This is a genomic window from Roseofilum sp. Guam (assembly GCF_017746735.1).
Classification (GTDB): domain Bacteria; phylum Cyanobacteriota; class Cyanobacteriia; order Cyanobacteriales; family Desertifilaceae; genus Roseofilum; species Roseofilum reptotaenium.
On the sequence record NZ_JAGHZN010000026.1, the window covers coordinates 1 to 57,671 of the forward strand.

The following is a 57,671-nucleotide window of genomic DNA, read 5'->3' on the forward strand; positions in this document are numbered from 1 at the left end:
AGGTTACCCTCTTATCTCTGAACACCGGGTGTCGTCACCCGGTGATAGCGGTTGCGTCTGAAATTGAGAGGATATTTTTGGGGTTTCGGGAGGGTTTTCAGTTTCTCTCAGGGAATGGCTTGGATTTCTCTATGGATTCTATAGAAAACTCTAATTAGTATCTAACCCATTTAACCTATTTCTTGCCCCTTACTTTTGGAGGTGCTATGGTGGTTTTGTGTGAAATATGTGTGTTGAGCCTGCCTTGGGACTAGGGTATTGCTGCTTCAAAGCCTTGAAACCAAAGAATATTGATGAATCGGGATGACAGGATTTGTGCGGCTCCCTCGTCCCGAACGAGGTGCGCTACCAAGCTGCGCTACATCCCGGTAAACCATATAACTTATCTGAATGATAACATGCGATCGCCTTATTGAGATGAAAATTGCTAAATCTTGTTAGGATAAAGTACAGTAACTCAACACAGGATAACAGAGTACGGTGACGGTTAAACCAGATTGGCTCAGGGTTAAAGCTCCCCAATGGCAGCGAGTGGGTGACGTGAAAACGACCCTCCGTGATTTAGGCTTAAATACAGTTTGTGAAGAAGCCTCTTGTCCCAATATCGGTGAATGTTTCAATGCGGGTACAGCGACTTTTCTAATTATGGGGCCCGCTTGTACGAGAGCTTGTCCCTATTGTGATATTGATTTTGAGAAAAAGCCCCAACCTCTTGACCCTACTGAACCGCAACGGTTAGGGGAAGCGGTGCAACGGATGGGACTTAAACATGTAGTGATTACTTCTGTCAATCGGGATGACTTACCTGATGGAGGGGCCAGTCAATTTGTCCGTTGTATTGAGGCGGTCCGCGCCTTGATGCCTCAAACCACAATTGAAGTATTAATTCCGGATCTCTGTGGCAATTGGCAGGCTCTAGAGACAATTTTAAGCGGCCAACCCGAAGTTCTCAACCATAATACAGAAACTGTCCCCCGGTTATATCGGCGCGTGCGACCCCAAGGAGAGTATCAGCGTTCTCTAGAGGTCTTAAGGCGATCTCGACAGTTATCCCCTACAATCTATACGAAATCAGGGATCATGGTGGGATTAGGAGAAACTGATGAAGAAGTCCGCCAAGTAATGACTGAATTACGCGAGGTAGATTGTGATATCATCACCATCGGTCAATATCTGCAACCAACTCCCAAACATTATCCTCTAAACCGCTTTGTAACTCCCGAAGAATTTGAAGCTTGGCGTGTCTTTGGAGACTCATTAGGCTTTCTGCAAGTCGTCTCTTCTCCCCTCACCCGCAGTTCCTACCATGCTGAACAAGTACAAGACTTGATGAAGCAAGCGCCAAGATAGAATATCTTGGGCTGTCATGGACGTGATCTCCCATAACAGTGCTAACCCTTAAATTTCTGGGTGGTTTTCCCGGAAAACTGTAAATCAACAGATCATAAACAGCCGCCGGATCCAGTTTCGATCCGGCTTTTAATCCCACCTTCCGCATGACAAAACGTAGCATAGATAGCTCTGGCAATTTGAGTGAGTATTGAGGCTGAATAAAAACTAGAAAAATTTCCACAAATCATTTAGGTTTGCTATATGACTCAAATCCCCCCTATCTCCCGTCGCCAGTTTCTAAACCTCAGTTCTTTTGGATTAGGCGGTGGTTTACTCTCGGTTAACTCCCCTCGCACCCAAAAAATCAAGTCTTTAGACTCAATAAAATTCGCCCTCAGTTGGAAAGCTGAAGCTGAATATGGGGGATTTTATCAAGCGCTGGCGACGGGAATTTATCAAAAGCATGGCTTAGATCTAACCATCCGCCCCGTTAATCCCCAAACCAATAGCACTCAGTTACTCCTCGGAGGTGCGCTAGAGTTCAACATGGGAAGTTCTCTCAATATTTTCAAAGCCATAGAACAGAACATTCCCTTAGTTACCGTCGCCTCAATGTTTCAGAAAAATATTCAAGTGCTGTTAACCCACCCAGGAGTCGGCAATGAATCCCTGGCTGATTTAATAGGAAAACCTATTTTTATTTCATCTGGGGCACGGTTTACCTATTGGCCAGTTCTGAAACAAAACTATGGATTTGCCGATAATCAAATTCGTCCCTATAATTCTAATGTGACTCCGTTTTTAGTCGATGAAACGTCTGCACAACAAGGAGTTTTAACGTCTGAACCCTACACAATTGAACAAAAAGGAGGGTTTAAGCCGATTGTGCATCTATTAGCGGATGCGGGTTATAATCCCTATTCTTTTACGATTACGACGACTCGCAATTTAGTCAATGATAATCCGGATTTGGTTCACCGATTTGTTGATGCGTCGATTCGGGGCTGGTATAGTTATTTGGACAATCCAAAACCGGGCAATCGGTTGATTAAACGAGATAATCCAGAAATGACGGATGATTTACTCGATTATAGCTTTAGAAAGCTCAAAGAGTATGATATCCTTATCTCTGGAGCAGCGAAAACGTTTGGCATTGGTGCAATGACTGGTGAGCGGTGGAAAGCTTTTTTCCAATCGACAGTTAATTTAGGTATGGTGGATTCAGGGGTGGATTATCATCAAGCGTATACCCTGAAATTTGTGAATAAGGGAGTTGACTATTATCAAAAGTCGGTCTAATGGACAATACCTTCGCCATTTTTCCGTAGTGGACTGTCTCATCTAAAATAGAGCTTTGTTTGTAGTAAGCACGAAGAGTGCTTAAAAGCCTAGCTGGAGATTGCTCAATCCCTCACTACAAACAAAATCTAATAGAAAACTCGGTTCGGTCTAAACGCTTACACCGAACGAAATCTAATGCATGAGGGTATGGGTTTATTCCTCCCCCTCTCCCCCATCTTTTTCTATGGATATTGACAAACCGATCGCGACTCTAGAGAATGTTAGCAAACGTTTTGATAGCCAGAATCTGGCGATCGCCGATCTCAACCTAAACCTCTATCCCTCAGAGATTCTCAGCATCGTCGGTCCGTCAGGATGCGGCAAAAGTACCCTACTGCGAATCATTGCGGGCTTAACATCCCTCAGTTCCGGTACTCTGCACTGGCACAATTCTGGACAGAGTAACCAACTCGCGTTTGTGTTTCAAGACGCAGCATTAATGCCTTGGGCAACCGTGTGGCAGAATGTCTTCTTACCCCTAAAATTGGCCGGTGTGCCCCAGAAAAAAGCCCAGGAGAAGATTCAAGAAGCTCTGGAATTGGTGCAGTTAAATCAAGTTTCTCAATCCTATCCCCGGCAACTGTCTGGAGGGATGAAAATGCGCGTTTCTATAGCTAGATCGCTGGTGAATAATCCCCAAGTCTTATTAATGGATGAGCCATTTGGAGCCTTAGATGATATTACCCGCACTCAATTAAATGATGAACTATTAAATTTGTGGAGCCAAAAACGCTGGACAATTGTGTTTGTCACTCATAATATCTATGAAGCAGTTTATTTATCCCATCGAGTGATCGTGATGGGAACAGCTCCCGGACGCATTGTTGCCGAAATTCCGATTCACGAACCCTATCCCCGCAATTCGAGTTTTCGGGGAGCGATCGCCTATACTGAGTATTACCAACAAGTCGCTACCGCCCTATCTGAAGCCATCACGCCTCACTAGATTATGCCAGAATTGCGCCGTTTGTTTTCCCTAGAAACCCTAGCTCCTCTTGTTCTCGGAATACTGGTACTCTCGTTTTGGGAAATCTCTGTATCCCTAACCCATACCCCGAGCTACATTCTACCGGGGCCAATTCTGATTCTTAAAACCTTAATTCAAGATCGATCAATCCTCTTGCCTGCGATGCTCGTTACCTTAAAAATTACGATCGTTGCTTTTCTCGTGGCTATGGTTTCTGGATTATTCCTGGCAATGATTATGGCACAGAGTAAGTGGATTGAAAAAAGTTTGTATCCCTACGCAATTATACTGCAAACGATTCCCATGGCGGCGATCGCTCCCCTGATCGTGATTTGGATGCGTAATAACACCTTTGCCGCCCTAGTCATCTGCGCTTGGATTATCGCCTTTTTTCCCATCGTTTCTAACACCACCTTTGGCCTCAATAACCTCGATCCTAACCTTAAAGACCTCTTCAAACTTTATCAAGCATCCCGATGGCAAACCCTACTGTATCTCAGACTACCCAGTGCGTTACCCTATTTTTTTGCTGGATTACGCATTAGTGGTGGATTAGCCTTAATTGGGGCTGTAGTTGCCGAAATTGTTGCCGGTACAGGTGGCATGAATTCAGGATTAGCCTATCAAATCCTCTTAGCCAGTTATAACCTACAAATTCCTCGTATGTTTGCCGCATTATTACTCATTGGGATCTTGGGAATTCTAATTTTCATCTTCTTAAATCGTTTATCAAGCCAGATTTTAGGCAAGTGGCATGACAGTTCAACCTCCTTAGACCCCTAAACTCAGTATTTATCCAGAAAAAATCTTAAGAAAAAATAAAAAATCCGGGAAAACACTGGATCTCGATCCGGAAAACTGCCAGAATGTAGTGTTACTAGGGCATAAGAATAAAGACTTAAGATCTATCATTTTTCCAAAATATCTTCCATCACATGGGTGCTTGAGGGGCTTGGAGATGGGGAAATGTATAGAATCACAAACCACGACAAGAGCAATGGTGCAGTTCATCTTTTGGGAGATCCAAATATGATTCATGAAGTAGTTCAACAAGCCCTCTCTACCGGATATCTGAGCTTGGCTGATGAGGAACGTCTACGGGCACTAATGGTAAAACCCTATGGACTAGAAGACCTTCATGCCTTCTGGAGATTACAGCGGGCAACCATGGAAGGCGCTGTAAAACAGGAATCCCGTGAGATGAGACAAGCTTGCTTAATGGGTTAAGGGATCAACAGAAAATTCACTAACACATCATAATACGGTTACTGATATCAGGAAAAGTACGGAATCATAGGGTAGATACCTCTAGATTTCTATAAATTTATGTTCCTTAGCCAGAAGTTTCACGGAATCATCATGAATCAACGTCATCTGTCCATTGGGTTAGGATCTTCCCTGAGTTTGGGTCTGATGCTCACAGCATTGACTGCCATCGGTTCTGAATCCGCCCATGCTGCCACCTTAAGTGGCCAGAAATGGGATGGTTCATCGACCAGTTTAACCTGGAATGAAAGTAATGCGGTCACTGGAGGGTCAATAGTATCTGGAACTCCCAGCTCTTTTGCTTTTCCCGGAGGCTTTAATGGACTGTTGCAAAGTAGTCAAACCGTAGGTGAAATTTTTGGAGAACAAGGACAAACATCTCTAGAATTGGAAAAGAGTGGGGCTGTTGGCACTATTGAGTTGGATTGGGGGGGAAATCTCCTAGCCAATGAAGAGGGTAACGACCTAGTCGTATATGAAAATGGTGGTGTTGGAGCGCCAGAAGCCTTTGCGGTTTCTGTTCGTAAAGCTGGAGAAACAGATTTTAGCGAATATCTCTACCAGTTTAGTGACCACTTCTCTGCAACGTATCAAGTCTTCGCCACCGTATTTGATTTAAGTTCCTTTGGGTTAGGCGCAGGAGATGCGATTGATGCCATTCGTATTCGTAATCTTGCTCCCAGTGATTTAGTGAGTGGGAGTGATGGTCAAGGATTTCTTGGAGGTAGCTATACCGCTTTTACCCATGCTGGAGGCAGTGGTTTCGATATCAATACTAAACTTGATGCTGACATTACTTATGTAGCTGGTCTCAATGATGTTTTTACTCCACTCCCACCATCTGAGCAACCTTCGGATGTTCCCGAACCTTCTGCCATTCTGGGTTTAGTGGGGGTAGGATTGTTGGGTTTAGGAACTCGCTTAAGAGCGCGTCAGCGTTAGTTCGCTCAGGGTTACGTCTTTTCTAGAAGGGTAACCGCGTAGGCGGCTATCCCTTCTTCACGACCGATTGGGCCGAGTTTTTCGTTGGTGGTGGCTTTAATGCTAATTTGATCGGGTTGTAGGGTTAAGATGTTTGAGAGGCGATCGCTCATTTCCGATAAATGAGCCTTCAATTTCGGGCGCTCGGCCACCACTACAGAATCAATATTCACCACCTGCCAACCTCGGTCAAGTAGTAAGCCATTAACCTGACCCAGTAATATTAGGCTATCCGCCCCTTTCCATTGGGGGTCGCTGGGGGGAAAATAATGGCCGATGTCTCCTAAGCTTAAAGCTCCGAGCATGGCATCCATAATGGCATGAGTCAGTACATCGGCATCACTATGGCCGACTAACCCAAGTTCATGAGGAATGTTTACCCCTCCTAAAATCAAGGGGCGGTTTGGGCCAAGTTGATGGATATCGTAACCATTACCGATCCGAATGTTCATGGCAGTGGGGAATGTGATGAGCGCCAGTTATTTGCTTGGATCATACCCCAAATTCAGACAGCTCTAGTTCGCAATCCTCAGCCATCCACGACGAGTAGCATAGATTAAGCGATCGATTGCCGAGCGTTCCTCTTCACTAATCGAGTGTTGAAGCAATACGGATTGCAGTTGTTTGCGGTTGTCAGAGGTTAATTCCCCTGTATGGCAAACTTGAAACACCAGTTCGGCGATATTGAAACCAGAAGATATGGTAGTCGGTTGAAACATGATCGTATTAAAACTGAGATTTTAATCAAAAGAGCTAGAATCTTGGCCACTGGCGATTCAGACTTGTAAACCTTAAATTGTTTGACTTTCTCGCCAGATCCGAATATATAAAACCAAAGTAATCGAAAAAAAAACTAGCTTCTGTGAGAGGACTCCAGAGTTATTGTGATATGTATCACGCAGAGAAACTCTTCTCCACAGAATTTTGCTTGACAAAAAACACAAAATATGATATGAAACCCATTTTAAATCCTAGATAAAGGTCTGGGAATTATTGATGAAGCACCCCAACACCATACTCAGAAGACAATAGGGTAAACTAAGTCTTAGTTTTATGTAATTTTAGGTTCTTTTATACTACTATGCCCCACCTCAAGACCTTTCAGCAGTTTTTGAAACAATTCTTGATTATCACGGTCATTTCTTTTATCTTTACTGAGATTGGATTTCGAGTTTATAATTATATCAATCCTAGTTTTATCTTTTATGACAAATCTTATGGTCGTTTTCGCGGGAAACCTTTTTCTAAACATTATGATTTCACCTTAAATTCCCAGGGTTATAAAGATTTGGAATTTGAGGAGCAAAAAGCAGAAGGGATATACAGAATTGTCGGGATAGGAGACTCTTTTGCCTTTGGTGTTGTCCCCTATGAGGAAAATTATTACACGCTGGTTGAAGAGCAATTGCAAGCACAAAATCAATCGATAGAACTTTATAATTTTGGTATCCCTAACCTCAATCCTAAAGATTATCTAGCGGTCTTGGTCAATGAGGGGTTGAATTATAGTCCTGACATGATTATTGTTTCCTTTTTCATGGGTAATGATTTCTTGGATAGCCAAGATCAAAATCTATCTCAACCCCTCTACACGTATTCTTATGTCCTCTCATTTTTCAAATTCCTCTGGGAAATCCAAAAAAGTTATGAAGGAGAGTGGGAACTCCCGGAAAATATAGTTTATGACGATAATATGAAAGTTTTCAGTGATGAGAATTATCTCGGAATGGAGATGCGACGCAGTCAAATTTTTATCAAAGACAACCCTAAATTCAGTCAAACGTTTGACTATGCGATGGAATTTATTGAGCAAATCAATGAGATAGCTAAACAGCGAAATATAGAACTTTTGGTTGTCATAATTCCGGATGAAGTTCAAGTGAATATGGAGTTGCAAAATCAAGTTGTTGTGGGGATGAATATGCAGCCGGAACAACTTGATTTCTCCTTGCCGAATCGGTTGCTTGCCGAAAGACTATCATCCCTCAATATTAATTCTCTAGACTTGTTAGAACCTTTCCAACAGGTATCCGAAACAACTCGCCTATATCGCCCCAATGACAGCCATTGGAATATTGCTGGAAATCGATTGGCTGCGACAGAAATTTATAAGGTTGTTTTGCCAAAGTTAGCTCAATCTAGGGCAGATAAGGAACGTTAAAGGACATGTTTCTGAGAACCTGATAATTTCTGTCCAACAGGTTGATAACAGCTATAGTTCGTAACTTTTCCTAGGAGACCCTGATGATGAGCCATTACTAATGCAACTGTAAAAATATGAAAGGATGGATGGCGATAGGTATAGAAGCGAGAACCTTTCCGAGAGGCGATCGCGCCTGTTCTACTAGAATTGATGTTTCTCAAGACTATCTGGTTTACAGGGGATACGGTTTTTGTTAACTTGTTTGAATAGTTATTTATACAGGTTTTGAGCATGGTGGTCATGGAAGACATGGGAACTCCCATCGGTAGCTATGCGCCAGATTTTGAAGTACCAGGTGTGGATGATCAGGTGCATCATCTGGCTCGCTATATGGAAAAATATCAGGTGATTGGTGTGCTATTTATGGGTAACCAATGCCCGTATGTTATTGAGCTTCTTGAGGATTTAAAGCAACTTCAGCAAGAAAGAGAACCTCAAGGGATGACCTTGGTGGGGATGAATGCCAATCAGGGTTCCAAGAATTCAGGGGAGAATTTTGAGCAAATGAAGGTCTTTGCTCAAGACCATCAGCTTAATTTTTCCTATCTGCGGGATGTCACTCAAGATGTGGCAAAAAGTTTTGGGGCAACTCAGACTCCAGAGCTATTTCTACTCAATCATGAGGGGAGATTATGCTATCGCCGGGGGATGACTAAAGAGCAGAGCGCAGTAAAGCAGTGGATTGAAGATATCCGTGGGGCGATCGCCCAAATGTTGCAAGGAGAACCGGTAACCTATCCCATTCCCGAATCCTTAGTTGGTACTCCCATTCAATGGCGCTCCTGAGCCAAATTCTAGACCCTGAAAAAACTCTTCGGGAAGATTGTCAACATCTGCTATCTTAGGTGAGAGCAATTTGTATTCAATCATCGATCTGGAGATTACAGAGTCTAGGCATGGGGACAGGTTATCAGCGCATATTACTCAAACTTAGTGGTGAGGCCTTAATGGGAAGCCTGGCCTATGGCATTGATCCCGCGATCGTGCATAATATTGCCGAACAAGTGGCAGAAGTTGTATCGAGTGGCATACAAATCGCCATTGTCGTTGGTGGAGGAAATATTTTTCGGGGTGTGAAAGGGGCAGCCGCTGGGATGGAGCGGGCAACAGCCGACTATATTGGTATGATTGCCACGGTGATGAATGCCATGACCTTACAAGATGCCCTAGAACAAATGGATGTCCCGACTCGGGTCCAAACGGCGATCGCCATGCAGGAAGTGGCAGAACCCTATATCCGTCGCCGAGCCATGCGTCACTTAGAAAAGGGACGGGTGGTCATTTTTGGCGCGGGTTCGGGCAATCCGTTCTTTACCACCGATACTACGGCTGCTTTAAGGGCAGCCGAAATTAATGCGGAGGTAATTTTTAAGGCGACTAAGGTCGATGGTGTCTATGATAGCGACCCCAAAACTAATCCAGAAGCCAAACGCTATGAAAGCTTAACCTATCAGCATGTTTTGGCTCACGAATTGCAAGTGATGGATAGTACGGCGATCGCTTTGTGTAAAGATAATGATATTCCCATTTTGGTCTTTGACCTGTCGGTGAAAGGCAATATTCGTCGCGCCGTCATGGGAGAGTCAGTTGGAACAGTTGTAGGAGGTTCCTGTGCAATTAAGTGATGTGGAAGAGTTAATGCAGAAGGCGGTTGAGTCTACTCGCCATTCTTTTAATACCATTCGGACTGGACGGGCTAATAGTTCGCTTCTAGACCGAGTGATGGTCGAATATTATGGTACGCCGACTCCTCTAAAATCCCTGGCGAATATTAGTACCCCGGATTCGAGTACCCTTATGATTCAACCCTACGATAAAGGATCGTTAAATGTGATTGAAAAAGCGATTTCTCTATCGGATCTAGGATTAACTCCTAATAATGATGGTCAATGCGTGCGATTGAATATTCCTCAATTAACTGAAGAACGCCGTAAAGAGTTGGTCAAACAAGTGGCCAAGTTAGCAGAAGAAGGCCGAGTTTCTGTGCGCAATAATCGTCGTCAAGGAATTGATGATACTCGCAAGAAGGAGAAAAATGGTGACATTACTGAGGATGAATCTCGAAATTTACAAGATGAGATTCAAAAGCTGACAGACAAATATATTAAGAAAATTGATGATCTGTTAGCTGACAAAGAGAAAGATATTACCAAAGTCTAAGATTGCTCTCTCTTTTCCCCCGCTTGCCTACCCGGTTAAGCGGGAACAACTAAGTTCAACGCTGACCTGGCTTGGCTTGGACGCACAATATAAGCAACATGCATGGGATAGCCATAGGTCGAATAGATCAAATCAATAAGCTTGAGTGCAGTTTCCCGATGGCGATAGGTTTTGAGTATGGTTTGATTTCCATTGGCATATTCAAGACAAACATCCCAAGTCATAATCCTCTTCTCCTTTGATATTCCGTAAGACTACGATAGCCTTTGTGAAATTTTGATGAAGTCGTCGTTTGTCTTTATATTAATCTGTGATTGTTGATTTTGAGTTCAGTGATACTACTTATTTATTCAAGGAAATAAAAAAATCTGAAAAATCAAGGAAAATGTTGAGAAAAGGGCAAAAAAACTCCAGCAGAACTTGCCGGAAGACAAGCCGAAAAACTGGTTAATGAGTGTTATTGTACAGTTGTCAAAATCTGGAAGAAAATTATCCTATGTTTGATTGCATGATTGTTGGAGCAGGGCCGGCTGGGGCAACAGCGGCTTATCATTTAGCCAAACGGGGCCGTTCTGTGGCGATCGTAGAACAAGCGGCTCTTCCTCGGTATAAACCCTGTGGTGGAGGAGTGTCTCCAGCGATCGCCGAATATTTTGATTTTGATCTCGACCCTATAATTAGCTTGAAGGTGAACCAACTGCGCTACACCTGGCAACTCGACGATCCGGTAAACGTCAAGCTACAAGAAAAACAGATGTTCATCGTGCGCCGGGATAGCTTCGATGAGTTTCTGGTCAAACAGGCTCAAAATCAAGGAGCAGTTCTTAAGGATGACACCCCAGTAACGGGAATTGAGTGGAAAAGCGATCGCTGGGAGCTGAAAACTGCTAAAGGAGCGATCGAAGGCCGCTATCTGATCGCTGCTGATGGAGCCAAAGGACCAATGGCTAAATGGCTTAAAGTCAAACAGGGTAAGGAAAAACGAGCAGGCATGTTACACATCTCTGGGCTAACCCTTGAGGAAACTCCTCCCCTACACTTTGATTTTGGCAGCCTCAAAAATGGATTTATTTGGAACTTCCCCCAAAGCGATGGCTATGCAATTAGCGCCACTGCGTTTCAGGGAGGAGATGCTAAAAAGCTCCAAGAGACTCTAGAGAGCTATACCCAATCGAGTGGCATTGCCCAAGGGGGAATGGTTCAATATCATGAGCATTCTGTGCGTTTGTGGGATGGAGATCGCCCCTTGCACACTCAAAATGCTCTTGTTGCTGGGGAAGCCGCCCAAATTGTCGATCCTCTCTCTGGAGAAGGCATCCGTCCCTCCATTTTTACCGGAGTCAAAGCAGCAGAGGCGATCGATCAGGCGATCGGTGGCAATGGTAATGCCCTAGAAACCTACACCCAAACCCTTTCCGAACAATGGGGGGCAGATATGAAATGGGCGGCTCGTATTAGTGGTGTATTTTATAAATTCCCCAAAGTCAGTTATCGGGTAGGCGTTAAACAACCAGCCGCTAGTAGAATCATGAGTAAAATCCTCTGTGGGCAACTCAGCTATGCAGAAGTAGCGGGAGCCGCCATTAAACAACTCGGTAGCGGACTATTCAAGTAGCCCTTCGTGCGGGTAATGGTAATCGTTATCAGCTAAGGCTCTAGGCACTCTATTGACTAAAGTGTCTAGAGCCTAGGGCAAACTCCTATATCAACTGCATAATTACCTGATAATTACCTGTAGTGCGTAAGTCCCGATTAATTTTTCCCCTAACTGTTCAACAACTGAACCTCTTTCGCTTGAGACTTCTCTACGGACTGAGGGGTTGCACTCCCTCGCACAGCGCGGAACATCCCAAACCGGCACAACCGAGCACCAAATGCCAGACGCATTAACAGCATCGTGGGCACTTCTCGCAAAGATTTGATAAATCCCGACACCCCAAACAGCCATAATCCTTTAGGTCGAGCAATTCCTTGCCAGATAGAATCGAGCCATGAAGGCAGAGTTTCTGTAGTCCAATCGGCGGTTGTCACTTCCCCAGAAACCAGTCCCGTTTCTTCTATCAGTTCGGCAAAGCCTTCAATACTAGAAAAAGCGGGATGAGACCACTGATCGAGCAGTTGGCGCATGACTGGTTTTTCCCAGAAATTTAGGGGCTGTTGGCGATCGTCTCTTTGGTTCCAGTCCGCCACAACTAGCCGACCACCGGGTTTTAACACCCGCATCATTTCTCGCGCGTATTGGGCTTTATCCGGCATATGGGGACCGGCTTCAATGGACCAAACCACGTCAAAACTGGCATCGGGGAAAGATAATGCCAGGGCATCATTAACCATAAATTTGGCATCGACTCCTTCAGGGGTTAATTCCTGGGCGCGCTGCACTTGTTGCGGGCTAATTGTCACCCCCGTAACCGAAAAACCGTAATCTTTGGCGAGAATGCGGCTGCTACCCCCAATGCCACAACCCACATCTAATACTGTTGTCCCACGGGGGAATTTATCCAATTCTCCCCACTTAACCATTTCATGCACAAAGTCCGATTTAGCGGTGAGAAAATCTTTCCGTGTCGGTGGCGACCCATAATGACCCAGGTGAATATGTTCGCCCCAGTAAAATTCTAAAATTCCGTCTTCAGTCCATTCGTCATAAGAATGAGCCACCGTCTCGGAAGATTGATAACGGCGAGGGGTTGCGAGATAGAGCGTAATCCCTCCTCCTAGGAGTAAAAGCAACAATCCCAGAGAGTAGAATAAGTACATTGGCATGAAAGAGTCTCCTCTGATAATACGTTTTTTAGCAGATAGCCCGGTATCTAAATCTTGACGCTCATCGAGCTAACGCGGAGCGTATAGCTGGAGATTCCCCGTTCACAGACACTTGACTAGATGCCCCAAAGGACACCCCCGCCAGACCGTCTCCAGGGGCATTTTCAGCACTGTGCGCCCCACAGCGCTTTTGAAATCTATGGAGCAGCACCAAGCCGCTGGCCACATCACGAGGCATAGAACAGCCACAGGAACATTGATGCCATCGGTCTGAGAGGGACTTGGCGACCTTAGCTCCACAATCCGGACACTCCTGACTACTGCCCCTTGCATCCTCTTTGGCCACTGCCTTGCCGCGCTTAAATGCGACCCACGGCAACACACCATTAAGAAATTGTCCATGCCCCGCGTCAAGCATGTATTTGCCAAGCATCCCGCGACTTAACCCAATCAGGTTCAGCTCTTCAACCACGAGCGTATCAGCAGCATCACAAAGCTGGTGAGCCGTCTTGAAATGAAAGTCTTTGCGAGTTCTGGCAATCTGTTCATGTAATCTGGCTACCTGAGCTTGAGCTTTCTTCGAGTTAGCTGACCCAAGTTGTTTCCGCTTTAACCTACGTTGCAGCAATTTCAGCTTGCGTTGCAGTCCGACAAAAAACTTTGGACGTTTAACTTGAAGACCATCTGAGGTCGAGAGAAAATATTCCAGTCCAACATCTATGCCAATAACGTGACCTACTAATGGCGGTGCTGGGATGTCCAAATCAGCTTGGAATGAAAGGAGCACAGAATAGCCGGATGCACGTTTGACAATCCTGGCTTGTTTAACCTTGAACCCTTCTGGGTACGGCCTAGATTGCCTCATCGCTATCCATCCCAGACTAGGTAACTTAACCCGTCCTTGAGCTAAAGGATTTTTGCCCAGTTGGGGAAAGACGTATGAGCGCATCCGGACTGCTTTCTTAAACAGTGGGAACCCTGCCCCAAGCTTTTTGCGCCGCTCAAATGCTCGATCTAGACGACGAAGAACTTGTTGCAGCGCTTGTGCGTTGACAGATGCCAATTCAGAAATTAGCTTTTTGGATTCCGTTAGTCGCTGGCATTGAATCTTAAAACTCGGATAGGGTTCATCTGCTGGGATGATGTACTCACTTCGTAGAGAACAGACATTAACCGGGCACTTGCGAGAAGCTATCCAATCTTTGCGCTCTTTAAGCGCATAGTTCCACACCTTGCGGCACACCTCTAAATCCTGGTTGATTTGTTTAATCTGCTGCTTAGTCGGTTTTAGCTTGTACTCATACGTTACGGTTATCATCGGATTATTATAGCCTTTAGTCGCTTGCTATACCACAACAATTAAACACTCTCTATCACTGTTCTTACAGCATTCACTTTCACTTGGTCGCCTGCACCAAATATCGCCGCAAGTACATTACCCGACCAATGCTGAATAGACTCAAAGAGATATTCTCAGAAACTCTGCAGAAGTGGGAGGCAGAGCTGATTGAGTTTAATGGTGAAGCGGATCATATCCACTTGCTAATGTCTGTAAACCCCAAGGTTCAGCCGTCCAAGTTGGTCAACAACCTGAAGACTGTTTCCAGTCGCCTAATTCGCAAAGAATTTGCAGATCATCTAGGTAAGGTTTACCGCAAGCCTATGTTCTGGAGTCGTTCGTACTGCATTATTTCCTGTGGTGGAGCACCTATCTCAGTCTTAAAACAGTACATTCAACAGCAAGCAGAGATTGAGTAATTGCTCCCTCTGGTCGCCCGTCACTTCACTCCCACCCATAGCCGAAGGCTTGGGTGGAGCACTGCGATGGAGCTTGGTAGGGGTTTTTGGTCTCCAAACCCCTACTAAAATTTTCGTCCATACCCCCAAGGGCGATCGTCAAATTGGCTGCGAGGTGGAAAAAAAGGAGGCGAGTATTGAGGAATCGTTTGCACCAATAACCAGACGATCGCGCAGTGAATTACCGATCAGCCAAAGACTCATAATAGATTTCTCGCAAGCCAGTTAGGGTCGATCTCTCCAAAAGTGTCTATCCACTGGTCAAATAGCATCAGACTCCCTTGGATAAGAATATATGCGGCGATCGCAATTTCCCATAAATTGAGATGATAGAGTGCAGAAAGTGGCGTATCTTTATATCACCAGTAGAAACAGACCCCACGAGACTAGACTGGGAACTATCGCTCCATTGGTCAAGGGCAATCAGTTCAACAACCAGTTGAGTGAACCCTATATTGCCTGAACGCATAGGACTGTCTAGGTTGCAAAATTGGGAGTTTGGTCATGATCTACAATTTCTAATATTGCGATCAACTCAAGAAACCCTACAATTCAGCCAAGGTCATCTGGCCGCGATACCCCGTGACTAAGCGAGTACCATCTTTGAGAATATGGATTTCCATTTGATCGCTCGCCCAACTAATCGCATTTTCAAATTCTGGATTCAGGATATGAACCCGCTGATTACTCGAAGAAACGGGAGAAGTGGGGGAATGAATTGCTAAAGATTCTATATAAGGACCATCAATCAGAATATCCAGTTGATCGAGTAACTCTTGTGCCCCTTCCGGCGCACCTTTGGCCCTTAACTGCTCTACGGTAAAACCCGTAAATGACATAATATTGAATCCCTTCGCTTTAAGCTGACGAGCCAAGTTAGCCAGTCCTGGAGCCTGCCAAAAAGGTTCTCCTCCAGAAAAGGTCACCCCTTGATTGCGGGGATTACTGGCAATTTTTTCTGCTAGGGTATCAATGGAGATCAGTTGATTAATCTCAAACGACCAAGAAGCGGGATTAAAACAGCCAGAACAAGTGCGAGTGCAGCCTTGAACCCAGACCACAGCACGACATCCTGGGCCATTAACTTCCGACTCGTCTACATATCCCATGATGTTGAGATGGTTGGCGGGAATAGGTGGAGATTTAGGGTAACTCATGATCGCTAGAGAAATGAGGGTTGGCTTCTATTCTAGACGCAAGACTCCTATATGGTTATAAAGCGAATCTAAAAATTTGTTTGGTGGTGATAGAATCCGCGATGGGAGAGTAATATCAAATCCTTAGATGTTTGCTACAGATGATTGACACTCCGCACACGCGGATTGATGTGTAGCGTGATTTTTGGGATTGGATATAAAAACCTGAGCGTTCTTCGGATAAAACAATGATTCCTGAAAAGATAATCCCAGAAATTAACTTTTCTATGCCAGTTTTTGGCATGGGAACATGGATGTTAGGAGGGAAACTAGAACCGAGTCCAGACCGATGCGAGCGATCTGATACGGACTCTATTGTGCGAGCGATTGATGCGGGATTAACCCATATCGATACTGCGGAAATTTATGCTGGGGGATATGCAGAGGAAGCGATCGCTAAAGCTATATCAGGCTACGATCGATCAACGCTATTCCTAGTGTCAAAAGTTTCATCTGCCCATCTGCGATACAACGACTTAATAGAATCAGCAAAGCAAAGTCTAGCTCGATTGAAAACCGATTATCTCGATTTGGATTCGTCAGATGTCTCTGTTGCCTGGCGAAGCAACGCCATGGCATTATGACTTATGCCATTGAATTACAGTAGTTCTTCAAGGCCATACTTTAGCCATTGAATATGATGATCGGATGCCAACGAAGAATGTAACCTATAAACCGGTACAAATTGATTGGGACAAACCGAGCACTCATCTCCATCGTGCTGTAAATTCAAGTAATGAGTTTTATGAGGAGTTAACGATTTTCTTCCTTGATCGGCCGGGTCTTAATCCACAGCCTAGGTAGCCAGTAGGATGGGAGTATATCGGAGAAACCGCGATCGCTGTCGCGAAATGGAGTTTTATTGCACTAGCAATAGCCGGCATTATTGTACAAAGCGCTATAAAATTAGGTTAGATCGATCGCAATATTTTCTGGATCGCTTATCATGTCTCGACCTATTGCCTATCTTGCCCAAGGTAAACTTTATCTCCAAGAGGCTCAGAATCAATTTCGGGAAATCAAGAGTGAATTTGGCCAATCGATTCAACGCCAACGCTTGCAGGCTCAACGCCGGAATGCTTGGAAAGATAGGGGAATTCGTTCGATGATGATGTCTCCCCAAGCGATGGCTCAGTTGGAACAGCAGGCGGAAGCGGTGGTTCCAGTAGCCATTAGTCGTCTGTGTAATTCCGGAGAGGGTAAGTTTTTTTATGCCCTAGAAGCTGGGGAGATGGGGGCTTTATTTCGGTTCGATCCCAATGGCGATCGCGAAGATCGGCTATTTCATAATGCAGATTTTCAAATTAGTCATTTAGATTATAGTGCTGAGGATGATTTGATTGCCTGCACCAAAGCTTACCCCACAGGGATTACCAATATTGCTACGCTCTCACCCAATAGTGTGCGTCCAAATGACATGACAGAAGGGGATTCTATCGATTTAGCGCCCCGCTGGATACCGAATCAAAAGGCTTTAGTGTATCAATCGGCTGGAGTCAGTCGCAATGGTGAGGGCTTTGTGGTGAATCGCGCTCCTTTTTCAATTGAAAAGTTAGATTTTCATCAACAGGATTTAACCACGTTAGCTGAAGATCCCAAGTCTGATTTTTTGGGGCCCCAAGTCGGTTCTGATGGTCTACTGTATTATATTCGCCGTCCCTATCGTTCATTCCACCGTTCGTTTAATATCTGGCAATTTTTGAAGGATATTCTTCTGATTCCGGTTCGTTTGGCTTATGCTATTTTCCAGTTTTTTAATTTCTTTAGCCAGAGTTTTACAGGCAAGCCTTTGATCGCTGCGGGAACGCAACAAAAGGTGGAACCCAAACGGATGCGGATCTGGGGAGATTGGTTAACGTTGGATAATCTCCCGAATCAACATGCCGAAGATCAGGATGCTCCCCCCTTGGTTCCCTCCAGTTGGGAGTTGGTGCGTCAAGGAAACCAGGGAGTGCCTGAGGTATTAGCCACGAGTGTTTTGGCTTATGATTTGGCAGCCGATGGTACGGTGGCTTACAGCAATGGTAGTGGGATTTATCTGTTATCGGCTCAAGGGGAACGGCAACGGGTGGCGATCGCCCATCAAATTGAAGCAGTGAGGTTTCTGGACTCTAGAGAGCAGCAGGAATGATGAAGTTTTGGCACAAGACCAATGAGCAATAACCAATAACCCATGAGCAGGGTTAAACTAGAAAGAACTACTCTTGTGGAAAACCATGCGCGATCCAGAATTAGATGGTTTACTATCCGATCTCCAGAGTGATTCCGAACCGGTGCGCGAACAAGCCATTCAGGAACTATGGCGGCGCTGGTTTAACCAAAAAGGAATGATGGGGGTGAAGCGACTGCAACAAGCCCAGAGAGTATTGGATGCTGGTCATTTCGATAGAGCTGAAGAGCTGTTAACAGAAGTGATTCACGATTGGCCAGATTTTGCGGAAGCTTGGAACCGGAGAGCTGTGCTACATTATATGCGCCGGGAGTATCAGAAGGCGATCGCTGATTGTGAAGAAGTCGTGCGCTTAAATCCAATTCACTTTGGGGCACTGCATGGGTTAGGATTATGTCACGCGGCTCTGGCTGAATATCGAGAGGCGATCGCGGCGTTTCGTCAAGCTTCGGAACTTGTTCCCCACGCGATCGAGAATCAGCGCCTCATCCTTGAATGTACCGCCCGCTTAAATTAAATACTTATATCTAGGGTAAGGAAGTATGGTAACGCTTAACCTCGATCCCATAATTAAACTCACCTCTGAGCAATTTTATCAACTCTGTCAACACAACCCAGACATCAAACTCGAACGCAGTGCAACGGGACAACTCCATCTCATGTCCCCTACAGGTTGGGAAACGGGCCGTGTGAATACTAAAATTAACCTGCAACTGGCTTTGTGGAATGAACAAACTCAACTGGGTGAAGTGTTCGACTCTTCCACTGGGTTTGATTTACCCAATGGCAGCGATCGCTCCCCAGATGCAGCTTGGATAGCCCAAGAGCGTTGGTGTCATCTTACCCCAGAACAACGGGAAAAATTTCTCCCCCTGTGTCCCGACTTTGCTGTGGAAATTCTGTCCCCCAGCGATAGTTTGCCCAAAACCCAAGCCAAAATACAGGAATACCTCGATAATGGTTGTCGTCTCGGTTGGTTGATTAACCGCAAACAGCGCCAAGTCAAAGTTTACCGTCCCGGACAACCCCCAGAAGTGCTAGAAGCTCCCACCCGTGTATCGGGAGAAGAGGTTCTCTCAGGTTTGTGCCTAGATTTGAAGGCGATTTGGTAGGAAGCAATGAGTACAGATAAACGGCGATGGTATTATATCTTAGCTACAGGCAGTTTAGTGGCGCTCTGTGCAACGGCGATCTCCTCTTTGCAACTCCCCAAGCTGAATCAACTCAAATCAGTCCAAGCGCAACGGACAGAAAGTGAATTCCAGCGTGAAGTTGCTCAAGAGGGGATCGCACTGAAATTACTCAAAGCTATACCTAATTTTGGCTTTGATAACTTAATTGCGGATTGGGCTTATGTTAAATTTTTAATCTATTTTGGTGACGAGCCCGCCCGCGAACACACCGGATATGATTTAACTCCACAATATTTTGAAATTGCTCTAAATGAAGACCCTCGGTTTATTCCTGCTTATTTTGGTCTTTCTTCAAGTATTTCTTTATACTTGGGCGAGCCTAAAATTTCTACTGCAATGATGGAAAAGGGATTACAGTTACTTTCTCCTCAAGACCCACCCCGCTCCTATTATATCTGGCGCTACTTGGGGATTGATCAACTGCTCTTTCTAGGCGATGCTCAAGCAGCGCAAGCATCATTTGCTAAAGCGGCTGAATGGGCCAGTGAATATTCTGATCTAGAGAGCGAGAATGTGGTTGCTCTCTCGCACTCAACAGCAGGATTTTTAGCCCAAAATCCGGATAGTAAACAGGCCCAGTTTGCTGCTTGGATGTTAGTTTATCGAAATGCAGTCGATGAGCAAACCCGGGATCGGGCGATCCAAGGGATAAAATCAGTGGGTGGAATTGTTCAAATCACAGAAAATGGTGACATGATTATTCAACCGCCCCCCAATGACTAAACCCTTCTTAAAATTGCATTTCTAGAAATTCTTTCAGAGAATAAGCAGGAGCAGAAAATAAAAGCTCAGGAATAGAAGACTCGTATTCTAAAGATAAACGTCCTTGCAGTTGGGGATATAAAGCCTGTAATTGTAAACGACCCAAAGACCCGGTTAAGCAAATTTCTAACCCTTCAGCCAGATCGCTCTCTTCTTCCATCAGTAAACCCATAATCACAGTGGAAATAGCAGCATCCGCATCTTCGTCACTAATATTGCTCGTTGCCACTAGCAGCGTTATGTCATCCTTTTGCCCATGGCTCATAGTTGCCTTGAATGCCATAGCTAAATCCAATAATAGGATGTCTTCTGGTTGACTCCAGTCTGGAAAAATAATCAAATTAACCCTTCTTAATCTTAAGTTTTCTTTTATTTCAGAGAGTTGATAGTTCTCAAACACTTCCACCAATCTGGATTCAATTTCAGATGAGTATAACTCACTATCTAGAAAGCAAGGAGTTTTTTTCATTGCTTGCTGTATCTGATGACCATATTGTTCGCGCAATTGGAAATCTTTACCTAGAGAAACTGCTGTTTCAAGATAAGCAGCTTCATCTTTACTAATCCATGAACTCATTTCCATTTCTTCTAACAGTGCAGCACCCAAGCGAGTATGAGAGTGTTTACCTTCCATCACAACCACAGGTAAATTAGTCAGGAAAGGCTCCACTAGGGAGACTAAATCGGTGTAGGGATAAGGGGATAGATAAATATCGGCTTGCTTCAACAGGGCTTGTATATCCGTATGACTGCGAACACCAGAAACCCAAATTACTCTATCTTCATTGATATTTTGCTGTTTTAAGGTCATCTGTAAACGCTGTTTCCAAGCTGCTAAAAGCATTTTGGGAACAGGTCGAGAAATACTTGAATAGAGCAGTAAAACTGAGTCAGGAACCTCGCTCAGAATCTTAACCCAAGTCTGTTCTACTTCTGGAGGAATCGCTTGGTTATCTTCCCCATAAACATAGACTACTGCATGATTAGAAATCCCTAAAGTTTCTCGGTCAAAACTACGGATGGGAAGGCCTCGCTGCTCACAACCAAAATCTATCGTTTTTCCAATTCCTGATAAACAAATCATTGACTCATCTGTTTTTTCAAGCTCCAGAAGATCGCCTGAAAGATAATAATCAATAGTGCTTGTTTGTGGATTCAATCCTGAATAACTTCCAAGAATTTGAATACGAGCCAACCGGAAATTTGTCAATACACTCAGATTATTCACTTCCTCTGTTATTGTACCCGCAATTAATAAAATATCCAGGTCTTCTTCACGAATTTTTTGGATTGTACTGGGTAAATCTTCTGGAAGTTGTACACCTATATCAGCGTGACCTGAACAATACCTTTCCAAGCGATCTCCTGTTGCCTGAATGGAATACAAAACAATTTCAAACCGATCCCGATTCAGATGTTTATAAGTCGGTAGACTTAAAAAAGTATCAGGTTTTAAGCCAAAATTGTCAGCCAAAATTCCTAAGCGAATTCTAGTTCTTTCTGGTAGTCTAGGGGCAAAGTCGTAGTCTACAGATTGTCCTTGCAGTAAACACCACTTTTCAAGCAATTTAGCTCTTTTAGTATAAAGATTTTTCAGGTTAGCATCGGTTTGATACAAGCCACGACAATTACTAGATTTCTGGAAGTAGTAAAGAATTTGTTGAGCAATCTGTGAACCGGGGTTGTTTTCAATAATTGAAGAAATGTAATTCATCCAACACTCTAGATAGCTCAGATATTGCTTTGCTTCTCCAATTTCTTGATATAATCCCGGAGGAGTGAAGGAAAAATTAATATAATCAGGCAATAACCATTGAGGAATTCGAGACCAATCATACTGAATTGGCAATTGATGAGGGTAAGCATAGAGCATCGCCACCAGTAAGGATTGGATTTCTTTAGATTTGTTTTCCGTATTTGTAGTTATCATAGTATTGATTTCCTGTCTTTTTTGATCGTTGATACAAGTTGGGACTAGCGGCTTAACATTCCATGAATTTCTTAATCCTTTAATAATAGTTAAATACGTTTTTTCTATCTGAGATTCCGTAAAGTTCCAAAATGTAGTAACTAATTCTGGAATTAAAATTGAAAAACACAACTCAAAAACAATTTTTTGAGTTAAATAGTCTACCCAATCATTTCGTTCCACTTGCGCCGGATGTTTTAGAGGAAATACTATTGATTCATTGGGGATTTCATCTAGTAATCCACCGCTTAATTGGGTATTCGTTCCCTCTTGATTAAATCCGAGGTTAGAAACCAAATTTTTTTCAGGCACAATGGTTAATCCGTTTCTTCGCCAACAGGCAAATTTCCATCGATAAGCCCAAGAGTTAATATAGCCTTGATAAGTGGCTTCAAAAATGTTTGTCCATTGGGCAACAACTTGAGGTTCTAGGAATAATTCTTGTAACCAATTTTGTTCTCGCAGTCTTGGCCATTCTTGCATGTCAAAATCAAAATGTTGCCAAGCTCTTCTCCAAGTTGCCCACCCCCAACAATCAATATATCTGGAAAAGTAATAATTTTCTGGAGTGGGTTGATATCCAAAGAAAAAATTAGTCCCCGTAATAACCATGACTTCTTCAGTATTTCGGTAGTAACTTAAAAGTTCATCACAAAATCTGAAGAAGGTTACATCAGGAAGACAATCATCCTCAAGAATAATTGCTTCCTCAACGGTTTCAAAAACCCAATCTAAGCCACTAGCTACTCGATGCTTAAGGCCAAGATTTTGATCTGCATAGTTTTTGAGAACTTCACAATCCCAGTCTACGGTATCAATAATTTTCCGTGTTTCTTCACATTTTTGAGCCTCTGCTGACCAATTTAGACGAGGGCCATCAGCAATTACCAATAGTTTAGAAGGTTGAACATGACGAACTACATCAAACAGTCTTTGAGTTAATTCGGCTCGCTTAAATATGATTAAACAGACTGGAGTTGTAGTTTTGTATTTTAACATAGAAGATTAAAATCCATCAACATTTGAACTCACTTTTTTTATAGGGAGGCAAGAGCGGGAATGGCCGCGCCTCTTAAAGAACGATGTATGGAAAGACCAGGTAAGACATCACCCATCATTTGAGTAATGTCTTTCAATGTTTTGATGTAAGTGCTATAGATGAATTCAAAAATCATCCTTTCTTTCGAGCTGGATAATTTAAACTCTGGATTCAAAGAAGATATTTCAAAACCAGTTTTGTAATTTTTAAATCCATGGAAATGGAAAAATATTAGCGGCAGCTCATCAATAAAAACTTGGTTTCGACTCTTATAAATTTGATAATTATTTGTGTTCCAGTGGGAAACATTAGCCCCTTTATGCTGTATAACGACTACTTCCGAAAATCGATCTAACCAATCATCAAGATATTTCTGGTCAGCAAATCTTGTGGGTTCTGGTCGGTCATAACACCATTCTATACACCGCTCTCGCCACCATTGCAAACAACTTAGAGCATTTTGATCGGCGCGAAATGATAACCATCCTACATTGTATATTCCAAATTTTTTGAGTTCTAGGCAATCGGGTGAAAATCGATGTTCTATAATGGCAATGGAGCGATCGCCAATTTCCTGATAAATCGGATCTAAATCAGAGTAAAAAAATAAATCTGAATCTAAGTAAGTCAGCAAATCTACTTGCGGATTATTTCTTAAAACGTATAATGGTAAACAGGGAGTACAAGTGAAATAGTATTCAACAATGGTTCGATTTTGTTTTGCCCCTAGCAGATCTGGATCGCTTTGTTCTAGTTTATCTAGAGGGATTAAATGCACATTAGGATAGTTAAGTTTTTGAAGGGCATCATAACAAATTCGACTGAGACAAAGTACCCACAATTCAAACTCACCACAAAATTTCTGTAATGACTGATAAAGAGCTAATCCTTTGGGTAAATAGTTATGATCGAAGTAGGTGCAGAAATAACGCATAATCCATTAAAAATCAACACTAATTTAAAGATTTAATCCCAGCAATCGCAGCCTGACTGACCCGGGTTGCTTCTTCCTCAGTGAGCTGACCATACATCGGTAGACTCAGAATTTTACTACTGATTTTTTCAGTAACACTTAATCCTTTTGGAGAAATCGCTAATTTTTGGTATGCAGGTTGTTGATGAACGGGTACGGGATAATGAATGGCTGTGCCAATTCCCTCTACTTTCAAAATTTTTTGTAGATCGTCTCTAGAGTCAGAACCAATAACATACTGATGATAAACTGGATCGACATTATCTTGAGTTTCTGGAAGAGTCAGAGGTAAATCAATTAAATTTCGATCGTAGACTTTAGCAACAAATTTTCGTTGGTTATTATCCCGATCTAGGGCAGATAGCTTGACTCGCAGAATAGCTGCCTGTATCGGATCTAAACGACTATTCATGCCGCAAGTATCACTAATAAAGCGTTTTTTCCAGCCATATTGTCGTAAGTTCAAGAGCTTTTCAGCTAGTTCATAATTGTCGGTAATGACTGCTCCACCATCCCCTAAAGCTCCTAAATTTTTGGTTGGATAAAAGCTGAAGGCTCCTAATTTTCCCCAAGTTCCTGTTTTTTGATTGTTGAACATTGCACCGTGGGATTGGGCACAATCTTCGATGACCTCCAGTTCGTAGCGACGAGCAATTTCTAAGATGGAAGTCATGTCGGCTGGGTGACCATATAAATGAACAGGAATAATGGCTTTGACGTTAAGGCAAGAATGTTTATTCAGTTCAACGAGGGTATCTTCTAGGGAGTTAGGATCGAGGGTAAATGTAACTGGGTCAATATCGACTAAAATTGGGGTTGCTCCGGCCAGTTCGATCGCGGCAACGGTAGCAACTGCGGTATGAGAGACAGTAATCACATCGTCTCCCACTCCAATGCCACAAGCCTTTAATGCAAGAACTAAGGCATCTGTACCACTGGCGACACTAACTGCATAGCTGGCTCCCATGTATTGAGCGAATTCTTTTTCAAAAGTAGTTACTTCTTCACCTAAAATGTACCATCCACTTTCTAGAACTCGATGAATGGCTTGATCGATGTCTGTTTTTTGAGCCAGATAACCGGCTTTAGGGTTGGTTTGAAGGAGCATGAGGTTGGTGGAGAGGGTAGATGGATTAGGCTAGAGATATTGAGGCAAGCGATCGCGGTAAAAAGCTAGGGTTTGAGTTAGACCTTCTTCCAAAGAGGTTTTCGGAGTCCATCCTAGACTGGATTCAATCTTACTGTAATCGGTATAGTAATCACCGATATCAATCCGTTTTCGCTCTGGTGGAAATTCGCGAATTTGGAATTCTCCGCCCTGATTGACTTTAATCAAGAGTTCAGCCGTTTCTCGCAGGCTAATAATGCGATCGCCCCCTAGATTAAAAATTTGCCCTTCTGCTTCAGGTTGAACAGCCGCCATTAATATGGCATCAACCGCATCCTCGACATAAGTGAAATCCCGCAGTTGATCTCCACCCCACACTTCAAAAGGTTTTTCTTCAAGCACCAAACGAATCCAAATGCCCAGAAAGGTTTGTCGTGCATCCTTAACCCGCATTCGGGGGCCATAGGTATTGGTTAAACGTAAAGCACAAGCATGAATTCCATATACATTATTATACAGTATATGATACCACTCTCCTGCCATTTTGTTAATTCCATTAACATCTACAGGACGGAGTAAATGCTTTTCATCTACGGGTAAGTAATCCGGTTTACCGTAGAGTTGACGGGTGCTGGCAAAAACAAGTTTGATATCTGGGTTATAATTTCGACAAGCTTCTAAGATAGAAAGTTGCGATCGACAATTAATTTCTAAGTCTGTATAAGGATCGTGCATAGAGTCTAAATGGCTCGTTTGTCCAGCCAGATTAAATAAGTAATCTTGGTCTTGAACCAAATAACGCATACTATACTGATCTCTGACATCAGAAATATTCACTTCAACTTGATCTTCAATACCATTAATGTTAAATAAGTTTCCTCCATATTCTGGAATTAAACTATCCACTAACAGCACATTAGCACCTAATTTAAGCAGTCGTCGAGCCAGGTTACTACCAATAAAACCCAGTCCCCCAGTAATTAAAACTTTTTTATTGGCAAATACAGTATCTTTCATAGTTGTTTAACCTATCTAGAGATAGTGTTTCCTTAATACCTATTCACGGTTTTGACTAAAGAGTAATCCTCGACCTTCTCCCACTTCTGGAGCGCCCGGAACAGAAAAACGCTCTGCAATTAAAAAATCTCTAACTTTTTTCATATCTAAACCCTCTACATAATTAACTAATTCATAAATATTTAAAAACCAACTTAAATATTCTGTATTATAACCATAATCATAAGCCCGCTGTAAAACAACAAAAGACGAGTAATTCTGAATAACAGGAAGTCGCGTTATATACAAATACAGCCGGGTACTTTTAACCATCTTTTCTACCAAAGTTGTCCAATCTTGTGCATATTGCAGTGCCGAACTGCAAAATACTAAATCATATTCATGGGCAAAACAGTCTCGAGCTTCTTCATAGAATGTAACATCAGGTTGAAGAGAGCGACCCGCTTCACACAATATAGGTACTTCTGCACAAGAATAATTGATTTTTACATTAGGGAGTAAGGATTGAGCTATCAGATAATACTCTCCCAATCCTCCACCCCAGTCTAAGATAGAAATTTCCTCTTTTTTCTGAGCAGTTAAAGACAAGACATAAGCAAAAAGAATATAATTATTCTGTTGTGAATAGTCATCAGACAGCAAAGCATTTTTTTTCAGTTGATCAACTAAACCTTTCCACTGATGTTTCCGCACATCCAAAATAGCCTTAATGTTCCATCCTTTTATTTTTTCATCTCTCCTTAACCATCCTTCTGGGACATACTCCCATTGAAGTTGATGACTAGTTGAGTCTAATGATTTTAAAGCAAGATTTAAAAATTCATTTTCTTCTTCAGTCTTAGGAAAATCTTTTATGAAGCCACCTATCAGGTTTTGATGAAGCTTATGAGTCACCGGTAATTGTTCTTGTGGAGTAGTCAATAAAGTTTCACAAATTTGTTGACGAACTTGTTTAAATGAGTGGATGTAATCTGGGTCTTCTGGTGATTCTTGAAAACGATATTGGTTTTGTTCTAGTTGTGTTTGTAAGTCTTCTGTGGAAATCGTCAATCTAGCTTTAGGATCAGAAGATAACCGTTGTGGCAATTGATAGTTAACTAAATTTTGCTTAATTGGTTCTTCTGCCTTAGTTAAGGTAGCATAGACCGTCATTATTTCTTGAGGATGGTGTTTTTTGTATAATCCGGGAATTTCTTGAATAACTTCAATTCCTTGATCGGCTCTAATCAATAATCGCCAATCACATTCTAATACTTCAAATCCGGCTTTTTGACTCAAATTTTTGAGACACTCTGCTGAGTAACGCCAATAATCCCTGGGAGAAGGATGATAAGGAAAAGAAAATACAGTTTCAATAATCAACAACCCTTCTGGCTTCATTATTTTATAAAAAGCATCAAAAACCTCAAAGGGATTTTCTACATGCTCAATCACATTCAAGCAAACTGCTGTGCCAAAAAAATCTGAGTATAGAGTAGGAAGATCTTCAATTTCAGGGGAACCATTTTCAGGATTAAGAATCAAATATTCTGGATCAATATGATCAAAAGGTCTTTGATTTAAGTAAATATATCGAGCATACTGTTCTTGAGTTTTAATGGTTAGATTATAATCTGCTATAGTGGGTTTTTCTAATCCACCTAAATCGACAAAAGGCTTTCTTAATCCATATTTTTGCACTTGTTCAGTAACGAGTTTTATATCATCCCAAAACATATTTTTCTCCAGTTAGTAGTTGATTAATATATTATGAATTATTTACATCTGGTCAGTTCATCAATTGAAGTATATTATTTCAATAATATATTATGCAAGACTTATCAGTTGTTTTCTATGTTTATTTGATCGTCTGAATTAGTGTTTGCATTGGTTTCTTGGTTCTCTTCACTAGAACTGGTTCGTTTTTGTAACTCATTTTCTAACTGAGTCATTAATTCTTGATAAGTCTTATCATCAGGATATAAATCGACTAACTTTTTCAATGGAATTCTGGCATTTTGAAGGTCGTTCATTTGTAATCGCACAACAAGTAAACCTTCAAGGGCAATGCGGTTTTCAGGTTCCCGTTGTAAAACCACTTCATATCCCCTAGCTTGTTGAATCAATTGTTGTTCAGGGGTCAATTCTGGACTTTGAGTTTGAGAAGTAGGATTCCTTTCTTCAGTGTTAATAACACCGCTAAATACTCTTAGCATCCCAAGAGAAGTTCCTCCGAAGAACGAAATGATGGACACAAAAATCAGGATTTTCTTGAATGTTTTCATTGATTTATAACATCCAATTCTTAGGTTAGAATAATCATTGATTGCGATCTGGCTTGCTCGATAATGCTCTTCTACAAAATATCACAAATACTCTTCAAATACTCGAGTCTACATATTTTGTCCACATTTGTTCATAGGCTTTTTCCATCTCACGGGCAAATTGCTTTCCATTCCATAGGGGGGCAGTTTTGCGAGATTCTTTCAACTGCCAATGAACTTTTTGACGCAGTTCTGGTTCTTTACCAAAACGAATGCCCCATTCGACATACTCTTCATCTGTCCAAGCAATACCTTCTGTAATACCTGCATTGATCATCATGGTATAGCTATTACGGGCAGCGAACTGTTGTCCCACTCGTGTTACCATAGGAATACCCATCCATAGAGTTTCTAAAGTGGTGGTGGCACCATTGTAAGGATAAGTGTCTAATATTACATCACAAATACTCATATTGCCACGATGCATAGACTCCGAGGGGGTAGGCATTACAAACTTGAGTCGCTCTTCAGAAAGTCCTTCCTCTTCTGCTAGTTGAAGAAAGAATTTCTGAATGGCGATTTGATCGCCAAAGCCTTTAATCAAAAAATAGCTATTTGGTACTTCTTTAATGATTTTTAACTGTAACCTAGCCATTTCTGGATGACGTTTATAGCCTCTTTGAGAACTGAAAAATAGCACTGCATCACTAGGAATATCTAGCATTTCACGTCGTAAGGTAGGGACACTGACTTCAAAACCATCTACAGCAATATAGGTTTGTGGCAATCGCCAAATTTTTTCACTGTAGTAGTCATCTGCATTGTCCGGAACCACATAGGGATCGGCAATCATATAGTCTACTGTTGGAATTCCTGGAGCATCCCATCCCAACCAACTCACTTGAATCGGGGCTGGTTTCATTGCCATGACTGCACAGCTAAGATCTAAAGTCAAGCTATCCATATCTACAAGAATATCTATCTTATCTTGACTAATTTGCTCAACCACATCAGCGTAGTTAATCCCCAATTTCCGAGTTTCTGTAAAATTTTGGATGTACCACTCTTGTAGTTTATCTTTACCCATCGCCCGGTAGTTAATAACATAGCCATATATATCATAGTCGTCTCGATTATGGTGTCGAAATAACCATCGGGCAAGCCAACCTACTGAATGACTAGAAAAACAGTGAGACAAGTAACCTATTTTTAATCGCTTATTCTGATTCTGGGGATAGCTCCAGTTTTGTCGATACTGCTGAATTTTCTCATGAGCGTGTAGTTCAATTCCTGCTTGACAGAATTGGGCAACATGGTTGTGAATGTGTCGATTTCTTTCGGCATCATCCTGAAAATAGGGTACGAAATAGCTGGTACTGTACATCCGGATATGAACCGGTAATAGATAATCTGATGCATTCTTTGGGTCAAGGGAGAGGAGGAGTTTAGCTTGCTGACTAAACGCATTGACGGCTTCTTGCCAATATCCACCCGCACCCATGAATCCTGTGATTTGTGAAAAAAGACCTCTGATTTTATCAAGGTCATTTTTGGCTAAATCGCACATCTTTTGAGCAGAGGCTATACACTGCTGGAAGTCGGGAACCTTAGAGTAGAAACCGGATAAATGTTCCCATACTTGTATATTTTCTGGATCAACCTGTAGTGCAATTTGACTTAGTTTAATGGCTACATCTGGTTTGCGTAGGTTATAATTAATCCTTAAGCAAGATTCCATCAGAATATTAATAAAGGCTTGTGGATCGTGAGATACAGCATAGGAGATGCTAACTTCTGCTAGAGTGCATGTAAAAGGGTTGAGAGGCTGCTGATCTAGACAGAGTTGTAAAATCTGCAATAGAGCATAGAAGTCTGGATTGCTTATCTGTGGACTAGCTTCAAGAATTGGGATTATCCCTATCCTGTCAACTTCTTCTTGAGTTAATTGATCTAATTTTAGGTCTAATCCGATGAGTATTAGGAGATTCTTAAGGTTAGTAGGCGCAATTTCACGAATATGGTGGCGAATCATCCAAGCTGTTGTCTGTTCGTTATTGTTTTGTTGTATATCTGCTTCAGTTTGTAGAACACTGACTAACTCAGCTATATATTGCTCCGTTTCTTGTTCACTCCCTTCCCCAATCGCTAACATCCAAACGACCTGGGCTTCCATTTCTTGTCCTTGTAGCAGTAGAGCTAATCCTAAGTACCAATGGGCTTGCTTCGATGCTGAAACGATTTCTATCTGATGCTGATAGAGTTCTAAAGCCTGGCTGTACTCCTTTGACCTTAAAAACTTTAGCCCTTGTTGTTGCCAATTTTGGGTTAATGGAGTCATGATTTTCTCATGATATCTCTAGATGTTGAAATCTTAAAATGAGCATGTTGCAGCAAAAGAGATAGGGTGAGATCCATTGATGACTCACCCTTGAGAACTTTGCTGCTACCTTCCTTTTGTAGTAGCTTCAAAACAGAAATGCTCTACTAATTAACCTTACAGACTTGTATAATCAGTGGGACATGCAGGGGCTGCTGTTCCTGTAAAGGTTAGCACCCTTGGCTGAGTACCGGCATCGTTGGCTTCACACAGACTCGCTAGAGTAGTCGATTCACTCGTTGCTATCAGGTTTACTGCTGCAACTCCCCCAACATAAGATTTCAAGGTTGTTGGTTTGGCAGCCCCATAGTTAGTTACAGTGCTATTTGCGGTGATATCTGCTTGTGTAGTTGTGGTTGTACTGATTCCGTACTTGTAATTCTCCGTCTCTTCTTCAATACCCAATCCTAGAGTTCCCAGGTCAAAGCTAAATCCACCTTTTTCCAGGTAGTAAGCTTGCTGTTGGCGGTTCATGGAACCCACATACTGCTTGGATTCAGATTGTTTCGCTTTGTTGGCTTGGTTGAGGAAGGAGGGCAGAGCGATCGCTGACAGGATACCGATAATGATGATAACGACCAGCAACTCAATCAGGGTAAATCCTTCGTCTTCTTTCTTCTCGATCAGGTGTTGCAGGAACTTGGTTCTAAATTCAGTCTTCATAATGATCTACTTCTCCTTGGGGGTGGATGAACTAAGATTTCTAACTCCATTGACTATAGCTTACCCACCCCATTCTGGTTTCATATCACCCCGATCAAAAATTTTTTCCCGATTTAGCCTAAGACTCTAGTAATACATACCCCATCTCGTACAGAGGTATGAGCAGGTCTTTCACTTTTTGAGTCGCTTGGGAGGGGGAGATCGCCTCCCCAGTGAATGGATCAAATGGATAGAGCCTTTGCGATCGCTCCACCAGATCTCTAAAAGCACAGGGAGCGTCAATCATAGGCAGTAAAATACTGATGATCCCACTATCGATTAAAGGGGTTGTCCCTGGATCTAGGGGAAGATAGTGGTTTAAGGGTAGGGCGCTCATTTCCGTGATAGAGGCGATCGCTCCCTGCTTTAACTGCTCCGTTCTCAGTTGCGGATGTAAATGCACTTGCGCTTGCTGCCACTCTTCATCTGTCCATTCCTGAATAGGGATTATGGTGCGATCTCCTTGAGGATGGCCACACCAGAAATCCAATAACCGTTGTTGGGAGTGGAATAGCTCATGAATATGGAGTTGTTCCTCTGTAGATAACTCAGAAAATTTGATCATCAGTTCAATGGGTAATTCGTCCCAATTCTCAAACAAACCTAGTAGATCCCACTGAGAATCATGAACCATACCTACAAACTCCATTCCTGACTGTCTGATTAAATCAAACAAATCGGGAATTTCAAAACCTTTGTCTCCAACAAATAGGTGGTTCATCGCGAGGTACTCATTAGAATTATCCGGTTTTCTGGCCCACGCAACTTTCTTTAGAAACACTCCTGGTTTTAGGTTTTGCATAGCTTCTCGGACTAAATTGTATTCAGTCTCTTGGGGTGAGGAATCCATCAATCCTAGCTTTTTCCATATTCGTTGCGCTCTAAAATACTGGCTGCGTTGGATTTTGCTATGTAAATTTGCTCGAATTATTCCCTCTTTCCTTAAAACAGACTTAAAACAATTTAATCCGTCTAGAACATCCGGAATCAAATACAATACTTCATCACAATTAATATAATCAAATGCATAGTTGAGAGTGCCAATGTTTTCAATGGACATTACATGAAACTCAGCATCTTTAAAACCATGAAAGCCCAGGCGTTCACGAGCAATTTCAAGTGATTTTTCAGATAGATCTATGCCGACAATTTTAGCCCCAGGATTGGCTTCGGCTAAGGTCAGAGATTTATAGCCACTCCCACATCCAGCATCTAAAATGACTTTACCAGCTGTGTCAATTACCTTTTGGTCTCGCCGATAAAACGCGGTTACCATATTATGAATATAAAGCGAAGAAGGATCTCCTTTAGGTGTTGCTTCTAAAGGAGCATTATAATAGGGCAGAGCATTAAATTGATCTCGGATTTTATCAATCTCTTCCATTCGTTGATCCACCATTGGCTTAGTCTTTGTACTTCATTTTAACCTGTGTATCCAGATCCACTCACATTTTTACACCCTTTATACGCTATACTAAGCGTAGTCGTTATGAGTTTAGATAGCTATGAACAACCCTACAGTAGAGAATCTAGTGATTATCGGTTCCGGGCCGGCTGGCTTTACAGCCGCTATTTATGCGGGTCGGGCGAACCTCAAGCCCGTGGTTTTTGAAGGGTATCAGATGGGGGGAATTCCTGGGGGACAATTGATGACCACGACAGAAGTGGAGAATTTTCCGGGTTTTCCCGATGGTATTACGGGGCCGCAACTGATGGATCGAATGAAAGCGCAAGCAGTCAGATGGGGAGCGGAACTATATACGGAAGATGTGGTTTCTATTGATTTAAGTCAGCGGCCGTTTACGGTGCGCTCTGATCAACGGGAGTTCAAAACTCACACTATTGTTATTGCCACGGGTGCGACCGCGAAACGGCTTAGTCTTCCCCACGAACAGGAGTTTTGGAGTAACGGCATTTCCGCTTGCGCTATTTGTGATGGTGCGACTCCAATTTTCAAAGGCGTAGAACTGGTGGTGATTGGTGGTGGAGATACCGCAGCAGAGGAAGCGGTCTATTTGACCAAATATGGGTCTCATGTCCATTTACTGGTGCGACGGGGCGAAATGCGGGCTTCTAAAGCGATGCAAGACCGGGTACTAGCTCACCCCAAAATTACGGTTCATTGGCATACGGAAGCGGTGGATGTCTATGGAGAAGGGGCAAAATTTGGGGGGGTGAAGGTCAAGAATAACCAAACGGGAGAAGAAAAGGATTTACCTGCGGGTGGGTTATTCTATGCCATTGGTCATACTCCCAATACCCAATTGTTCAAAGGGCAATTAGCGTTAGATGATGTGGGTTATGTTGTGACCGAACATGGGGTACAAACCAGTGTAGAAGGAGTTTATGCGGTTGGTGATGTGCAAGACCATGAATTCCGGCAAGCTATTACAGCAGCAGGAACAGGATGTATGGGAGCGATGTTAGCCGAGCGGTGGCTATCCGCGAAAGGATTGGGTCAGGAATTTAAACAGGAAGAAGGAGAGAAGTCATCGGAAACTGCTGCGACTGCGACTACCCAAACTGATACACAAGAGACATTTAAGTTGGAAGAAACACGCCATAAGGGAGGCTATGCCCTACGGAAATTATTCCATGAAAGCGATCGCCCCTTACTGGTAATGTACACCTCTCCCACCTGCGGCCCCTGCCATACCCTAAAACCGATTCTCAGCAAAGTTATAGATGAATTTGACTCCAAAATTCATTATGTGCAAATTGACATTGAAGCCGATCAAGACATTGCTGAAAATGCTGGTATTACTGGGACTCCCACCGTACAAGTGTTTAAGGATAAGGAGTTATTACAAGAACTCAAAGGAGTGAAACAAAAAAGCCAATATCGCCAGGTCATTGAAAGTAGCCTTTATAGCGCTACGCGCTAGGAAACAGGCAACAGGCAGCAGGCAACAGTAGACTGCTGTGAAAGACTTATAGGATTTAGAAATGTCCTAACCATAAAACATAGCGCTATAAATACGGCAATAGGCAATAAGGAAAACCGGTTTTCCCTTTCCTTCAACCGTTGTGAAGCTAGATCGCTCATAGAAAAACCTGGCATTACCGAAGTAAATGCCAGGTTAATCGACCAACAGAGAAATTGAATTCAATTATTCATTGAAGAGTGAGATAAATCAGTAGAAGAGGGAACACTAGCAGCACCATTGCTTTCAGGCTCATATTGTTGATACTCCAGCAGGGCGATCGCCTGACGTAAAGCTTCTGTACGGTCTACAAACAAGTGATTGGGAGGCAATGCAGCTAATACACCCAACTTTTCTAACCGCCGTTTCACCTTACCCGAAGCACCAACAATCATCACTTGACGGCCTTCATCCAGAGCATCTTGAATCGCATTTTGAATCGCCAAAGAAGATGTAACTCCCATTACCGGCACATCCGTCAAATCAACAATCAGGATATCATGGTCTTCCATCGCCGTATGCTCGCGGGAAATCGCCTTAGCCACCCCGAAAATCATGGGCCCACTTAAGTGGAACAGCAGTACCCGGTTGTTTCCGCGATCGAGCAATTCTTTCTCTTCATCATTGAGCAAAATGGCATCATCAGCATCCGTAATCGTCTTCACATCATTAGACTGAAGTTCGCTTAACCGGTCAATCGTCAAGATATTGGCAATAAAGACCCCAACACCAACGGCTGTAATCAAGTCTACGAATACGGTTAATCCGATCACCCCGTACATAATCAGGGCTGCTTTCATCGAAACTTTATGAGCTTGTTTCAGGAAGCCCCAGTCAATAATATCAATCCCCACTTTCAAGGCAATCCCTGCCAACACTGCCAAGGGAATATTTTGGGTTAATCCGCCAGCAAACAGAACAACACAAAGTAAAGCAACTGCACGAACTATGCCAGAGAGAGCCGTACGTCCTCCCGTTTGGATATTGATCACCGTTCCCATCGTTGCCCCAGCACCGGCAATTCCTCCGAATAAACCGGACATGATATTCCCCAACCCTTGACCAATTAATTCCTTATTAGAATCATGTTGAGTACGGGTTAAACTATCAGCCACCACAGAAGTTAACAGTGCATCAATACATCCAAGCATCCCTAGAACGAGAGCATCAACAAACATCGTTCTTAGAGCTTCAAACGTGAAAACAGGGAATTGCAAGCTAGGCAAACCACTTGGAATTTGACCAATGCGCCTTAATTCTACACCTCCGAAGAGAGTAACTGAGACAATAGTTCCCACAACTAAAGCAATCAATTGGGGAGGGACTTTGCGCTTAATTTTTGAGGGAGTTAAGAAGAGAATCGCTACAGTGAGCGCCGCTAAACCTAATTCTGTCGGTTGAATATTCGCCAATAAATCAGGTAGGGCTGTAATGGTTCCAACCACACCGCCTTTAGGACTATCCTGACCTAAGAAGGGCCCCAATTGCAGGATGATCATAATTAGACCAATCCCTGACATGAACCCAGAAACCACTGTGTAGGGCATGAGAGTCACATATTTTCCCAACTTCAGAACTCCAAAGAGAATCTGAAATACCCCAGCCATCATTACCACAGTAAAGGCCATGGCCATACCCTGCTCTTGACCATAGGAAGCCACTAGACTGGCAATAACAGCAGTCATAATGACGGTCATCGGCCCGGTGGGTTCGGAAATCAGGGTAGGCGTTCCCCCGAATAAAGCAGCGAATAAGCCAACCAAAACTGCACCATAGAGTCCAGCTTCAGCCCCTGCACCAGAGGCAACGCCGAAGGCGAGAGCCATCGGAAGGGCAATGACCGTGGCGGTTAGCCCCCCAAAGATATCCCCCTGTAGGTTATTAAAATTGATCCTGTTAAAGACTTTCATTGTTGAACGAGTTTTGATTAGGGGTAAAAACTGTATATCAATATACAGCTAAAAAGTCTTAAACTTATCTATCACAATACATATTATTGGAATCTATGTATTTAATAATAATTTATTAAGACTTTGTACATAGTACCCTAAAAAATCCAATAGATCGAACTAAAAAGCCGGGGTATTACCCCGGCTTTTTAGGTAGCCGTATTTTGTGCCAGAGGGACATTGACACCAGCGAAGAAGTCATTGACCCGGACATAATGGTTGTAGTTTGCGATCGATGAGGTGAATCAAGTAAGAACGAACTCTTAACTCTTGATGGCAGTACCACAGGATAGATGCAAGTAGCATCAGGACTGCCCTATTTTAGGGTTGAAACGATTGAGCATCTATTTTGCTGTCTCTTTCTGTCAATGTTTGACCAAAGCGTATCCGGTGACGGCGGGACACATTCTGCTCTGGGTCAATGCCATCAAAAGTAGGTGGAATCCAAGCACGGACCACTAATAAACCTCCCAGCACGATGAGAAAAGAACAGGCCGCCATAACCTGTACCCACGGAGTTTCCAAAATGCCTCGAACAATGATTTCCCGCAGTACCGATACAATCGAGACCTCCACTGCGACTCCAATCGAAATTCGATGCTCCTTTAAATAAATAATCAGCAATCGAAACAATTCCACCAGAATGAGCAAGAACAAAATATCGGCAGTAACCCGAGGAAAGTTCAAAGGTGGCAACAGCGACAGAAACATCTCTCGTAACTGCATCACCATGAAGCTAAACAAACCAATGCATACCGAAATCACAATTAAGTCCTGCACGAGTTCTAGAAAACGAACGATGCGGTCTCCATTAAACCAACTGCACCAGCGAGGAGAAGGGTTTGATGATAAGGGTTCCATAGTACTCAAAGGTAAAGGGTAAAGGGCGGGGAAGCGGTCTAGATTCCGAATCATCGCCATAGCCAGCATGTTGGTCGCCGGACAGGAGCGCCGGCAGACCCGACCCGTCTGGGATTCAGCCACCCAGCGCTTGAGCTAGCCCGATGAAGAGCGGTATTCCCAAGGCAAGGGCAACTGGCGTGCCAATGGCTGTGGAGGAGCCGATGTAGGCGGAGGGATTGGCCGACGGGATACCAGCTCGTAATGTGGGTGGCCCTGAGATATCTGAACTAGAGGCAGCAATGACCGCCAGGAGTACAACGCCGCCAAGGCTGAATCCGGTGACATAGTGGGCAATCATGCCGAGACCGAATGCAATGAACCCATGGAGTAGGGGTGCAATAAAAGCATATAGGACATACCATTGGCCCACCTTACGCAGCTCGCCAAGTCTGGCCGTAGCTTCCATACCCATGACCAGCATCAGTATCGAAAGCATACCGCGAAAGCCCGGCGCGAAGAAGCTCTCATAAACCCGAGAAGGGTCGGTGAACAGGCCTAGAGCGAGGCCGAGTAGCAGTGCCGATAGAGCAGAACCTTGGAGACTTTCCTGGATGATTGGCCAGATCTTGACGCGCTCGCTTCCAGTATCGGGTTTGGGATACCCACTGGCGACAATGCCCTGGTCGCTGGGATATGCACCTGCGCTACTGGAATACTCCCCTACGGCAACCGGCTGCTTACTGAGCTGCTGCTCCTTTGCCTCACGGTGCTGCTTTTGCTTACTGATATAAATGCTAGCCAAGACGATCGCTGTTACAAGGGCTGGGATGTCCATAAAGGGATAGAGAGCAGCGGCCCAGGGTTCGTAGAACATGTCTATATCTGGCGATTCCATGATCGTTATGCCAGCGGCGAGGGTAGAACCACTCACCGCACCGAACAAGCCCGCAGTTGCAATGCCATCCACGACTTCGACATTCGGCAGCTTGGCCAAGGTGTAGCGCCCGATAAACACGATAAGAATTCCGAGTATCATGGCGAAGATTGCGGGCAAGAGCATCTCCAACAGATTGGCATTGCGGATTGCAGTACCGCCGCTCAGACCCACTTTGATGAGCAGCATAAACACAATGAATTTATAGACCGCATCTGGAATTTGCAGTCGGCTGTTGACGGCGGCAACGACCATACCACCAATCAGAAAGCCTAGTGTTGGAGACTGCAATTTCTCCAAGAAGAGCGTAAAGAAATTGGATAAAAAATCCATGAATACCTCCGTCTACCTCCTCTATGAGGGGTGATTATTGTGATAAGTGAGCTTTAATAAGGTAAGGGTGAAGGGCTTCACCCCTACAGCACAGGTGTTACACGAGAACCTGTTAACGGGGTGTTCAGAGAGGGATGCTCTCCAAACGGGGCTGGAAGATTATAGCTGTATCTGCACTACCTTCCATAGAGAATAATCTATTAAGATTTTAATTCTATGCACTTAAGTCTATCCTAAAATGCACAGATTTTTGCATTCCGTAACATAGATTTGAAACGCAATGTCAAATTCAAATCATAAGTTTTTCTTTTGGTTGGCGATCGCCGCCTCTGGCTCCCCCCTCTAGTGAGTGCGAATGGCGATCGCTCCACCACATCGACACCTCTTCGTTGAAAGCCATGCCATTGGCGCTTTAGTGCCCTTCAGTCATAAGTGTTTTTTATCAAATGCTTCCACTAATCTGAGTCAATCTTTCTCAACAGAGGGTAGGGGTTTGTCATAAACTTAAAAGTATGATTCAAGCTAAAACCATAGAGTCTTGAATTGTTGTAACAGAATGTATTAATGAGGTAACCCACATGACTCAAAAAGCAGCCAAGCTCGTCATTGTCACAGAAAAGTTGCTGCTGAAAAAGATCGCCAAGATCATTGATGAAGCCGGGGCTACCGGTTATACGGTAGTGGAAGCTGGTGGTAAAGGCAGTCGCGGTGTGCGATCACCGGGAACACCTAGTAGCGTTAGCGATGAGTTCACGAATATCAAGTTCGAGGTACTCACTCCTAATCGGGATATGGCTGTGAAGATTTCGGATCAGGTTGCAGCCAAGTATTTCGACGATTATTCAGGCATTGCCTATCTCTGTGATGTAATGGAGGTACTGCACGCGCACAAGTTCTGATTCAAAAACCCTTAGGAGTGCAGAGAACGGTGTTGTCCACGGTCAAACCATTGACCGTGGAAATGTCACCTTTGAAAATTCCAGTTGAGCATATTGGTTTTTCAGGAGTTTTCTGCACCACTAAGCTCATTTTGTTCTAAGTTATATCTTGGCTCTAAGTTATATCGATGAATAATTAAATCTAATAGACTTGATGCAGCAACTTCAATCGGATCAAACCTGGAAACTCCTTAAACCATTAGTCAGAATTTCTTCTCAGTGGATGACCTTGATTGGAGAGCAGCTTGAAGATCATCAGGGTCAAGTGTTGGACTATTGGCGAGTCGAAAAAGCTGATTCCGTGGTGATTGTGACGATTCAAGGCGATCGCGTCATCTTGCCTGTGCCCCAGTATCGTCCCGGCGTGCAGGGCATCACGTTGGATTTTGCTGGGGGACGGGTGCGAAACGAAGGAAAGCCCTTGGAGGTTGTCCCCCATATTCTCAATCGTGAATTGGGCATTGGAGAAGGGGATATTTTGCAGATTCAGTTACTCAATGAACAAGGATGGCTGATTAATAGTTCCTTTTCTAATCAGAAATTGTATGGATGTGTGGCTCAGATCGATCCTAAGATTACAGTAGAGCGCGATCGCCTCGGCGCTGTCTATCCCCATACTTCCGAAGGTCTCCATCAGCTTTACCAAGATTTGACCTGTCTTCAATGTCGCGCTGTACTTCAGGAATGGCAATATAGCAGCAGTAGCGGGAAAGGCAACCGTCCGACTTCGGAAATGGGTGGCGAATTCCCCTAAACTGTGGTTTAATAGTAAGGTTGTCTAAACACGCACATCTAGGAGGTTCGGGTGTTTCCTACATGGAAATCAATCCACCTAGATGGAGGATAAACCCGAAAGGAGAATTAAACCCTATGCCCGTTGTTTCACTCGCTCAGTTATTAGAATCTGGAGTTCATTTCGGACACCAAACCCGTCGCTGGAATCCCAAGATGTCCCAGTACATCTACACTTCGCGCAACGGGGTACACATCATCGATCTGGTACAAACCGCCCAGAAAATCGAAGAAGCCTATCGGTACATGCGTACCATGTCTGAACAAGGCAGAAAAGTTTTGTTTGTGGGAACTAAACGGCAAGCAGCCGGAATTATTGCCCAAGAAGCTTCTCGCTGTGGTGCATACTATATCAATCAGCGCTGGTTAGGTGGAATGCTCACCAACTGGGCAACCATTAAAAATCGGGTAGAACGCTTAAAAGAACTCGAACGCCTCGAAAATAGTGGTGCGTTGGATTTGCGCCCGAAAAAAGAAGCGTCCGTATTACGTCGGGAAATGGGTAAACTACAAAAATATCTCGGCGGCATTAAAACGATGCGTAAAGTGCCCGATATCGTAGTAGTGATTGACCAACGGCGCGAGTATAACGCTGTTCAGGAGTGCATTAAACTCAATATCCCGATTGTAGCCCTTCTAGATACGAACTGCGATCCCGATCCAGTTGATTATCCGATTCCCGCCAACGATGATGCGATTCGCTCGATTAAGCTAATTGTGGGTAAACTGGCAGATGCCATTTATGAAGGTCATCATGGCGAAGTTTATGTAGATGACCAAGAGGATACGGATTATCCAGATGCTGAAGAAGACTTCGATGATGAAGACTTTGATGAGGATGGAGAAGAAGAGGAGGAGGAGAGTAAAGAAAGCTAGAGATCGCCTTGATAGCCTATCATGGCCGAATCTTCAAAAGTTTGGGTGGGAAAGCCCGTCCTTCTAGCACGGCTTTACAATATAATATGAAGTGGTCAATGACCCACCCGCGATGCAGACGTAACAGACAGCCTTTACGTGACGACATCTGGTTTTAACCAGTGGCGCACAGAGCTGCGGTAAATCGGGAAAAGAGGATGGGGTAATGGGCGATCCAACCCTTGAATCAACTAACAACAAAGTTTTTTTGTTGAAGAATGGCCCATTAAAAACTGCAAGACTTGTGGGGATAGTCTGTGGAGCTTTCTGTAAGACAATAAACTCGTCAGTGGGTGGAGGCAGTTGCACTGAAACAGAAACCTAAAGCCTCCTGCGGAGGGTAGTTCTCACTAAGGTGAGGTTTCCACTTCGCAGACATAAAGAAGGAATCACCGTGTCTTCAACCCGGTGAGGATGTCAAGAAAGAGTAAGCAGCCGTGCGTAAGCACTTTGGTGTAATCAAAAATCTGAATTAACATGGCAGAAATTTCAGCAAAACTGGTTAAAGAGCTACGGGAAAAAACGGGCGCTGGCATGATGGATTGCAAAAAAGCGCTCACAGAAAACGATGGCGACCTGGAAAAAGCCTCAGAATGGCTGCGGAAAAAAGGGATTGCTTCGGCTGGGAAAAAGTCCTCTCGTGTTGCAGCAGAGGGTTTAGTGGATAGCTACATCCATACGGGTGGTCGAATTGGAGTTTTGGTAGAAGTCAACTGCGAAACCGATTTTGTGGCTCGTGGGGAAGCTTTCCAAACCCTGGTGCGCAATATTGCAATGCAAATCGCCGCTTGTCCGAATGTTGAGTATGTCAGCATAGACCAAATTCCGGCGCAGATCGTCGAGAAAGAAAAAGCGATTGAGATGGAACGGGATGATTTAGCCAAGAAACCCGATAACATCAAGGAAAAAATCGTTGCTGGACGGATTGAAAAACGCCTGAAAGAGTTAACCTTACTGGATCAAGCTTATGTTAAAGACCAAGCCAAGACGGTTGGTGAATTGGTGACTGAGACGATCGCCCAGTTAGGTGAAAATATTCAGGTGCGCCGCTTCGCTCGCTTTGTTTTGGGTGAAGGCATTGAGAAGGAAGAGAGCAACTTTGCTGAAGAAGTAGCTGCTCAAGCCAGTGGTAAATAAGGGATGCTAGGGGGGCAAACGGCCTCCCTACCCCGTGAGCTAGTGGAAGTTTGCTGGCTTAGATAAGGGGCGTAGAGTTTACGCTCCTTTGCTATCTCCAGGTGGAATTGATAGAAAATCCTAGAGTAAATATAAAATTATGGCTAGACCCCTACAGCGAATCGAACGAGAGATCGAGGAGTTGGAAAGTGCGATCGCCTCTTTAGCAGAAGAATTTTATCAAGCCTATGGTCACTATACCCAATACTTAGGGCAAGCGGTACGCCAACAGTTAATTGTAGCCAGTTATCAGATTTGTACCCAAGGATATCCTCACGAGTTTTTGGAACTCTCGTTAACCGGAAGACAGAAGTTACAGGAAAGGGTTAAACGTTTAGCCCAACAAGCAGAAGCGGAAATTCAGGAAATAGTCAGCCGCCCTCTAGAAACTCCTCTGGCTCTGCCCTCAGAAGAAGCAGAAGAGGAGAATGAGGAGGACAAGGAGGACGAGGAAGATGAGAACCCAGAAGAGCGTAACGAACCCTCCTTAGACTCAAAGGTAGTGGAATCAGAGGAAGAATACCCCTTAATCAAGAATCCAGAAGCCTTAGCTCAATGGCAACAAAATATAGAAAAACAGATCTTCAAGCGATTAGAACACTTCTCCCATGAAGTGAATCAGCTCTTGAGAAAAGCCAGTATTTTTACCGAAAATATACCTGAACCTTTGATAGAAGTGGCTAAACAGGCCATGGGCACTCAAGAGTCCCTCGCTCCCAGTTTACCGAATATTTTAAATCTAGTGATTGAGGCAGAAAACTTTCTCACTCCTAGAAGAAAAGGAGAGTTGAAAGGCCAGATTGAATTGCCAGAACGCTTACTCAAGCAATATGAAGACTCAATTCCTCCAGTAATTATTGGCTTACAGAAGGGAGACTACGATCCAGATGAGGATGAAGATAACGATGAGGATGAAGATGACGATCGCGATCCGATCGCCCTTTTACCCTTTTCTCTGCCTCTGAAAATCATGCTGATTAACCTGCGCCTATTGGATATCGAGTTTAGTGATGCTAAGGTAACAAGCTACCGCAAGCAACTGCGTCATTTACAAGATCGCTTGTACTCTAAGGGACAAGACTATCAGCGCAAACAAAAAGAATATGCGATCGCCCAAGCCGAACATGCCTGGAGATCGAGTTGGGTTGAAGACCGAGAATAGGCTGTGGGGAGATGGGGAGAACAATTGTTCGCCCCTACAACCTTTTATGCTTCCGGTTCAGCTAAACCAAACACCCGGCAAAAGACCTTTTGCACCTTATAGCCAGAATCAATCGATTCTAGGGGGTCTTTCCGCAGACGGTGGCGCAAGCAGAGGGTAACCACTTGTTGAATATCCTCTAGAGTAACCTCTGTGCGTCCTTCAAATGCTGCCAACGCTTTAGCTGCGCGGTTGGTGACAATATCGCCCCGTAAACCATCCACATCTAATTCTGAACAGACTTGGGAAATTTGCACCCGCAATTCATAATCAATGTTGACAGAAGATAGGCGTTCTCTAGCTTGTACTAATCTTTGTTGCAGCGCTTCCTGTTCGGTTTGAGAGCGTTGTAAAAACTCCTGGGGCTGACTGTCAAATGCAGAGCGCTCTTCGACAATTTTCACCCGTAGATCCGGCTCTTTAACCGTGCGAATTTCGGCGTGCATTCCAAACCGGTCTAATAATTGGGGTCTGAGTTCCCCTTCTTCTGGGTTTCCAGAACCAACTAGCACAAACCGGGCTGGGTGGCGAATAGAAATGCCTTCGCGCTCTACCGTATTCCATCCACTGGCGGCAGAGTCGAGTAAAACATCGACTAAATGGTCATCAAGAAGGTTAACCTCATCTACATATAAAATCCCCCGGTTCGCCTTAGCCAGGAGTCCCGGTTCAAAGGCTTTCACCCCTTCAGAAAGGGCTTTTTCAATATCAATAGTTCCACATACCCGGTCTTCAGTTGCTCCCAGGGGTAGATCCACCATCATTACTTTGCGGCGAGTAATAGGGAGGTTTTCTTGGAGGGTCGCCCGTTCTCTGACTTCATCACTCATCAGTTCTTGATCGTGGGGGTCACTATTAAAGGGATCATCAGCGACGATTTCGATTTCGGGTAATAAATCGGCCAAAGCACGGATAGTGGTAGATTTACCTGTACCGCGATCGCCCATAATCATCACTCCCCCAATTTTCGGGTCAATCACATTGAGCAGCAGGGCGAGTTTCATCTCTTCCTGTCCCACAATTGCAGTAAAGGGGAAAACAGGACGGCTCTGCTGCACAGGAGATAAGGGGGTTTCACTGGTTGAGTTCTGCTCAGGGGCGAGGACTGAATTCATAAGGTTACTTAATCTATCGGTTGATTTGAATCGCATCAGGAGAGTTTATACTCTCTTTATTTATCTTCCCTGAAAAGGGCGCGGTTTTGAAGAGGATGGCAAAACTCAGGGCTACCGGCCGATCGCGGGACGATTGCGATAGAGTAGTGCTGACCCCATATCTAGTACCCAACCATGAATCCTCCTATGATGCAGTCTGCGCTTCGGGTCTCGACCAAAGTTTTGCCGGGCGATAAAGTGGAAATTCAAGTCCCCTCTGGTTATGAAGGTCAAGAGGTTGATGTGTTCGTCGTTTTTTCCCATCCTGCTCCAAGCAAGCGGTCTTCATTTGTGGCGTTCATCGAAGAATTACAGAATCGTCACCCCAAGCGTTCTGTGGAAGAGATTAATTATGATTTGATGATGGAAAGGAAATCATGGGACAGTTAAATCTCGATCTTTACCAACGAGTTTACCTTGATACGGCAATTTTCATTTATACCGTTGAAGCCCATGCTTCCTATTTTGTTCGCCTACAACCCCTTTGGCAAAAGTTTCAAGCTGGCGATCTAGAATTAGTGACCAGTCAACTGACATTAATGGAAACTTTAGTGAAACCAATCAAAGAAGCTAATCAGCAGTTAGTCTACGATTATAGAACATTTCTAGAAGCTAGTGGAATTCAATTGGTTGCTATTGATAAAATGATCATCCTGAGCGCCAGTCAATTGAGAGCAACTACTTCCTTAAAAACACCGGATGCAATTCATGCAGCAACCGCTATCTCTGCTCATTGTGATTTGTTTTTAACCAATGACCGTGCATTTGAAAATTTTCCAGGATTATCTTCAGTCGTGATTCTTGATGATATTATTTAACGCTAAATGAAGAAAAGTCCCACTATCGATGATTGACCGTGAATTACGAACCGCTCCATCATAAATATCGGCCGCAAACTTTTGCCCAGTTGGTGGGACAGGAGGCGATCGCGCAAACGCTCTCGAATGCGTTAAACCGGAATAAGATCGCCCCCGCATATCTGTTTACGGGGCCGAGGGGAACGGGGAAAACTTCTAGTGCGCGGATTTTAGCCAAGTCTCTCAATTGTATTCAGACCCAGGGGCCCACGGCTACTCCCTGCGGTGAGTGCGAGATTTGTGTCTCTATAACAAAAGGCTCTTCTTTGGATGTGATGGAACTCGATGCTGCGAGTCATACGGGGGTTGATAATATTCGGGAAATTATTGAGCGATCGCAGTTTGCACCGGTTCAATGTCGGTATAAAGTTTATGTAATTGATGAGTGCCATATGCTGAGTACGGCGGCGTTTAATTCGTTGCTAAAAACCTTGGAAGAGCCGCCCGATCGCGTTGTCTTTGTTCTCGCAACCACCGATCCGCAACGAGTGTTACCAACGATTATTTCCCGGTGTCAACGGTTCGATTTTCGACGTATTCCCCTGGAGTCGATGGTGCATCACTTAAAAGATATCGCGAACAAAGAGGCGATCGCTATTACCGAGGAAGCAATAATTTTAGTGGCACAAATTTCCCAAGGGGGACTCCGGGATGCCGAAAGCTTACTCGATCAACTCAGTTTATTAGTCGGTGCAGATGACGTAACCGAAGTGGGTGCAGAACAGGTTTGGGACTTAGTGGGGTCAGTACCAGAGCGTGATTTATTACAGTTATTAGAGGCAATTAGCAAACCCAATCCGGCTGATATTCTCGACTTAACTAAAAATATCTTAGATCGGGGACGAGAACCCTTAACCTTACTTCATAACTTAACTAGCTTTTATCGCGATTTACTGATTGCTAAAACCGCACCCCAAAGACAAGATTTAGTGGCTCTCACTGCTTCTACTTGGAAGCACTTAATCGAATTATCTCAACACTTCAGTTTGCCCCAAATTTTAGCGGCTCAAACCCATCTTCAAGACAGCGAAACTCAACTGAAAAATACGACTCAACCGCGACTCTGGTTAGAAGTTAGTTTATTAGGCCTACTCTCAGCCAACCAACCCCCCGTTCAAGCCAGTCCTGCACCTGTGGTAAATACTCCTGCTGCCAGTATTTTGCCTGCGCCAAAACCCGCCATTTCTCCAGGGACAAAACCTGTTGCTCGACCACAACCAAATCCCCAACCCTCTCCTGCACAAGACACACAACCGACTGAACCGGTAACTCCGGTGAAGACTGACAACTTAGAACAGCTTTGGCAAACCGTCATTGATAACTTAGAATTACCAGGAACCAAAGTTTTAATTTCCAAGCATTGCAGCTTATTAACCTTAAACGATAAAACCGCCCAGATTGGCATTAATAGGAAAGGAGCGCAAAATTTAGTTAAAGGTGTTCAACCCCAACTACAAGAAGCCTTTAAGAAAACCTTCCACCATCCCTTTAGTTTGAAATTTCAGCTTCTGGATGATACAGAAAAAAAAATACCTCTTAATCCACTACCTCCAGCTCAAAAACCAGAGATTGTGCAAGAATCAGTTGCGAGGCGATCGCCAACTCCTCCACCACAACCAAGTTTAGACCAGGAAAAACAACGGGAAAAACAGAAAGTCAGACAAGCAGCCGAAGGGTTTGCCGATTTTTTTGGTGGAGAAATAATGAACTTAAAAGCAAAAATAGACTTACCTAAACCAGAAAGTATTAAGGACGAATCGTCCTATTTAGAATCAATGGACGATGATGAAGATCCTCCGTTTTAAGGGGAATGGGAAATGTCCAATTACTCTAGGACTGACGCAACGACTCCATATATAGCAGATTGGTGCGTTAGCGAAGCGTAACGCACCAATCTGGATTGTTTCATCTAATTTGATGCATTAGATTTTTTTGGTAGTGAGGGCTTGAGCAATCTCCAGCTAGGCTTTTAAGCACTCTTCGTGCTTACACCAAACAAAGCCCTATTTTAGGTGAAACAATCCACTACTGGTACTGTTCCCTATTACCATTACCTAACAGCGTCATTTCATTCACAACTCGCGCAAGTTCTTGGACTATGGGCGTATTTTCTGCTTGTTGGAAGGCTTCAACTAGGGCTTGATAGTACCATAGGGTTCCGGTTTTTCCTCCTTTAAATCTGTCCCAGATGCTCTCTCCCACTTGGCGATAGTCTTTGACAATGGAGCGAGCATTATAGAGTTTATCGGCAGCACAGACGAGGCGAACGGAAGCAGAAGCTTGGGGAAGGTGGGCAAGATACGCTTCCTTGCGTTCTTTCCAAGGAGGTTTGGGGATGGTGTAAGCGTCAGTGCATCCTTCGACTATGGCAGTTACCGTTTCTCCAAATTGTTCTCGAATGCGATCGCGGGTGGCTTCTCCTCCTTGGTCTTCTATGGCATCATGCAATAGGGCAGCGATCGCCTCATCTTCAGTTGCACCATATTCCAGTGCAATGCTGGCAACTCCCAGAAGATGGGCAATATACGGAACTCCTGAAGCTTTACGGATTTGGGTTTGGTGCAGTTGGTGTGTCAAGATGAGGGCATCTTCAAAGCGTTTAGAAAGCATGATTTCTAATTAACAATTAATAATTATCCATCTTCCCCCATCTGCGCTCCCTGAGCGGAGTCGAAGGGAGCGCTCTCCCCGCGTCTCCGCATCCCCGTGTTCTCCATTCCCCCATCCTCTCAAAGAGGCTGTTGCAATTGGGACTCTAGGGGGCGATCCTCCACAATTTGTAAACCCTTAAAATCTTCTTTAAGGCTACCAGACCAATCTCCTGGGGGCCAAAAGACCCAACGACTGCCGATAGGGAGTTGCTTGAGGCGATCGCTATTTTGAGTGAGTACAATTAAGGGTAAATTAGGTAAATTACGTGCCTGTTCGCCAAAGGTAGTTCCCGCAAGGCTCTCTAAGACGACTTGATAACCTTGAATAAGTCCCGTATACGCGGTCCAGAGTTTAACATTCATTTGCCGCCGGGAGGCATGAAAATAGAGAGAAGCCGCAGCAATAACCGCTTGTTCAAAGGTTTCGGGATGCCAAGCAAACTCGGTATCGAGGGCAATCACCACATCGTCACCACCAGCCATAATTTCCAATTCTCTCACCCTTAAGTCCCCATAGCGGGCGCTGGTACGCCAGTGAATTAGCCTTAAGGGATCTCCAGTGCGATAAGGGCGCAAGGATCGAGTCAGACCTTCTGTGGCATTTTGTACCCCCTGATGGTCGCGTTTAAATTTGGGGCTTTGGTCTTGTCCTAGGTCATCAATCAGGGGACAAGTCCGCAGGGGCAACACTTGGGGATAAACGATCGCCGTAGCAGGGGCTTCTCGGCGACGGCGACACCAAAATAACCCCAAAGGGGCGGCTGTTCTAAGCTGTAGGGTACTCCAACGATAAATTCCTCTTTTTTGGGTCGGTTGATCGTAAATCCACTTGTAGGCGCTGTGAGCGGGGATATGGGCGATCGCTGTGGTTTGGGGAGGACTGAGGACAAAGGGCAGTAGGTCTTGAACTTGGAGCAGGGTTTTGGGTTGGTTGGTGCAATTTTCGATATCGAGTTCAAGGGTGAGATGATCGCCAGCGCTGATGGGGCGAATGCGACGGCGATGGATCTGTAGGCCGCGTAGCGATCGCACGGGTAAAATAGCAGCCATAAACAGCAGAGCGGCGATAATACCACTCATCACATATAACCATCCCACCATGGTATTGGTCGCTGCCCCAAAGAAAAAGACCATCAGAGCACCCAGCAACCATCCAGCATAGGCTGGGTTTACCCATTTTCTCTCTAACCAATCGGCGATCGCCTGTATCACGCTCTTACTCCTGAATCGTTTCCCCTTATCTTTTATAGCGCTTTTGGGAATGGGGGGATGGGGACAGACTATTACCTGTTCCCTATTGCCTAGCGCTCTAAAACTCAACCAAGACTTCGGCAATTCTCCGATTACGTCGCACGGTGAGCAACATCGAGCGGGGACGGGTTTCCAGGAAGCCGATCAGGTCATTGACTCCGCGTAAACGACGGTGATTAATGGCCAAGAGGCGATCGCCGGGTCGAAATCCAATATCTGCGGCTAAAGAACCCCGTTCTACCTCTAGTACAATTAAGTCTTGATCGACGGTAACGCCTAAACGAGGACGGTCAGAAAAGCGATCGCGACTATTGCCATGATCTGGAGGATAATTGGGATTGCGTCGAGCCACACTATCATCTGGAAAGCCAGGATCGCGTTGATTGCCATTGGCGACAATAAACTCGCGGGCAATTGAGGCATTGGTGGCAAAGCCGATACCGCTATTGGTTCCATCTCGACTTAAAATGGCTTTATTGACTCCTATGAGTTCTCCACGGGAGTTGAGTAAGGGGCCGCCTGAATTACCGGGATTAAGCGCTGCATCGGTTTGTAGGTCTCTGTTTTCTGGGTCGATGCGACTGAGGATACCCGTGGTAATGGTTCCGGAAAGGCCAAAAGGACTACCAATAGCATAAACTTGTTGACCGACTTGTACGCCTTGGCGATTGGCGATCGGGATAGTGGGTAGGGTATCGTTGGTTTGCAGATAAACTAAGGCTAGATCGTTGCGGCGATCGACTGCAATGACATAACCCTGATATCGTTGTCCTTGGGCTGTTCTCACCTCCACTCTTCCCCGTCTCGCTTCAGAAACCACATGCTCATTGGTCAACACTAAACCATCGGACCGGACAATACTCCCAGAACCTGAACCTCGTCCAGCTTTAATTGTCACTACAGCAGGACTTGCTTGGCGATAAACTTGAATCCGCGTTTGTTCTTCGCTACTAAACTGAGCCAGTATGGATGCTTCGGGTAGACTCAGTGCGGGTGGGGTGACTATCAATCCCGCTGCTAGGGTGGACAGGAATAAAGTTTTTGGTTGAATCATGGTTCTTTACCCAGAGTTGGCAATCCTTCTTTAATGGATGACACACGATGGTGCTGATAGTTTCCTTATTTTTGAATGACTTAACTATTATTCACCTGCTTTATCTTTCAATAAATTGACTAGATCAAAGGCAAAACTAAGAACAGTTGATTCTCCCGCACCTAAATCCCAGCTTTGGATAATAGGAGCAATACTTTGATCGACGGGTCTGAGCCAATTTTTTTCTGGTAAATTTTGCTTGGCTAAATCTGAAGTTTCGGCACTCATAATTTCCGTGACTACTGCCATAGGAACGCAACTATCGGTAAATAACTGATTCAGCAGCTCTGCGTGTTTGCTCTTGAACAGTACACGGTTTCTGGAAGTCGTACAGATAAAGTTTTCATCTTCTGGACTCATTTTAGTGACAACTCCCGACACTCACCCTGCGGGTAGAGTGCGGACTTCTCCGCCTAGCTTTTAGAACTAGGTTTAGCGTTTTTGAGTGAGGTTTTGCCCAGCCCCACTTGCTTAATCAATAAGGCAGAATTAACGTCTCTTGGCATTGACGCACCGCAATGGGGACAATTATGCCAACGATCTGATAATTTCTTGGGCACTCGATTTTGGCAAATTGCACAATGTTGAGACGTTCCCGATGGATTAACTTTCATGACCTTCCGCCCAGCTTTTGCGGCTGAGTGCGGAAGGATATCGTTCAAGAATCTACCTATCCCAGCATCAGCAAAACTTTTGTTTAATCCTGATTTTGCCGATTGTCCATTAGGAAGATATGTCCCGTTTTCAGCTTGTTTCGGCTTATTTTTTCGAGACATATTGGCAATTTTCAGATCTTCAACAAAGATAATCTCAGCTTTATCGATTAACTCATTAGCCGTCTCCAACTGCCACTGCCGTCTTTGTCTGGCGATCTTCTGATGCAATTTAGCGATCCGATGGTTCAATTTTCGACGTGGCTTTGAACCTTTGTTTTTCAGATCGCGTTTGGCTTGAAGTTTCTTTAGTTTATCTTCAGATTGTCGATAGAACTTAGGCGGTTCTTTAGTCTCACCGTCTGAACAAGCGACAAAATACTCCAACCCGGAATCAATTCCAATGCTATTAGCGCTTGTTGGTTCTATATCAATTTGTGGCCAATCAGGAACTGATTTATTCTCTAGGGAGAGAGTCAAATACCAACCATCAGCTTTCAGAGAAACAGAAGCCGTTTTGACTGAAAACCCTTCTGGCAAAGGACGGTGCTTGATGAATTGGATTGAGCCAATCTTAGGTAAATTAATAGAATTGCCGCTAATCCAATCCCTTTTTGCCTGAGTGTAAGTGAAAGTTCGATAGCGATGTTTCCTTTTGAAACGAGGCTTTCCACTACGCTTGCCATTGCTGTCCCCTTTAATAAAGCGGTCAAAAGCAAGCTTAACTCTTTTGACCATATCTTGAAGAACCTGAGAGTGAACCTCCTTATACCAAGGTCGCTCTTTTTTCAATTGTACCAATCCTCTTTTTTGACCGTAATAGTCAGGTTGATCTGTTGGCTGTGCAATACTAGCGATTAATGGACAAGCATTGATAGGAGTGCGATTCATTTCCCACCAATCGAAACGAGCCGCAAGTAACCCGTTGTACTGTGAACCCAACATATCTAACCAGCGAGACATTGTGCATCGTTGGAGGTAGGTTGGCTTAAGCCTGTACTGGTAGGTGGTTCGCATGATAGGTTTGAATAACCGTCTCTATTATAGCATACAGTCACTATGAAAGACGACTTTATTTCAAGTGGCCGAGCGGTTTCTGACCTGAAGGCCCATTTAGTGTTGACCACAAAATACAGACGGAAGGTTTTTGATTAAGAGATATTGGATTTTCTAGCAAATACAATATCTGATTTATGCCAGAAGTGGGATTGTAAATTAATTGAAGTCAATGGAGAATCCGATCGTATTCATATTTTATTCCAATATTATCCTCAGCTTGCTTTGCCCAAATTTATTGCCAATTTGAAATCTGTCTCTAGCCGTAAACTTAGATCTGAGTTTACTGAAAAAATTAATCGATTCTATAGAAAATCTGTGTTGTGTAATGAATCTTACTTTATTGCCAGTTGTGAAGGAGTAAGTGTTTCAACTCTGAAGCGATATATTGAGCAACAAGGTTCTAGCAAGCATGGAAAAGAAAGGGGCATCGTAGAGGCGAAGCGGCTTCTCGAAGAGTACCCCTTCCTTTTCCCGTCTCTCATCCCGACGCTCACCTTCGGTAGAGCGCGGGGCTTCCCGCCGTCAAGCTAAAAAAATCACTGAGTTAGTTTAATTCTAACTCAATCTGTGAGGACAAATTATAAAAGCACAAAGGATGACTCAGGCTGGATCAAGGGAGTAGTGAATCAGAATTTGAAGCACAGTTGATGTTCGGCAATATTGAGGAATAATTGGGGTGGATCGCCGGGTTCTAAGCGTCCTTCGTAGCTGGCATTAAAGCAACTAAAGATGAGAGGTTCATTGCCAGAACCTTTCATAGACATGGTTTTGAACAATAGGCTAGAGTTGATTAAATCGACCCGCAGGCGATCGCCACTGAGGATATCGGCAATTAACACTTGTTTGACCATTGGAGTAACCTTAATCACGAGGTTTTTAAGGGTGAACCACAGCACTCCATGGCTAATGTGCTTCACCTCCACCTCTTTGGGTAAGCCTAAAATTTCGACCGGGTGAATAGTCTGCTCGTTAGTCGTCGGCAGATCTAAAGAGCGTTCAACCGATTGATGTGCAGGGGCTGTCTTAGTAGACTCTGGAACAGGAGGGGGATTTTTCTGCTGGGGTTGGGGAGGGGAAGGACGGTGTTGGGGAGCAGAGGGAGGAGTTGCTGATACCGTATCTAGGGGGATTTTCCAACTGCGGGATTTTTGCGCTAGTTCCGAGCGAATGCGGATCAGGCGGTTGGTTTTGCCCTTGGTGGTGTAATAGTCTTCCTGTTTTTTCTTGGTGGCTAACCAGCGCGTGCGGGCAAGCTGTTGGGTGTTGGCGGGATAATTGCCCTCGCAGAAGGTTTGATAAAATTCTAGGGTAACTCCCAAACCGCCGATTTTTTCCAGGGCAATGCCCACTTGTTCCATCAAGAGATAATTTTGCCAGTTGGATTGACCCAGAAACTGGTCTTTAATTAAATATTCGTAGCGTTGGCGATCGGGAATTGAGAGGCGATTGGGATGCAAATTAGAATGGGCTAATTCATAAATCACTACCGCCAAAACTTGAGTTTTTTCGACAATATCGGTTAACCGTTCGCGGGTGCATTGCTCAAAAATTTCCGGTAATTCTGGCCAAGATTCCCGACGGATTAAATATTGCAGCCATAGGGGTAAAACTTGGCGCTGTTCTCTGGGTTCAGAAATCTGCTCAAAACAGCGCTTTAGAGCTTCGGTATCGTCTAAATACAGATAGGCCATAAAGGCATGATAGTAAGAGTTTTGGTTTTCTAAAATAGGAGCAACATAGCGTAACCAGGCAGGATCTTTGGGCGATCCCGCTTCATTCCAAGACTGATAAATGAGATGTTCGAGATCGGAATGACTCTTGGCTGGGGTCGATCCTCTAGCACTTGAAGCCAGTTTCAGATATTCTAAGCCTTCGGGAAGTCCGACTAATTGGGATTTGGCAAGATAATATTCCCGTTGTTCAGTTGCTTGAGCAGAGGTGAAACAATCTACGGCTTCTTGATACGCTTTTCCGCGATAGAAGCAAAGTCCGGCTGAAGTAAGTAGACCTGGATATCCAGCATCTGATAAAGCTTGCAGAACTTCACCGATATTGTACCAAATGGCGGGTTGTAAGGTACTTTCGTCGTTAATTTCTTCGATGTTTTGCTGATAGGTTTTGATCGCTATTGCCCATTGGGGACTAAAACGATGTTGCTCTAAAATTTGGGTCTGATTATGGTGATAAACCTGTAATGCTTGGGTGAGGGTTTGTATGGCTTCCTGGTCAAATTCTGAGACCATGAAGTTAATCAGAGGTTGTTCGAGGCTATGGCGATCGCTAAGTTCCGGGCGATCGGCCACATCCTGATACCATTGATATAGGTCAGCCCAACAGGAGCCTTGCCAAAAACAATCCCAAGCTTCTTCTTCTTCTCCCAGTTGCCAAAATTCTGACCCAGCTCTTTGATACTGTTGTTCAAATTTGAGCGCCCAAGCTTCACAAAGATGGCCTTCTTCTAAATTACCAATGGTTCGATAATATTGTTTGGCTCGCCGTAGCAGTTTGGGATCTTGGGCGTTTAAGCCTTCGGTTCTAAGCATTAGAGCAACGGAGGGTAAGTCATCTTCTTGCAAATCCTTCGCACTTTCATCGGTTCCAGTTTGCAAAAATTGTATCCGTTGTTGCCAGTCCTGGAGATTTTTTACCCGTCCCCAATGGGTTTCTACGTGATGAGGATCGTTGATCTGATCCCATAGGGTGCGATCGCCCAAGGGGGTATCGACGACAAATAAGCGTTCAATGGCGCGACTAGCTGCCACATAGAGCTTATTAAAGAAGTATTCCACTTCAATGCTCAATTCGGGGCGATCGGCTTCTAGGAGCGTCCAAAACCGGTGATGACAGGCTTCCCCAAATTTATACAAAATCACCCGCTTAAATTCGAGTCCTTTGGCGGCGATCGCACTGAGGACATTTTTGGGCGGCTCCCCATCACTCCATCCTTCAATTACTTCAGACAAGACTTCATCCTCTTGGATATAGGCAATTTCTCCGCCTTCTTCGCAGGGAATAATGATAATTGTATTTTGGATATATTCCTTAAATACTTCCCGAGGCAAATTGTCTTCTAAGATGAATTTTTCTGGCAATAGTTGTCCTTGCTTCCAAACTCTTTGAGGTTTCAGATCTCGGTGATTAAATAAGAGATAGCGCCAGAATTGAATCAGGTTATTGAATTTTACAATTGGAGCGTATGAACGGTAGTTGCATTCTAATTCTTGGAAATTCATTTCTAACCCCAATTGACGGGTGGGATCGAGTTGAATCACCACTTCACTATAAAATGCGGCCTTAAAACTATCCCAGCGAAATCCTGTTGGATTCAGGGTCTGAAACGGATCGCCTGCAAACACAAACGGAAAGTTTTCTAGGGTTTGATATCCCAGATCGTAGCGAGAAAAAATAGAAAGCCTTAAAATTAATTGTAGCTCAATACGGGTAAAATCCTGGGATTCATCACAGAAAATCGCGGTATAGCGGGCTAAATCCAGGGGCAGTTGCAAGACCTGTTTAATTAAGTCTTGATCGTCCCAGTATCCGGATTCTTGTGCTTTTCTCTGATACCAATTTTGCCAAAGGGTATAAATATCTTTAAACTCTTGAATGGGAACCGTTCGTTCCTTACGTGGAACTTCAAACTCGTAGTCCTCTAAGGTCATCTCTTCCAAGCCATATCCCTTAATGAACGTGCGAATGACATGCCAACACCGTTCCGGGGAGTAATGGTGGGCGGTGCGGAGGGGACAGTGCTGATATAAGACCTTGAATTGATGAAAGGAAATATAGCGGTCTAAGGCAAATTTTTCGGTATATTCTGGGGGTAAAAGGTTAAGCAAAAAACGCTGGAAAGGTTTAAAAAAATGTCGAATATTGGGAATCGGATCGTCGTTGGTTTGTTGGGAAACAAAGCGATGATGAAATTTTAATAGTTTTTGGACTCGGTCTTTGGCAACCTCTAGCAGCCGCTCATTGTAGGTTAAAAATAGGGGATTGCCAGGTAAGAGGCGATCGCTATAATAATAGAATTTGCGATAGCAATAGTCGGCAAACAGATAAAAGAGGAGCGTTGATTTACCACTTCCTGCTTGTCCGTTTAAAAACAAGGGAAGAGCGTGATTACCTGGGGTTGAGACAAAGTTTAAGAGGCTCTCTTCTTCCGCAGACAGGGCTAAATTGACCTTCGGGGAACCCTCAAGGATTAGCCAATCCTCATGGGCGAGCAAATAATTGGGATAGGCTCGGCGAGCTAGGGCAGTAATGGAATTGAGGTTAAAATGGCCGTTCAGATAATTGACAGTTTGATTGTAGAGATAGGTGCGATCGCCAATAGCACTGATTTCCTCAGGCGTGGGATAATGGGAAAACGGACACAAGAGAAACAGAATCGACGATGATTGATCCGCACAGACAATCCGACTAAAGAGAATATAGCGATCGCCTGCTCCATAAAGCAACACTCCCGGCCACTCAGTCGTCTGTTCCGTCGATTGGGGACTCTGAATCACTTCTACTAATTGGGTATACTGGGAAGCATGCGATCGCATCGCTGCACTACTTAACTCCCCAAACCAAATTTCACTCTCATAAATTAATGCACCTTGGTTTTCCCGTTTCCATCCTGGAGGTTCCAACCAGGGTAATAAATCGGGGTTTTCCTGCACCAAAGGCCGCACCCGATGGGGAACCTGCTCTAAATTGTGTTGACCCAATAGCCAATTCTCCAATTCTCCAGGTTGAATCTGAAGATCGAGATACTGCTGGCCAAACCCTTCCCGGTCTCTAAGAAAATGTTCATAGTCTTTTGCTCCCCGCTTGAGGATATCGAGCAACACCAAAACATCCTCCCCCGCACTTTCCCCCTGCACCCGTACCATGCGAGCAATCAATCGATAATTATGGTCAACCTTGCGCTTGAGATAAGGATACAGGCGCTTAAAATGAGCTTGGGCTTGATCGACACTCTGAGGCAACAGTTCATCACAGAATCGATTAATGTAGCTCTCCAGATTATGCTGCTTGGCTTTGTGTTTAACTTGATCTGTGCGATAAACGTACATGAACTTAATGGGGTTCAGAGAGTAGGAATAGTTTAAATTCTAGTGGATCGTTAATTCCCCTGCCCTCACTCTGATGGGAAGATACCGATAACAGTGGAAACTGCTGTTATGGAGTACACTGTAAAATTCCTTTTCGCCATGTACCCCCAGACGACTCCTGGGTTTGAATCGCTGTAACTCCACTCAGGACAAGCAGGGAGTCGCCATTGGGGAGTAAGAAAAACCTAAGATTTAATCTAATCTTTAATTTTCATGTGATTCAGATCACCAATTTTTGGGACTTCATACCCTTATAGTTAAGAAATATTCTCAACAACTACCAGTGC

At 44.0% G+C, this 57,671-nt stretch carries 51 protein-coding genes, 1 tRNA gene and 2 pseudogenes; 27 read left to right on the forward strand and 27 right to left on the reverse strand.

Features of this window, described 5'->3' with window-relative positions:
- Window positions 1–298 precede the first annotated feature (298 nt).
- A tRNA-Pro gene (locus J7529_RS11415) sits at window positions 299–368 on the reverse strand.
- A 112-nt stretch (window positions 369–480) separates the two neighbouring features.
- On the opposite strand from J7529_RS11415, the gene lipA reads away from it, so the two are divergent.
- The 6 genes from lipA to J7529_RS11445 all read left to right on the forward strand — a co-directional run bounded on the left by lipA (window position 481) and on the right by J7529_RS11445 (window position 5,848).
- On the forward strand, window positions 481–1,350 hold the full coding sequence (gene lipA / locus J7529_RS11420) for a lipoyl synthase (protein WP_271941816.1): 870 nt from the start codon (window positions 481–483) through the stop codon (window positions 1,348–1,350).
- A 243-nt stretch (window positions 1,351–1,593) separates the two neighbouring features.
- On the forward strand, window positions 1,594–2,631 hold the full coding sequence (locus tag J7529_RS11425) for an ABC transporter substrate-binding protein (RefSeq protein WP_318729058.1): 1,038 nt from the start codon (window positions 1,594–1,596) through the stop codon (window positions 2,629–2,631).
- 226 nt (window positions 2,632–2,857) lie between these two features.
- The gene (locus tag J7529_RS11430) at window positions 2,858–3,619 is read left to right on the forward strand and encodes an ABC transporter ATP-binding protein (protein WP_318729059.1); all 762 of its coding nucleotides are present in this window, start codon (window positions 2,858–2,860) and stop codon (window positions 3,617–3,619) included.
- Between the two features lie 3 nt (window positions 3,620–3,622).
- Window positions 3,623–4,423 carry an ABC transporter permease gene (locus J7529_RS11435; RefSeq protein ID WP_318729060.1) on the forward strand — a complete coding sequence of 267 codons (801 nt, stop codon included), beginning with the start codon at window positions 3,623–3,625 and terminating at the stop codon, window positions 4,421–4,423.
- Between the two features lie 183 nt (window positions 4,424–4,606).
- Window positions 4,607–4,867 carry a hypothetical protein gene (locus tag J7529_RS11440; protein ID WP_318729061.1) on the forward strand — a complete coding sequence of 87 codons (261 nt, stop codon included), beginning with the start codon at window positions 4,607–4,609 and terminating at the stop codon, window positions 4,865–4,867.
- Between the two features lie 132 nt (window positions 4,868–4,999).
- Window positions 5,000–5,848 carry a PEP-CTERM sorting domain-containing protein gene (locus tag J7529_RS11445; protein ID WP_318729062.1) on the forward strand — a complete coding sequence of 283 codons (849 nt, stop codon included), beginning with the start codon at window positions 5,000–5,002 and terminating at the stop codon, window positions 5,846–5,848.
- Between the two features lie 11 nt (window positions 5,849–5,859).
- On the opposite strand, the gene ispF is transcribed toward J7529_RS11445, so the two are convergent.
- Window positions 5,860–6,339 (reverse strand): 2-C-methyl-D-erythritol 2,4-cyclodiphosphate synthase, encoded by a 480-nt coding sequence (gene ispF / locus J7529_RS11450; RefSeq protein WP_318729063.1) that lies wholly within the window; start codon window positions 6,337–6,339, stop codon window positions 5,860–5,862.
- A gap of 63 nt (window positions 6,340–6,402) precedes the next feature.
- Entirely contained in the window at window positions 6,403–6,606 is a 204-nt protein-coding gene (locus tag J7529_RS11455) for a hypothetical protein (RefSeq protein WP_318698382.1), read from the reverse strand.
- Window positions 6,607–6,968: 362 nt separating this feature from the next.
- Between J7529_RS11455 and J7529_RS11460 the strand changes: the two genes are divergently transcribed.
- The 4 genes from J7529_RS11460 (at window position 6,969) to frr (ending at window position 10,250) form a co-directional block, all read left to right on the forward strand.
- Entirely contained in the window at window positions 6,969–8,048 is a 1,080-nt protein-coding gene (locus tag J7529_RS11460) for an alginate O-acetyltransferase AlgX-related protein (RefSeq protein WP_318729064.1), read from the forward strand.
- A 282-nt stretch (window positions 8,049–8,330) separates the two neighbouring features.
- Entirely contained in the window at window positions 8,331–8,876 is a 546-nt protein-coding gene (locus J7529_RS11465; protein ID WP_318729065.1) for a redoxin domain-containing protein, read from the forward strand.
- 110 nt (window positions 8,877–8,986) lie between these two features.
- A complete protein-coding gene (gene pyrH, locus J7529_RS11470) occupies window positions 8,987–9,715 on the forward strand; it encodes a UMP kinase (RefSeq protein WP_271941792.1) in 729 nt (242 codons plus the stop codon).
- Window positions 9,702–10,250, forward strand: coding sequence for a ribosome recycling factor (gene frr / locus J7529_RS11475; RefSeq protein WP_318729066.1), 549 nt, complete (start codon window positions 9,702–9,704; stop codon window positions 10,248–10,250). The genes pyrH and frr overlap by 14 nt, the downstream gene beginning before the upstream one ends.
- A 35-nt stretch (window positions 10,251–10,285) precedes the next feature.
- Here the strand turns inward: frr and J7529_RS11480 are convergent, their stop codons facing one another.
- Complete coding sequence (locus tag J7529_RS11480; protein ID WP_318729067.1) at window positions 10,286–10,474, reverse strand: hypothetical protein; 189 nt, start codon at window positions 10,472–10,474, stop codon at window positions 10,286–10,288.
- Between the two features lie 272 nt (window positions 10,475–10,746).
- Between J7529_RS11480 and J7529_RS11485 the strand changes: the two genes are divergently transcribed.
- Complete coding sequence (locus tag J7529_RS11485; RefSeq protein WP_318729068.1) at window positions 10,747–11,865, forward strand: geranylgeranyl reductase family protein; 1,119 nt, start codon at window positions 10,747–10,749, stop codon at window positions 11,863–11,865.
- Between the two features lie 149 nt (window positions 11,866–12,014).
- Here J7529_RS11485 and J7529_RS11490 read toward each other — a convergent pair whose 3' ends face one another.
- Window positions 12,015–13,010, reverse strand: coding sequence for a methyltransferase domain-containing protein (locus J7529_RS11490; RefSeq protein ID WP_271941852.1), 996 nt, complete (start codon window positions 13,008–13,010; stop codon window positions 12,015–12,017).
- A gap of 67 nt (window positions 13,011–13,077) precedes the next feature.
- Window positions 13,078–14,334, reverse strand: a complete 1,257-nt coding sequence (locus J7529_RS11495) for a transposase (protein WP_318729069.1) — start codon at window positions 14,332–14,334, stop codon at window positions 13,078–13,080.
- 29 nt (window positions 14,335–14,363) lie between these two features.
- Here J7529_RS11495 and tnpA (J7529_RS11500) point away from each other — a divergent pair, with 29 nt between their 5' ends.
- Window positions 14,364–14,774, forward strand: a complete 411-nt coding sequence (gene tnpA, locus J7529_RS11500; protein WP_318729152.1) for an IS200/IS605 family transposase — start codon at window positions 14,364–14,366, stop codon at window positions 14,772–14,774.
- A 310-nt stretch (window positions 14,775–15,084) separates the two neighbouring features.
- On the opposite strand, the pseudogene J7529_RS24695 reads toward tnpA (J7529_RS11500), so the two are convergent.
- Together J7529_RS24695 and J7529_RS11505 are read right to left on the reverse strand one after the other, a co-directional pair.
- Window positions 15,085–15,264, reverse strand: a pseudogene (locus J7529_RS24695) (hypothetical protein); the annotation flags it as partial.
- Between the two features lie 94 nt (window positions 15,265–15,358).
- Window positions 15,359–15,970 carry a 4Fe-4S single cluster domain-containing protein gene (locus J7529_RS11505; RefSeq protein WP_318729070.1) on the reverse strand — a complete coding sequence of 204 codons (612 nt, stop codon included), beginning with the start codon at window positions 15,968–15,970 and terminating at the stop codon, window positions 15,359–15,361.
- A gap of 227 nt (window positions 15,971–16,197) precedes the next feature.
- Between J7529_RS11505 and J7529_RS11510 the strand changes: the two genes are divergently transcribed.
- The 5 genes from J7529_RS11510 (at window position 16,198) to J7529_RS11530 (ending at window position 20,095) form a co-directional block, all read left to right on the forward strand.
- Window positions 16,198–16,593 carry an aldo/keto reductase gene (locus tag J7529_RS11510; RefSeq protein ID WP_318729071.1) on the forward strand — a complete coding sequence of 132 codons (396 nt, stop codon included), beginning with the start codon at window positions 16,198–16,200 and terminating at the stop codon, window positions 16,591–16,593.
- Between the two features lie 362 nt (window positions 16,594–16,955).
- Window positions 16,956–18,140 (forward strand): hypothetical protein, encoded by a 1,185-nt coding sequence (locus tag J7529_RS11515; protein ID WP_318729072.1) that lies wholly within the window; start codon window positions 16,956–16,958, stop codon window positions 18,138–18,140.
- 85 nt (window positions 18,141–18,225) lie between these two features.
- Window positions 18,226–18,696 carry a tetratricopeptide repeat protein gene (locus J7529_RS11520; protein WP_271941848.1) on the forward strand — a complete coding sequence of 157 codons (471 nt, stop codon included), beginning with the start codon at window positions 18,226–18,228 and terminating at the stop codon, window positions 18,694–18,696.
- Window positions 18,697–18,721: 25 nt separating this feature from the next.
- Window positions 18,722–19,291, forward strand: a complete 570-nt coding sequence (locus J7529_RS11525) for a Uma2 family endonuclease (RefSeq protein WP_318729073.1) — start codon at window positions 18,722–18,724, stop codon at window positions 19,289–19,291.
- 6 nt (window positions 19,292–19,297) lie between these two features.
- On the forward strand, window positions 19,298–20,095 hold the full coding sequence (locus J7529_RS11530) for a hypothetical protein (RefSeq protein ID WP_318700850.1): 798 nt from the start codon (window positions 19,298–19,300) through the stop codon (window positions 20,093–20,095).
- 7 nt (window positions 20,096–20,102) lie between these two features.
- On the opposite strand, the gene J7529_RS11535 is transcribed toward J7529_RS11530, so the two are convergent.
- The 9 genes from J7529_RS11535 to J7529_RS11575 all read right to left on the reverse strand — a co-directional run bounded on the left by J7529_RS11535 (window position 20,103) and on the right by J7529_RS11575 (window position 32,961).
- Window positions 20,103–23,102, reverse strand: coding sequence for a hypothetical protein (locus J7529_RS11535; RefSeq protein ID WP_318729074.1), 3,000 nt, complete (start codon window positions 23,100–23,102; stop codon window positions 20,103–20,105).
- 38 nt (window positions 23,103–23,140) lie between these two features.
- Window positions 23,141–24,076 carry a hypothetical protein gene (locus J7529_RS11540; protein ID WP_318729075.1) on the reverse strand — a complete coding sequence of 312 codons (936 nt, stop codon included), beginning with the start codon at window positions 24,074–24,076 and terminating at the stop codon, window positions 23,141–23,143.
- Between the two features lie 19 nt (window positions 24,077–24,095).
- A complete protein-coding gene (locus tag J7529_RS11545; protein ID WP_318729076.1) occupies window positions 24,096–25,223 on the reverse strand; it encodes a DegT/DnrJ/EryC1/StrS family aminotransferase in 1,128 nt (375 codons plus the stop codon).
- Between the two features lie 30 nt (window positions 25,224–25,253).
- On the reverse strand, window positions 25,254–26,240 hold the full coding sequence (locus J7529_RS11550; protein ID WP_318729077.1) for an NAD-dependent epimerase/dehydratase family protein: 987 nt from the start codon (window positions 26,238–26,240) through the stop codon (window positions 25,254–25,256).
- 39 nt (window positions 26,241–26,279) lie between these two features.
- On the reverse strand, window positions 26,280–27,956 hold the full coding sequence (locus tag J7529_RS11555; RefSeq protein WP_318729078.1) for a methyltransferase, TIGR04325 family: 1,677 nt from the start codon (window positions 27,954–27,956) through the stop codon (window positions 26,280–26,282).
- Between the two features lie 104 nt (window positions 27,957–28,060).
- Complete coding sequence (locus J7529_RS11560; RefSeq protein ID WP_318729079.1) at window positions 28,061–28,504, reverse strand: tetratricopeptide repeat protein; 444 nt, start codon at window positions 28,502–28,504, stop codon at window positions 28,061–28,063.
- Window positions 28,505–28,598: 94 nt separating this feature from the next.
- Complete coding sequence (locus J7529_RS11565) at window positions 28,599–30,821, reverse strand: hypothetical protein (RefSeq protein WP_318729080.1); 2,223 nt, start codon at window positions 30,819–30,821, stop codon at window positions 28,599–28,601.
- Between the two features lie 156 nt (window positions 30,822–30,977).
- On the reverse strand, window positions 30,978–31,523 hold the full coding sequence (locus J7529_RS11570; protein ID WP_318729081.1) for a type IV pilin-like G/H family protein: 546 nt from the start codon (window positions 31,521–31,523) through the stop codon (window positions 30,978–30,980).
- 118 nt (window positions 31,524–31,641) lie between these two features.
- Window positions 31,642–32,961 carry a class I SAM-dependent methyltransferase gene (locus J7529_RS11575; RefSeq protein WP_318729082.1) on the reverse strand — a complete coding sequence of 440 codons (1,320 nt, stop codon included), beginning with the start codon at window positions 32,959–32,961 and terminating at the stop codon, window positions 31,642–31,644.
- A 106-nt stretch (window positions 32,962–33,067) separates the two neighbouring features.
- Between J7529_RS11575 and trxB the strand changes: the two genes are divergently transcribed.
- Complete coding sequence (gene trxB, locus J7529_RS11580; protein ID WP_318729083.1) at window positions 33,068–34,447, forward strand: thioredoxin-disulfide reductase; 1,380 nt, start codon at window positions 33,068–33,070, stop codon at window positions 34,445–34,447.
- A gap of 221 nt (window positions 34,448–34,668) precedes the next feature.
- Here the strand turns inward: trxB and J7529_RS11585 are convergent, their stop codons facing one another.
- From J7529_RS11585 to J7529_RS11595, 3 genes are all read right to left on the reverse strand, one after another.
- Window positions 34,669–36,396, reverse strand: a complete 1,728-nt coding sequence (locus tag J7529_RS11585) for a SulP family inorganic anion transporter (protein ID WP_318729084.1) — start codon at window positions 36,394–36,396, stop codon at window positions 34,669–34,671.
- A gap of 360 nt (window positions 36,397–36,756) precedes the next feature.
- Complete coding sequence (locus J7529_RS11590) at window positions 36,757–37,296, reverse strand: phosphate-starvation-inducible PsiE family protein (RefSeq protein ID WP_278003134.1); 540 nt, start codon at window positions 37,294–37,296, stop codon at window positions 36,757–36,759.
- Between the two features lie 115 nt (window positions 37,297–37,411).
- Window positions 37,412–38,545, reverse strand: coding sequence for a sodium-dependent bicarbonate transport family permease (locus tag J7529_RS11595; protein WP_318729085.1), 1,134 nt, complete (start codon window positions 38,543–38,545; stop codon window positions 37,412–37,414).
- A gap of 578 nt (window positions 38,546–39,123) precedes the next feature.
- On the opposite strand from J7529_RS11595, the gene J7529_RS11600 reads away from it, so the two are divergent.
- The 5 genes from J7529_RS11600 to J7529_RS11620 all read left to right on the forward strand — a co-directional run bounded on the left by J7529_RS11600 (window position 39,124) and on the right by J7529_RS11620 (window position 43,528).
- On the forward strand, window positions 39,124–39,444 hold the full coding sequence (locus tag J7529_RS11600) for a P-II family nitrogen regulator (RefSeq protein ID WP_318729086.1): 321 nt from the start codon (window positions 39,124–39,126) through the stop codon (window positions 39,442–39,444).
- A 193-nt stretch (window positions 39,445–39,637) separates the two neighbouring features.
- Entirely contained in the window at window positions 39,638–40,237 is a 600-nt protein-coding gene (locus J7529_RS11605) for a hypothetical protein (RefSeq protein ID WP_318729087.1), read from the forward strand.
- 116 nt (window positions 40,238–40,353) lie between these two features.
- Window positions 40,354–41,151: a 30S ribosomal protein S2 gene (gene rpsB, locus J7529_RS11610; RefSeq protein WP_318729088.1), complete on the forward strand. Its 798-nt coding sequence runs from the start codon at window positions 40,354–40,356 to the stop codon at window positions 41,149–41,151.
- A gap of 516 nt (window positions 41,152–41,667) precedes the next feature.
- Complete coding sequence (gene tsf / locus J7529_RS11615; RefSeq protein WP_271941732.1) at window positions 41,668–42,327, forward strand: translation elongation factor Ts; 660 nt, start codon at window positions 41,668–41,670, stop codon at window positions 42,325–42,327.
- Window positions 42,328–42,466: 139 nt separating this feature from the next.
- Window positions 42,467–43,528 (forward strand): hypothetical protein, encoded by a 1,062-nt coding sequence (locus J7529_RS11620; protein WP_318729089.1) that lies wholly within the window; start codon window positions 42,467–42,469, stop codon window positions 43,526–43,528.
- A 44-nt stretch (window positions 43,529–43,572) separates the two neighbouring features.
- Here the strand turns inward: J7529_RS11620 and bchI are convergent, their stop codons facing one another.
- Window positions 43,573–44,682 carry a magnesium chelatase ATPase subunit I gene (gene bchI / locus J7529_RS11625; protein ID WP_318729090.1) on the reverse strand — a complete coding sequence of 370 codons (1,110 nt, stop codon included), beginning with the start codon at window positions 44,680–44,682 and terminating at the stop codon, window positions 43,573–43,575.
- 174 nt (window positions 44,683–44,856) lie between these two features.
- On the opposite strand from bchI, the gene J7529_RS11630 reads away from it, so the two are divergent.
- From J7529_RS11630 to J7529_RS11640, 3 genes are read left to right on the forward strand one after another with little or no spacing between them, the layout of a single operon-like run.
- A complete protein-coding gene (locus J7529_RS11630) occupies window positions 44,857–45,111 on the forward strand; it encodes a hypothetical protein (protein WP_318729091.1) in 255 nt (84 codons plus the stop codon).
- Window positions 45,099–45,539 carry a type II toxin-antitoxin system VapC family toxin gene (locus tag J7529_RS11635; RefSeq protein WP_318729092.1) on the forward strand — a complete coding sequence of 147 codons (441 nt, stop codon included), beginning with the start codon at window positions 45,099–45,101 and terminating at the stop codon, window positions 45,537–45,539. The genes J7529_RS11630 and J7529_RS11635 overlap by 13 nt, the downstream gene beginning before the upstream one ends.
- Before the next feature lie 38 nt (window positions 45,540–45,577).
- Window positions 45,578–47,383: a DNA polymerase III subunit gamma/tau gene (locus J7529_RS11640; RefSeq protein WP_318729093.1), complete on the forward strand. Its 1,806-nt coding sequence runs from the start codon at window positions 45,578–45,580 to the stop codon at window positions 47,381–47,383.
- 220 nt (window positions 47,384–47,603) lie between these two features.
- Here the strand turns inward: J7529_RS11640 and J7529_RS11645 are convergent, their stop codons facing one another.
- From J7529_RS11645 to J7529_RS11665, 5 genes are all read right to left on the reverse strand, one after another.
- A complete protein-coding gene (locus J7529_RS11645; protein WP_318729094.1) occupies window positions 47,604–48,188 on the reverse strand; it encodes an HD domain-containing protein in 585 nt (194 codons plus the stop codon).
- A gap of 119 nt (window positions 48,189–48,307) precedes the next feature.
- Window positions 48,308–49,441, reverse strand: a complete 1,134-nt coding sequence (locus J7529_RS11650) for a DUF58 domain-containing protein (RefSeq protein WP_318729095.1) — start codon at window positions 49,439–49,441, stop codon at window positions 48,308–48,310.
- Window positions 49,442–49,538: 97 nt separating this feature from the next.
- Window positions 49,539–50,534, reverse strand: coding sequence for a S1C family serine protease (locus J7529_RS11655; protein ID WP_318729096.1), 996 nt, complete (start codon window positions 50,532–50,534; stop codon window positions 49,539–49,541).
- Window positions 50,535–50,621: 87 nt separating this feature from the next.
- Entirely contained in the window at window positions 50,622–50,933 is a 312-nt protein-coding gene (locus J7529_RS11660; protein WP_318729097.1) for a hypothetical protein, read from the reverse strand.
- Between the two features lie 53 nt (window positions 50,934–50,986).
- Complete coding sequence (locus J7529_RS11665; protein ID WP_318729098.1) at window positions 50,987–52,243, reverse strand: transposase; 1,257 nt, start codon at window positions 52,241–52,243, stop codon at window positions 50,987–50,989.
- Window positions 52,244–52,285: 42 nt separating this feature from the next.
- On the opposite strand from J7529_RS11665, the pseudogene tnpA (J7529_RS11670) reads away from it, so the two are divergent.
- Window positions 52,286–52,687 (forward strand): annotated as a pseudogene (gene tnpA / locus J7529_RS11670) (IS200/IS605 family transposase); the annotation flags it as partial.
- 224 nt (window positions 52,688–52,911) lie between these two features.
- On the opposite strand, the gene J7529_RS11675 reads toward tnpA (J7529_RS11670), so the two are convergent.
- Window positions 52,912–57,345: a hypothetical protein gene (locus J7529_RS11675; RefSeq protein ID WP_318729099.1), complete on the reverse strand. Its 4,434-nt coding sequence runs from the start codon at window positions 57,343–57,345 to the stop codon at window positions 52,912–52,914.
- Window positions 57,346–57,671 lie beyond the last annotated feature (326 nt).

Coding starts and splice junctions, on each gene's coding strand:
- J7529_RS11435 (WP_318729060.1), top strand. CDS start 3,623: ATGCCAGAATTGCGCCGTTTGTTTTCCCTAGAAACCCTAGCTCCTCTT.
- J7529_RS11520 (WP_271941848.1), top strand. CDS start 18,226: ATGCGCGATCCAGAATTAGATGGTTTACTATCCGATCTCCAGAGTGAT.
- J7529_RS11555 (WP_318729078.1), bottom strand. CDS start 27,956: ATGTTTTGGGATGATATAAAACTCGTTACTGAACAAGTGCAAAAATAT.
- J7529_RS11455 (WP_318698382.1), bottom strand. CDS start 6,606: ATGTTTCAACCGACTACCATATCTTCTGGTTTCAATATCGCCGAACTG.
- J7529_RS11575 (WP_318729082.1), bottom strand. CDS start 32,961: ATGGTGGATCAACGAATGGAAGAGATTGATAAAATCCGAGATCAATTT.
- J7529_RS11440 (WP_318729061.1), top strand. CDS start 4,607: ATGTATAGAATCACAAACCACGACAAGAGCAATGGTGCAGTTCATCTT.
- tsf (WP_271941732.1), top strand. CDS start 41,668: ATGGCAGAAATTTCAGCAAAACTGGTTAAAGAGCTACGGGAAAAAACG.
- J7529_RS11545 (WP_318729076.1), bottom strand. CDS start 25,223: ATGCTCCTTCAAACCAACCCTAAAGCCGGTTATCTGGCTCAAAAAACA.
- J7529_RS11665 (WP_318729098.1), bottom strand. CDS start 52,243: ATGCGAACCACCTACCAGTACAGGCTTAAGCCAACCTACCTCCAACGA.
- J7529_RS11645 (WP_318729094.1), bottom strand. CDS start 48,188: ATGCTTTCTAAACGCTTTGAAGATGCCCTCATCTTGACACACCAACTG.
- J7529_RS11550 (WP_318729077.1), bottom strand. CDS start 26,240: ATGAAAGATACTGTATTTGCCAATAAAAAAGTTTTAATTACTGGGGGA.
- J7529_RS11480 (WP_318729067.1), bottom strand. CDS start 10,474: ATGACTTGGGATGTTTGTCTTGAATATGCCAATGGAAATCAAACCATA.
- J7529_RS11460 (WP_318729064.1), top strand. CDS start 6,969: ATGCCCCACCTCAAGACCTTTCAGCAGTTTTTGAAACAATTCTTGATT.
- J7529_RS11630 (WP_318729091.1), top strand. CDS start 44,857: ATGAATCCTCCTATGATGCAGTCTGCGCTTCGGGTCTCGACCAAAGTT.
- rpsB (WP_318729088.1), top strand. CDS start 40,354: ATGCCCGTTGTTTCACTCGCTCAGTTATTAGAATCTGGAGTTCATTTC.
- J7529_RS11530 (WP_318700850.1), top strand. CDS start 19,298: ATGAGTACAGATAAACGGCGATGGTATTATATCTTAGCTACAGGCAGT.
- J7529_RS11430 (WP_318729059.1), top strand. CDS start 2,858: ATGGATATTGACAAACCGATCGCGACTCTAGAGAATGTTAGCAAACGT.
- J7529_RS11655 (WP_318729096.1), bottom strand. CDS start 50,534: ATGATTCAACCAAAAACTTTATTCCTGTCCACCCTAGCAGCGGGATTG.
- ispF (WP_318729063.1), bottom strand. CDS start 6,339: ATGAACATTCGGATCGGTAATGGTTACGATATCCATCAACTTGGCCCA.
- J7529_RS11660 (WP_318729097.1), bottom strand. CDS start 50,933: ATGAGTCCAGAAGATGAAAACTTTATCTGTACGACTTCCAGAAACCGT.
- J7529_RS11565 (WP_318729080.1), bottom strand. CDS start 30,821: ATGACTCCATTAACCCAAAATTGGCAACAACAAGGGCTAAAGTTTTTA.
- J7529_RS11620 (WP_318729089.1), top strand. CDS start 42,467: ATGGCTAGACCCCTACAGCGAATCGAACGAGAGATCGAGGAGTTGGAA.
- bchI (WP_318729090.1), bottom strand. CDS start 44,682: ATGAATTCAGTCCTCGCCCCTGAGCAGAACTCAACCAGTGAAACCCCC.
- J7529_RS11505 (WP_318729070.1), bottom strand. CDS start 15,970: ATGAGTTACCCTAAATCTCCACCTATTCCCGCCAACCATCTCAACATC.
- J7529_RS11595 (WP_318729085.1), bottom strand. CDS start 38,545: ATGGATTTTTTATCCAATTTCTTTACGCTCTTCTTGGAGAAATTGCAG.
- J7529_RS11485 (WP_318729068.1), top strand. CDS start 10,747: ATGTTTGATTGCATGATTGTTGGAGCAGGGCCGGCTGGGGCAACAGCG.
- J7529_RS11525 (WP_318729073.1), top strand. CDS start 18,722: ATGGTAACGCTTAACCTCGATCCCATAATTAAACTCACCTCTGAGCAA.
- J7529_RS11425 (WP_318729058.1), top strand. CDS start 1,594: ATGACTCAAATCCCCCCTATCTCCCGTCGCCAGTTTCTAAACCTCAGT.
- J7529_RS11510 (WP_318729071.1), top strand. CDS start 16,198: ATGATTCCTGAAAAGATAATCCCAGAAATTAACTTTTCTATGCCAGTT.
- J7529_RS11605 (WP_318729087.1), top strand. CDS start 39,638: ATGCAGCAACTTCAATCGGATCAAACCTGGAAACTCCTTAAACCATTA.
- J7529_RS11600 (WP_318729086.1), top strand. CDS start 39,124: ATGACTCAAAAAGCAGCCAAGCTCGTCATTGTCACAGAAAAGTTGCTG.
- pyrH (WP_271941792.1), top strand. CDS start 8,987: ATGGGGACAGGTTATCAGCGCATATTACTCAAACTTAGTGGTGAGGCC.
- J7529_RS11540 (WP_318729075.1), bottom strand. CDS start 24,076: ATGCGTTATTTCTGCACCTACTTCGATCATAACTATTTACCCAAAGGA.
- J7529_RS11675 (WP_318729099.1), bottom strand. CDS start 57,345: ATGTACGTTTATCGCACAGATCAAGTTAAACACAAAGCCAAGCAGCAT.
- J7529_RS11585 (WP_318729084.1), bottom strand. CDS start 36,396: ATGAAAGTCTTTAACAGGATCAATTTTAATAACCTACAGGGGGATATC.
- J7529_RS11560 (WP_318729079.1), bottom strand. CDS start 28,504: ATGAAAACATTCAAGAAAATCCTGATTTTTGTGTCCATCATTTCGTTC.
- J7529_RS11495 (WP_318729069.1), bottom strand. CDS start 14,334: ATGATAACCGTAACGTATGAGTACAAGCTAAAACCGACTAAGCAGCAG.
- J7529_RS11590 (WP_278003134.1), bottom strand. CDS start 37,296: ATGGAACCCTTATCATCAAACCCTTCTCCTCGCTGGTGCAGTTGGTTT.
- J7529_RS11445 (WP_318729062.1), top strand. CDS start 5,000: ATGAATCAACGTCATCTGTCCATTGGGTTAGGATCTTCCCTGAGTTTG.
- J7529_RS11535 (WP_318729074.1), bottom strand. CDS start 23,102: ATGTTAAAATACAAAACTACAACTCCAGTCTGTTTAATCATATTTAAG.
- J7529_RS11515 (WP_318729072.1), top strand. CDS start 16,956: ATGTCTCGACCTATTGCCTATCTTGCCCAAGGTAAACTTTATCTCCAA.
- J7529_RS11490 (WP_271941852.1), bottom strand. CDS start 13,010: ATGTACTTATTCTACTCTCTGGGATTGTTGCTTTTACTCCTAGGAGGA.
- J7529_RS11570 (WP_318729081.1), bottom strand. CDS start 31,523: ATGAAGACTGAATTTAGAACCAAGTTCCTGCAACACCTGATCGAGAAG.
- trxB (WP_318729083.1), top strand. CDS start 33,068: ATGAACAACCCTACAGTAGAGAATCTAGTGATTATCGGTTCCGGGCCG.
- J7529_RS11465 (WP_318729065.1), top strand. CDS start 8,331: ATGGAAGACATGGGAACTCCCATCGGTAGCTATGCGCCAGATTTTGAA.
- J7529_RS11635 (WP_318729092.1), top strand. CDS start 45,099: ATGGGACAGTTAAATCTCGATCTTTACCAACGAGTTTACCTTGATACG.